The sequence below is a fragment of the Arthrobacter cheniae genome, assembly GCF_003602275.1.
GTDB lineage: Bacteria > Actinomycetota > Actinomycetes > Actinomycetales > Micrococcaceae > Arthrobacter_D > Arthrobacter_D cheniae.
On sequence record NZ_QZVT01000003.1, the window covers coordinates 57,316 to 113,907 of the forward strand.

Annotated in this window: 56 protein-coding genes (2 of these 56 cut by a window edge); 14 read left to right on the forward strand and 42 right to left on the reverse strand. The window is 68.9% G+C overall.

What is annotated here, in order from left to right; genetic code table 11:
- On the reverse strand, positions 1–397 hold the beginning of the coding sequence (gene dapA, locus D6T63_RS05960; RefSeq protein WP_120148109.1) for a 4-hydroxy-tetrahydrodipicolinate synthase. It extends 542 nt beyond the left edge of the window; the window shows 397 of its 939 coding nt (coding positions 1–397); the start codon lies at positions 395–397; its stop codon lies beyond the left edge, outside the window.
- A gap of 155 nt (positions 398–552) precedes the next feature.
- Between dapA and D6T63_RS05965 the strand changes: the two genes are divergently transcribed.
- Positions 553–1,734: a heparan-alpha-glucosaminide N-acetyltransferase domain-containing protein gene (locus D6T63_RS05965; protein ID WP_120148110.1), complete on the forward strand. Its 1,182-nt coding sequence runs from the start codon at positions 553–555 to the stop codon at positions 1,732–1,734.
- Between the two features lie 50 nt (positions 1,735–1,784).
- Here D6T63_RS05965 and D6T63_RS05970 read toward each other — a convergent pair whose 3' ends face one another.
- The 7 genes from D6T63_RS05970 to D6T63_RS06000 all read right to left on the reverse strand — a co-directional run bounded on the left by D6T63_RS05970 (position 1,785) and on the right by D6T63_RS06000 (position 7,428).
- The gene (locus D6T63_RS05970) at positions 1,785–2,267 is read right to left on the reverse strand and encodes a hypothetical protein (RefSeq protein WP_120148111.1); all 483 of its coding nucleotides are present in this window, start codon (positions 2,265–2,267) and stop codon (positions 1,785–1,787) included.
- On the reverse strand, positions 2,264–3,034 hold the full coding sequence (dapB, locus tag D6T63_RS05975; RefSeq protein WP_120148112.1) for a 4-hydroxy-tetrahydrodipicolinate reductase: 771 nt from the start codon (positions 3,032–3,034) through the stop codon (positions 2,264–2,266). The genes D6T63_RS05970 and dapB overlap by 4 nt, the downstream gene beginning before the upstream one ends.
- Before the next feature lie 16 nt (positions 3,035–3,050).
- A complete protein-coding gene (locus D6T63_RS05980; RefSeq protein ID WP_120148113.1) occupies positions 3,051–3,482 on the reverse strand; it encodes a molybdenum cofactor biosynthesis protein MoaE in 432 nt (143 codons plus the stop codon).
- Positions 3,469–3,954, reverse strand: a complete 486-nt coding sequence (locus D6T63_RS05985) for a MogA/MoaB family molybdenum cofactor biosynthesis protein (RefSeq protein ID WP_120148114.1) — start codon at positions 3,952–3,954, stop codon at positions 3,469–3,471. Before D6T63_RS05985 ends, D6T63_RS05980 begins: the two co-directional genes overlap by 14 nt.
- Positions 3,951–4,439 carry a cyclic pyranopterin monophosphate synthase MoaC gene (gene moaC / locus D6T63_RS05990; protein WP_120148115.1) on the reverse strand — a complete coding sequence of 163 codons (489 nt, stop codon included), beginning with the start codon at positions 4,437–4,439 and terminating at the stop codon, positions 3,951–3,953. The genes D6T63_RS05985 and moaC overlap by 4 nt, the downstream gene beginning before the upstream one ends.
- Before the next feature lie 26 nt (positions 4,440–4,465).
- Positions 4,466–5,761, reverse strand: coding sequence for a molybdopterin molybdotransferase MoeA (locus tag D6T63_RS05995; RefSeq protein WP_120148116.1), 1,296 nt, complete (start codon positions 5,759–5,761; stop codon positions 4,466–4,468).
- 110 nt (positions 5,762–5,871) lie between these two features.
- Complete coding sequence (locus D6T63_RS06000) at positions 5,872–7,428, reverse strand: molybdopterin-dependent oxidoreductase (protein ID WP_120148117.1); 1,557 nt, start codon at positions 7,426–7,428, stop codon at positions 5,872–5,874.
- A gap of 224 nt (positions 7,429–7,652) precedes the next feature.
- Between D6T63_RS06000 and moaA the strand changes: the two genes are divergently transcribed.
- A complete protein-coding gene (gene moaA / locus D6T63_RS06005; protein ID WP_120148118.1) occupies positions 7,653–8,723 on the forward strand; it encodes a GTP 3',8-cyclase MoaA in 1,071 nt (356 codons plus the stop codon).
- A 1-nt stretch (position 8,724) separates the two neighbouring features.
- On the forward strand, positions 8,725–8,976 hold the full coding sequence (locus D6T63_RS06010) for a MoaD/ThiS family protein (RefSeq protein WP_120148442.1): 252 nt from the start codon (positions 8,725–8,727) through the stop codon (positions 8,974–8,976).
- On the opposite strand, the gene D6T63_RS06015 is transcribed toward D6T63_RS06010, so the two are convergent.
- The 4 genes from D6T63_RS06015 to D6T63_RS06030 form a co-directional block, all read right to left on the reverse strand.
- Positions 8,973–10,346 carry a M16 family metallopeptidase gene (locus D6T63_RS06015; RefSeq protein WP_120148119.1) on the reverse strand — a complete coding sequence of 458 codons (1,374 nt, stop codon included), beginning with the start codon at positions 10,344–10,346 and terminating at the stop codon, positions 8,973–8,975. The two genes, D6T63_RS06010 and D6T63_RS06015, sit on opposite strands and share 4 nt — an antisense overlap.
- A 104-nt stretch (positions 10,347–10,450) precedes the next feature.
- A complete protein-coding gene (locus D6T63_RS06020) occupies positions 10,451–12,715 on the reverse strand; it encodes a polyribonucleotide nucleotidyltransferase (protein ID WP_120148443.1) in 2,265 nt (754 codons plus the stop codon).
- Positions 12,716–13,081: 366 nt separating this feature from the next.
- Complete coding sequence (rpsO, locus tag D6T63_RS06025; RefSeq protein ID WP_087072138.1) at positions 13,082–13,351, reverse strand: 30S ribosomal protein S15; 270 nt, start codon at positions 13,349–13,351, stop codon at positions 13,082–13,084.
- 103 nt (positions 13,352–13,454) lie between these two features.
- Positions 13,455–14,450, reverse strand: coding sequence for a bifunctional riboflavin kinase/FAD synthetase (locus tag D6T63_RS06030; protein WP_120148120.1), 996 nt, complete (start codon positions 14,448–14,450; stop codon positions 13,455–13,457).
- Between the two features lie 253 nt (positions 14,451–14,703).
- Here D6T63_RS06030 and D6T63_RS06035 point away from each other — a divergent pair, with 253 nt between their 5' ends.
- A complete protein-coding gene (locus tag D6T63_RS06035) occupies positions 14,704–16,593 on the forward strand; it encodes a hypothetical protein (RefSeq protein WP_120148121.1) in 1,890 nt (629 codons plus the stop codon).
- On the opposite strand, the gene D6T63_RS06040 is transcribed toward D6T63_RS06035, so the two are convergent.
- The 4 genes from D6T63_RS06040 to truB all read right to left on the reverse strand — a co-directional run bounded on the left by D6T63_RS06040 (position 16,590) and on the right by truB (position 19,219).
- A complete protein-coding gene (locus D6T63_RS06040; protein ID WP_182976894.1) occupies positions 16,590–17,312 on the reverse strand; it encodes a DUF4345 domain-containing protein in 723 nt (240 codons plus the stop codon). The genes D6T63_RS06035 and D6T63_RS06040 overlap by 4 nt on opposite strands.
- Positions 17,313–17,469: 157 nt before the next feature.
- Positions 17,470–17,841, reverse strand: coding sequence for a hypothetical protein (locus tag D6T63_RS06045; RefSeq protein WP_120148444.1), 372 nt, complete (start codon positions 17,839–17,841; stop codon positions 17,470–17,472).
- A gap of 104 nt (positions 17,842–17,945) precedes the next feature.
- Entirely contained in the window at positions 17,946–18,314 is a 369-nt protein-coding gene (locus D6T63_RS06050) for a hypothetical protein (protein WP_120148123.1), read from the reverse strand.
- A 2-nt stretch (positions 18,315–18,316) separates the two neighbouring features.
- Positions 18,317–19,219, reverse strand: a complete 903-nt coding sequence (gene truB, locus D6T63_RS06055; RefSeq protein ID WP_268878007.1) for a tRNA pseudouridine(55) synthase TruB — start codon at positions 19,217–19,219, stop codon at positions 18,317–18,319.
- A 118-nt stretch (positions 19,220–19,337) separates the two neighbouring features.
- Here truB and D6T63_RS06060 point away from each other — a divergent pair, with 118 nt between their 5' ends.
- Positions 19,338–20,519, forward strand: coding sequence for a pyridoxal phosphate-dependent aminotransferase (locus D6T63_RS06060; RefSeq protein WP_120148125.1), 1,182 nt, complete (start codon positions 19,338–19,340; stop codon positions 20,517–20,519).
- Between the two features lie 151 nt (positions 20,520–20,670).
- On the opposite strand, the gene rbfA is transcribed toward D6T63_RS06060, so the two are convergent.
- The 5 genes from rbfA to D6T63_RS06085 all read right to left on the reverse strand — a co-directional run bounded on the left by rbfA (position 20,671) and on the right by D6T63_RS06085 (position 26,433).
- Positions 20,671–21,108: a 30S ribosome-binding factor RbfA gene (rbfA, locus tag D6T63_RS06065; RefSeq protein WP_120148126.1), complete on the reverse strand. Its 438-nt coding sequence runs from the start codon at positions 21,106–21,108 to the stop codon at positions 20,671–20,673.
- Between the two features lie 111 nt (positions 21,109–21,219).
- Entirely contained in the window at positions 21,220–24,195 is a 2,976-nt protein-coding gene (gene infB, locus D6T63_RS06070; protein WP_120148127.1) for a translation initiation factor IF-2, read from the reverse strand.
- Between the two features lie 124 nt (positions 24,196–24,319).
- Positions 24,320–24,739, reverse strand: a complete 420-nt coding sequence (locus D6T63_RS06075; RefSeq protein WP_120148128.1) for a YlxR family protein — start codon at positions 24,737–24,739, stop codon at positions 24,320–24,322.
- Positions 24,740–24,776: 37 nt separating this feature from the next.
- Complete coding sequence (nusA, locus tag D6T63_RS06080; protein WP_120148129.1) at positions 24,777–25,793, reverse strand: transcription termination factor NusA; 1,017 nt, start codon at positions 25,791–25,793, stop codon at positions 24,777–24,779.
- Between the two features lie 10 nt (positions 25,794–25,803).
- Positions 25,804–26,433, reverse strand: a complete 630-nt coding sequence (locus D6T63_RS06085) for a ribosome maturation factor RimP (protein ID WP_120148445.1) — start codon at positions 26,431–26,433, stop codon at positions 25,804–25,806.
- Between the two features lie 108 nt (positions 26,434–26,541).
- Between D6T63_RS06085 and D6T63_RS06090 the strand changes: the two genes are divergently transcribed.
- A complete protein-coding gene (locus D6T63_RS06090) occupies positions 26,542–27,846 on the forward strand; it encodes a DUF4439 domain-containing protein (protein WP_120148130.1) in 1,305 nt (434 codons plus the stop codon).
- Complete coding sequence (locus D6T63_RS06095; RefSeq protein WP_182976895.1) at positions 27,839–28,891, forward strand: aminoglycoside phosphotransferase family protein; 1,053 nt, start codon at positions 27,839–27,841, stop codon at positions 28,889–28,891. The genes D6T63_RS06090 and D6T63_RS06095 overlap by 8 nt, the downstream gene beginning before the upstream one ends.
- Positions 28,892–28,904: 13 nt before the next feature.
- Here the strand turns inward: D6T63_RS06095 and D6T63_RS06100 are convergent, their stop codons facing one another.
- The 16 genes from D6T63_RS06100 to D6T63_RS06175 all read right to left on the reverse strand — a co-directional run bounded on the left by D6T63_RS06100 (position 28,905) and on the right by D6T63_RS06175 (position 45,643).
- Positions 28,905–29,720, reverse strand: coding sequence for a sulfite exporter TauE/SafE family protein (locus D6T63_RS06100; protein ID WP_120148131.1), 816 nt, complete (start codon positions 29,718–29,720; stop codon positions 28,905–28,907).
- Positions 29,721–29,725: 5 nt separating this feature from the next.
- Positions 29,726–31,525, reverse strand: coding sequence for a proline--tRNA ligase (locus tag D6T63_RS06105; protein ID WP_120148132.1), 1,800 nt, complete (start codon positions 31,523–31,525; stop codon positions 29,726–29,728).
- A gap of 142 nt (positions 31,526–31,667) precedes the next feature.
- Positions 31,668–32,570 carry a GNAT family N-acetyltransferase gene (locus D6T63_RS06110; RefSeq protein WP_120148133.1) on the reverse strand — a complete coding sequence of 301 codons (903 nt, stop codon included), beginning with the start codon at positions 32,568–32,570 and terminating at the stop codon, positions 31,668–31,670.
- Entirely contained in the window at positions 32,524–33,690 is a 1,167-nt protein-coding gene (gene ispG, locus D6T63_RS06115) for a flavodoxin-dependent (E)-4-hydroxy-3-methylbut-2-enyl-diphosphate synthase (protein WP_120148447.1), read from the reverse strand. The genes D6T63_RS06110 and ispG overlap by 47 nt, the downstream gene beginning before the upstream one ends.
- A gap of 99 nt (positions 33,691–33,789) precedes the next feature.
- A complete protein-coding gene (locus D6T63_RS06120; protein WP_120148134.1) occupies positions 33,790–34,080 on the reverse strand; it encodes a YciI family protein in 291 nt (96 codons plus the stop codon).
- Between the two features lie 18 nt (positions 34,081–34,098).
- Positions 34,099–34,560, reverse strand: coding sequence for a hypothetical protein (locus D6T63_RS06125; protein ID WP_328588657.1), 462 nt, complete (start codon positions 34,558–34,560; stop codon positions 34,099–34,101).
- Between the two features lie 56 nt (positions 34,561–34,616).
- Positions 34,617–35,213 (reverse strand): MarR family transcriptional regulator, encoded by a 597-nt coding sequence (locus D6T63_RS06130; protein ID WP_120148135.1) that lies wholly within the window; start codon positions 35,211–35,213, stop codon positions 34,617–34,619.
- A gap of 39 nt (positions 35,214–35,252) precedes the next feature.
- Complete coding sequence (locus tag D6T63_RS06135; protein ID WP_182976896.1) at positions 35,253–36,596, reverse strand: M50 family metallopeptidase; 1,344 nt, start codon at positions 36,594–36,596, stop codon at positions 35,253–35,255.
- Positions 36,593–37,879, reverse strand: a complete 1,287-nt coding sequence (gene dxr / locus D6T63_RS06140; protein WP_120148136.1) for a 1-deoxy-D-xylulose-5-phosphate reductoisomerase — start codon at positions 37,877–37,879, stop codon at positions 36,593–36,595. Before dxr ends, D6T63_RS06135 begins: the two co-directional genes overlap by 4 nt.
- A gap of 50 nt (positions 37,880–37,929) precedes the next feature.
- Positions 37,930–38,757 carry an HpcH/HpaI aldolase/citrate lyase family protein gene (locus D6T63_RS06145; protein WP_120148137.1) on the reverse strand — a complete coding sequence of 276 codons (828 nt, stop codon included), beginning with the start codon at positions 38,755–38,757 and terminating at the stop codon, positions 37,930–37,932.
- Positions 38,754–39,263 carry a MaoC family dehydratase gene (locus D6T63_RS06150; protein WP_120148138.1) on the reverse strand — a complete coding sequence of 170 codons (510 nt, stop codon included), beginning with the start codon at positions 39,261–39,263 and terminating at the stop codon, positions 38,754–38,756. Before D6T63_RS06150 ends, D6T63_RS06145 begins: the two co-directional genes overlap by 4 nt.
- Positions 39,260–39,910, reverse strand: a complete 651-nt coding sequence (locus D6T63_RS06155; RefSeq protein ID WP_120148139.1) for a CoA transferase subunit B — start codon at positions 39,908–39,910, stop codon at positions 39,260–39,262. Before D6T63_RS06155 ends, D6T63_RS06150 begins: the two co-directional genes overlap by 4 nt.
- A gap of 2 nt (positions 39,911–39,912) precedes the next feature.
- Positions 39,913–40,710 carry a CoA transferase subunit A gene (locus tag D6T63_RS06160; RefSeq protein WP_120148140.1) on the reverse strand — a complete coding sequence of 266 codons (798 nt, stop codon included), beginning with the start codon at positions 40,708–40,710 and terminating at the stop codon, positions 39,913–39,915.
- 49 nt (positions 40,711–40,759) lie between these two features.
- Positions 40,760–41,932: an acyl-CoA dehydrogenase family protein gene (locus tag D6T63_RS06165; RefSeq protein ID WP_120148141.1), complete on the reverse strand. Its 1,173-nt coding sequence runs from the start codon at positions 41,930–41,932 to the stop codon at positions 40,760–40,762.
- Entirely contained in the window at positions 41,929–44,031 is a 2,103-nt protein-coding gene (locus tag D6T63_RS06170; protein WP_120148142.1) for an acetyl/propionyl/methylcrotonyl-CoA carboxylase subunit alpha, read from the reverse strand. Before D6T63_RS06170 ends, D6T63_RS06165 begins: the two co-directional genes overlap by 4 nt.
- 4 nt (positions 44,032–44,035) lie before the next feature.
- The gene (locus D6T63_RS06175; protein WP_120148143.1) at positions 44,036–45,643 is read right to left on the reverse strand and encodes a carboxyl transferase domain-containing protein; all 1,608 of its coding nucleotides are present in this window, start codon (positions 45,641–45,643) and stop codon (positions 44,036–44,038) included.
- Between the two features lie 115 nt (positions 45,644–45,758).
- On the opposite strand from D6T63_RS06175, the gene D6T63_RS06180 reads away from it, so the two are divergent.
- The gene (locus tag D6T63_RS06180) at positions 45,759–46,370 is read left to right on the forward strand and encodes a TetR/AcrR family transcriptional regulator (RefSeq protein WP_120148144.1); all 612 of its coding nucleotides are present in this window, start codon (positions 45,759–45,761) and stop codon (positions 46,368–46,370) included.
- A gap of 158 nt (positions 46,371–46,528) precedes the next feature.
- Positions 46,529–46,996: a GNAT family N-acetyltransferase gene (locus D6T63_RS06185; RefSeq protein ID WP_120148145.1), complete on the forward strand. Its 468-nt coding sequence runs from the start codon at positions 46,529–46,531 to the stop codon at positions 46,994–46,996.
- A gap of 70 nt (positions 46,997–47,066) precedes the next feature.
- Here D6T63_RS06185 and D6T63_RS06190 read toward each other — a convergent pair whose 3' ends face one another.
- From D6T63_RS06190 to pdhA, 3 genes are read right to left on the reverse strand one after another with little or no spacing between them, the layout of a single operon-like run.
- The gene (locus D6T63_RS06190; RefSeq protein ID WP_120148146.1) at positions 47,067–48,527 is read right to left on the reverse strand and encodes a dihydrolipoamide acetyltransferase family protein; all 1,461 of its coding nucleotides are present in this window, start codon (positions 48,525–48,527) and stop codon (positions 47,067–47,069) included.
- Complete coding sequence (locus D6T63_RS06195) at positions 48,524–49,558, reverse strand: alpha-ketoacid dehydrogenase subunit beta (protein WP_120148147.1); 1,035 nt, start codon at positions 49,556–49,558, stop codon at positions 48,524–48,526. Before D6T63_RS06195 ends, D6T63_RS06190 begins: the two co-directional genes overlap by 4 nt.
- Entirely contained in the window at positions 49,558–50,697 is a 1,140-nt protein-coding gene (pdhA, locus tag D6T63_RS06200) for a pyruvate dehydrogenase (acetyl-transferring) E1 component subunit alpha (RefSeq protein WP_120148148.1), read from the reverse strand. The genes D6T63_RS06195 and pdhA overlap by 1 nt, the downstream gene beginning before the upstream one ends.
- A gap of 249 nt (positions 50,698–50,946) precedes the next feature.
- Between pdhA and D6T63_RS06205 the strand changes: the two genes are divergently transcribed.
- Positions 50,947–51,423 (forward strand): Lrp/AsnC family transcriptional regulator, encoded by a 477-nt coding sequence (locus tag D6T63_RS06205; protein ID WP_120148149.1) that lies wholly within the window; start codon positions 50,947–50,949, stop codon positions 51,421–51,423.
- A 75-nt stretch (positions 51,424–51,498) separates the two neighbouring features.
- Here the strand turns inward: D6T63_RS06205 and D6T63_RS06210 are convergent, their stop codons facing one another.
- Complete coding sequence (locus D6T63_RS06210; protein ID WP_120148150.1) at positions 51,499–53,136, reverse strand: solute symporter family protein; 1,638 nt, start codon at positions 53,134–53,136, stop codon at positions 51,499–51,501.
- On the reverse strand, positions 53,133–53,516 hold the full coding sequence (locus tag D6T63_RS06215) for a DUF485 domain-containing protein (protein ID WP_120148151.1): 384 nt from the start codon (positions 53,514–53,516) through the stop codon (positions 53,133–53,135). Before D6T63_RS06215 ends, D6T63_RS06210 begins: the two co-directional genes overlap by 4 nt.
- Before the next feature lie 244 nt (positions 53,517–53,760).
- Here D6T63_RS06215 and D6T63_RS06220 point away from each other — a divergent pair, with 244 nt between their 5' ends.
- The 4 genes in view from D6T63_RS06220 to D6T63_RS06235 are tightly spaced (at most 46 nt apart) and all read left to right on the forward strand, a layout consistent with a single transcriptional unit that may run on beyond the window.
- Positions 53,761–54,948 (forward strand): sensor histidine kinase, encoded by a 1,188-nt coding sequence (locus tag D6T63_RS06220; RefSeq protein ID WP_120148152.1) that lies wholly within the window; start codon positions 53,761–53,763, stop codon positions 54,946–54,948.
- Positions 54,949–54,967: 19 nt separating this feature from the next.
- Positions 54,968–55,687, forward strand: a complete 720-nt coding sequence (locus tag D6T63_RS06225) for a LytR/AlgR family response regulator transcription factor (RefSeq protein WP_120148153.1) — start codon at positions 54,968–54,970, stop codon at positions 55,685–55,687.
- A gap of 46 nt (positions 55,688–55,733) precedes the next feature.
- Positions 55,734–56,120 (forward strand): DUF485 domain-containing protein, encoded by a 387-nt coding sequence (locus tag D6T63_RS06230; protein ID WP_120148154.1) that lies wholly within the window; start codon positions 55,734–55,736, stop codon positions 56,118–56,120.
- Between the two features lie 25 nt (positions 56,121–56,145).
- Positions 56,146–56,592 carry the beginning of a sodium/solute symporter gene (locus D6T63_RS06235; RefSeq protein ID WP_120148450.1) on the forward strand. The gene runs 1,020 nt beyond the window's last position, so 447 of the gene's 1,467 nt are visible here — the first part of the coding sequence; it begins with the start codon at positions 56,146–56,148; the stop codon falls past the right edge of the window.

Genomic DNA, 56,592 nt, shown 5'->3' on the forward strand with positions numbered 1-56,592 from the left:
CGGCCACCGCATCGAAGTGCGCGAGCACGCCGGCCTGGGTGGGCTTGTTGTAATAGGGCGTCACAACCAGCTGCGCGTGGGCTCCGGCCCGCTCGGCACGCCGTGCCATCTCGACGGAGTGGGAGGTGTGGTTCGTCCCCGTGCCTGCGATGACGCGGGCGCGGTCCCCCACGGTCTCGACGACGACGCGGTAGAGATCCTCCTTCTCCGAATCCTCCAGCGTCGAGGTCTCCCCCGTGGTGCCCGAGACCACCAGGCCGTCGCAGCCGTCGTCCACGAGCTTCGCTGCGAGGGCGGCGGTGGCGTCGAAATCGACGGCGCCATCGGCAGTGAAGGGCGTGACCATCGCGGTCACGAGAGAACCGAACGGGAGATTGCGCGCGGGGGTGTCAGCCATGGATGAAACGTTACCCGTTCGGCGGGCGCCCGGTGGGACAGGCCGCGCAGGCGCGGGCGGGCGAGGAAAACCTACGCGGGCGACACGGGTACGGGGCACACCGAGGCGTGGGCGGAGCACAGGAGGAGCAGCGGTGCCTATGGGACCATGGCTGGATGCACACGACGTCCGCTCCACGGCGGCTGACCGGAATCGACGCAGCCCGCGGGGTGGCGCTGTTCGGCATGATGAGCACGCACATCCTCCCGCTGTACACCCCGGGCACCACCGAGGCCACGTGGACCGCCCTGCTCTTCTCCGGCCGCGCGTCCGGTCTGTTCGCCGTCGTCGCCGGGATCGGCCTGGCGCTGCTGACCGGGGGCCGGGCTCCCCACCGGGACCGCGCGCTCTCCGCGGACCGCACCGGCATCGTCGTGCGTGCCGTGATCATCGCCCTGATCGGGCTGGTCCTCGGTGGCGTCGAGACGAACATCGCGATCATCCTGTTCCACTACGGCGTGCTCTTCCTCCTCGCACTGCCCTTCACCGGGCTCCGGGTCCGCGCGCTCGCCGCCTGGGCCGCCGGGTGGCTGCTGGTGGCGCCCGTCGCGGCGTACCTGCTGCGGCCGATCGCGAGCGAGAGCGCCGATCCCCCGACGCTCGGCGGCAATCCGCTCTTCGAGCATTTCCTCGTGCCCCAGACGCTCGCCGCGGACATCTTCCTGACCGGTTACTACCCGGTGCTGCAGTGGCTCGGCTTTATCCTCGTCGGCATGGTGATCGGCCGGCTGGACCTCGCCCGCCTCGGGGTGCAGCTGGGGGTCCTGGTCGCCGGGATGGTCGCGGCGGTCGGAGCCAAGCTGCTCAGCGCGCAACTCCTCGGGCCGGGAGGCGGACTGGTGGCACTCCTGGAGACGCCCGACGGCAGCCGGTACCCGCTGGAGGCGATGCTCGATGTCGGACTGGCCGGAGTGGACCAGTCCGGCTCCTGGTGGTGGCTCGCCGTCAGCGCGCCCCACTCGGGATCGACTCTGGACCTCGTCCATGTGGCGGGCTCCGCGGCCGCCGTCGTCGCGGTCTGCCTCCTGCTCACACGCCGCTTCCCCCAGGCACTCCTGCCGCTGTCTGCGCCGGGAGCCATGACGCTGACGCTCTACAGCCTCCACATCTGCGTCATGAGCTGGGCGGACCAGCTGCTGCCCCTGCCGGACCCGATGCAGCTCTTCTGGCTCCAGGTGGTCGCCGCCGTCGCGATCGGCATCCTGTTCCAGCGCGTGCGCTCCCGCGGACCGCTGGAGCTGCTCGCCTCCGGCGCCGCCAACGCCGCGCGCGAGGGCAGGGCCGAGGCCAGGCACTGACGGCCCTCCCCTGATGTCAGGGGTCGGCTGGTGTCAGGCGTCGGCTTTTGTCAGGCGTCGGCTCCGCGCTGCTGCCCGTGGAGCTTCGCGGCGTCGCGCATGGCGCGTCGGGCGCGTTTGCGGTCCCCCGCGGCGTCGTAGGCGCAGGAGAGCCTGAACCAGCTGCGCCAGTTCTCGGGATCGGCTTCGACCTCGGCCTGGTACGCGGGGAACGCCTCGTCGGCGGCGGACCGCACGATACGCCCTGCCGGCGTCCTCGGCAGGTCGTCCACGGGGAGGCCTCCCTCGCTGTCCAGCTGCCGCGCCATCCGCTGCGTCTGTGCGCCGAAGAGCAACTCCCTGATCAGTGCCCACGCACCGATGCAGGGCAGGAGGAGGTAGCCGGCGCCGATGGCCTTGGCTACGGGGTCGGGGTCGCCGAGCAGCAGGAAACTCCGCTGGAAGGCGACGACGAGCCAGAAGACGAGCAGCGCCGTCACGAGCAGGACGCCGAGCTTGACCCGGTGCTCCCGGTAGAACTCCACGGCCTTCATGGTCGTGCGCCGGCCCGCAGGTCCAGGTAGCCGTCGAGCCCGACCGTCAGGCCTGGGTGCTGCGCCACGGAGCGGATGCCGAGGAGGACACCGGGCATGAAGGATGCCCGGTCGTAGGAATCGTGCCGGATGGTGAGCTGCTCCCCCGGGCTGCCGAGCAGCACTTCCTGGTGGGCGGTCAGGCCGCGGAGCCGGACGGAGTGCACCGGCACGCCGTCGACGCGGGCGCCCCTGGCGCCGTCGAGCTGGTCCCGAGTCGCATCCGGCGCCGCGGGCACACCCGCGGCTGTCCGTGCAGCGGCGATCAGCTGGGCCGTTCTGGCCGCCGTCCCGGAGGGTGAATCGATCTTGTCCGGATGGTGGAGCTCGATGATCTCGACCGACTCGAAGTAACGGGCCGCCGTCGCGGCGAAGGCCGTGGCGAGCACGGATCCAAGCGCGAAGTTCGGCGCGATGAGTACACCCGCCGCGGGGTTGCCGGCCAGCAGGGACTCGAGGTCGGCGAGCCGCTCGGCCGTCCAGCCGGTGGTGCCGACGACGGCGTGCATGCCGTGCTCGACCGCGAAGCGGACGTTGCCCGCGGTGGCCTCGGGAACAGTCAGGTCTACGACGACAGCCGCTCCTGCGGAGACCAGGGATTCGAGCGGGTCGCTGCTGCCGAGGGCCGCCACGAGTTCGAGGTCGGCGGCCGCCTCGACGGCGCGGACGGCCTCGGCGCCCATGCGTCCCCGAGCGCCCAAAACGGCCACGGGCAGGAGTTCAGTCATGCCTTCCAGCCTACTGTCACGCCCCTGCGCCCACCCATTCCACGGTGCCGTCCGTGAAGAACTGCTCCTTCCAGATGGGCACGCGGTCCTTCACCAGGTCCACGAGGTCCGAGCAGGCCCGGAATGCCTCGCCACGGTGGGCTGCTCCGACAGCGGCGACCAGTGCCTGGTCGCCGATCTCGAGGGGCCCGACCCGGTGGGCGACCCAGATGCGGATGCCATCGTGCCGCGCCGCGATCTCCTCGGCGACCTCGCGGATGATCCGCTCCGCACTCGGATGGGCGGAGTAGCTCAGCGACGTGACGTCCCGTCCGCCGTCGTGGTTCCGCACCACGCCGCTGAAGCCGACGACGGCGCCGCAGTGCGGGGAGTCGACCCCCGCGTGTGCTTCCTCGGGCGTGATGGGGGCGTCGGCGACGGCTGCGTGGACAACTTCACCGGTGGTCATTGCGGCCCTCCAACTGGGAGCAGATGTGGTCGATGAGCGGCGAGAGAACGGTCAGGCCGTCACGCACCCCGCCGGGCGAACCGGGCAGGTTGATGACGAATGTGCTGCCGGCCGTTCCCGCGAGCCCGCGGCTGAGTGCCGCGGTGGGCACCGTGGAGGATCCGGCCCGGCGGATGGCTTCCATGACGCCGGGCAAGCTGCGCGTCAGGTAGGGGGCGGTCTGCTCGGGCGTGGCGTCGTCGGGACTGAGCCCGGTCCCGCCGCTCGTGATGAGCACCGCTGGACGCGACTCCAGGGCAATGCCGATCGCGGACCCGACGGCATCACCGTCCGGCACGACGACGGCGTCCGCGACCCCGAAGCCGTGCTGGTAGAGCCAGTCCGCGATGGCGGGTCCGCATTCGTCCTCATAGGTGCCGGCCGCGGCCCTGGTGGACGCGATGACCACGGCGGCGGTGCGAAGGGAAGTCATACCGTCCAGTCTCCACTCTTGCCGCCGGACTTCGACAGCACACGCGTGCCGTTGATCACGGCCCGCTTGTCCACGGCCTTGATCATGTCGTAGAGGGTCAGGGCCGCGACGGACGCTGCCGTGAGCGCCTCCATCTCCACTCCGGTGAGCGCCGTCGTCCGGACCAGCGCCACGACCCGGACGGATCCGCCTTCGGGCTCGAAGTCCACGGTGACCTTGGACAGCGGCAGCGGATGGCAGAGCGGGATCAGCGTGGCCGTCTGCTTCGCCGCCATGATGCCTGCGACGCGGGCGACGGCGAGGGCGTCGCCCTTCGGCAGGGCGCCGTCGGAGATGAGGGCGACGACGTCGGGCGTGGTCTCGAGGGTCGATTCCGCGACGGCCTCGCGGACGGTCGCCTGCTTGCCGGAGACGTCGACCATGTGGGCCGTGCCGTCGGCGCGTACGTGGGACAGGCCGTCGGCCGGGTGTGCTGGGGTGCTCATGATGGAGTCCTTTCTTCGGATCCCATTCAATCAGTGCCGGCCTCGTCCAGGACGAGTACATCCTCGACGGCGAAGGGATCCGACGGGACGGGACCGATCAGCGTGACCTCGACCCTGGCCCCCGCCTGCAGCGCCGTCACGCCCTCGGGCACGTGGACGAGGCAGTTGGAGGCCGCGAGGGCGTGGAGGAGATGCGAATCGGGTCCGCCCACGAGGGCTACCTTGCCGCCCCGGTACAACCCCCGCCGCACCTGGTGCTTGGCCCCGGGGCTTTCGAGCCCGTCGACGAGCACGGCCTCGAGCCCGGGGCGCGGGGCCGGGGCGCCCGTCAGCTGGTGGAGTGCGGGGCGAAGGAACATCTCGAACGAGACGATGGCGCTCACCGGGTTGCCGGGAAATCCGAGGAAGGGGATTCCTGAGATCGTGCCGTGCGCCTGCGGGCCACCCGGCTGCATGGCGACGGAGGAGAACTCGACGCCGCTGTCGGACAGCGCCTGCTTCACGACCTCGTAGGCACCCTGGCTGATGCCTCCCGTACTGAGGACGAGATGGGTGCTGCCCGCGGTGATGGCCGCGAAGACGTCCCGGAGGACGGCGGGATCGTCGCCGACGAGCCGGTGGCGCGTCACCTCAGTTCCGGCCTCGACCAGCGCCGCCTCGAGGAGCGTGGTGTTGGCGTCGTAGATGGTGCCCGGGGCGAGCGGGGAGCCTGGTTCCGCCACCTCGTCGCCGGTGGACAGGAGGAGCACGTGGAAGCGCGGACGGACGGGGACCTCACCGGCTCCACAGGCCGCGAGCAGACCCAGTTGCGCGGGCCCCAGAAGCGTGCCCGCCGTCAGGGCGACCTCCCCCTCGGCGATGTCGCTGCCGGCCCGGCGCACGAACAGGCCGGCGTCGATGCCCCCGGGCAGGGTGACGGTCGCGGTACCGCCCAGGTCCGCCAGGGCAGCGACGGAATAGAACTGCGCCGGATCGGCGCGCTCGATCGGTACGACGGCGACGGCGCCCGCAGGGATCATGGCGCCCGTCATGATCGGCGCGGCCGTGCCGGGCCGCAGGTCGGCCGGGACGGAGCCTGCCGGGATGGCCTCGGCCACGCTCAGCGCCATGGAACCCGCGAGGTCGTCGGCGTGCACCGCATAACCGTCCATCTGCGAGTTGTCGAAGGGCGGGAGGCTCACCGGCGCGAGGACGTCCGCGGCCAGCACGCGACCGAGGGCCCGGGCGAGCGGCAGGACCTCCGGCGCTCCGCCGTCGTACCCGCTGCTCCAGCGCAGGAGTCCGGCGACGGCAGCCTGGTGTTCGGCGACGGTTCTTCTCATCAGTGCCCTCCGCAGCGCCGTCCGCACACGATCACCGACGTCGGTTCCCGGGGTGGTCGAGCCTCTCGCGAGGCGCCCCGGGCTGCGCGGCGTCGGGCCGGCGGGGTGGTCTAGGTCACGGTGAACGTTACCGTGTGCAGGCCTTCGGCCCCGTCAGGCGCGGGATCCACGAACGCCTCCGACTGGACGTCTCCCTCGCGGTCCACGGCGCGCGACTGCACGGTGTGGGAGCCTGCCTCCAGTTCGAGGGCTGCGCTGTACTGGCACCAGGTGTCCGCCGAGATGGGACGGGCGAGCGTCGCCCGCTGCCAGGGGCCGCCGTTGACCCTCACCTCCACGGCCTCGACCCCTCGGTGCTGCGCCCAGGCGACACCCGCCACGACGACGACGCCCGCCGGGACCCTCGCGTTCGGACGCGGGACGTCGACGCGGGACGAGGTCTTGACGGGTCCGCGCTCGGACCAGCCGCGGGTGGACCAGTAGGCCTTGTCGTCCGCGAACCGCGTGACCTCGAGTTCACTCACCCACTTCGTCGCGGAGACGTAACCGTAGAGGCCCGGCACCACGAGCCGCACCGGGAATCCGTGCTCGACCGGCAGCGGCTCACCGTTCATGCCGACGGCGATCAGGGCATCGCGCGCGTCGGTGAGGGCCTCGAGCGGCGTACCGGCGGTGAAGCCGTCGACGCTCCGCGACAGGACCATGTCCGCTTCCGGCCGCACGCCCGCGCGTGCCAGGAGCTCCCGGACGGGCCAGCCGAGCCATCGGGCGTTTCCGGTCAGGTCCCCGCCGACGGTGTTGGACACGCAGGCAAGGGTGATGTACCGCTCGATGAGCGGCAGCGCCAGCAGGTCGTCGAAGGTGATCTCCACCTCGCGGTCCACGAGTCCGGTCACCCTGAGGGACCACGTAGCGGGGTCGACCACGGGTACCACGAGGGCTGTGTCGATCCGGTAGAAGTCGTCCGACGCCGTAACGAGGTCGCTGATGCCGGGGACGTCGAGTTCCGCTCCCTCCGGCACGAAGGAGCCCGTGTGTGGCGGCGGGGCGGTGGTCTCCGTGGGTGCGGGGAGTCGAATCGCCGAGCGCTGCTGCGCAACGGTGGACTGCGAGGATCGGACGCCGGTCGCAGCGGCACCGGTGGCGGCCGCGACCAGGGCCGCACCTCCGGCGCCCTGGAGGAAGCGGCGTCGGGCCGAGGGGCTGCCGGTGCTGCCGTCCTCGCCACTGCGCACCCATACCCTCAGGGCCTTGATGAGTGCGGTGAGCACGAGGATCGCCACCACTGCGGCGACGACGGGTGCGACGAAGGACACCAGGGACGATTGCGGCCGTGATGCCACCGCGAGGGTGCCCACACCACCGAAAACGATGACGACGGCTCGCCCGGCGAAGGCCCTGCGGTACTCGAGCACACCCGCGGCAAGGGCGATCACTGCGATGAGGACAGCCATCGTGACCAGGAGGACGGCTTTGTCCGCCGCCCCGAACCAGGAGATGGCCCAGTCCTTCACGCCGGGGGGCAGGACATCGATCACGGCGGAGCCGACGGCGCTGACCGGGGTCACGGACGGGCTCAACGCCGCGGCGGCCAGTTCACCGCCGATCACGCCCAGCCCCACGGCGAGTGCCCCCGCGGCGGCTGCCCACGTACGCCGTCGAATCATCGGTACCTCCTTCCGGGCCCCGGCGACGGCTCGGTGCCGGGCAGGATGGTCCTCCCGTTACACGTGCGCGGTCCCCTCGCCGTTCCCCTGTGCACCGCCCCCGGCACCGCCTCCCGCACAGGCCCGCGCACTGCGTCCTACAGTGCCGGGGGGATACGCGGAAGAGCCGGTCCGGCGCAGCTGTCGGGTAGGGCTCTGGCCGGTGGAGGGCGTAACCTCGTTCCATGGGAATCCAACTGGGAATGCCGAGTGCTGCCCCACGGGCCGCTCTTCCTGGACTCATGGACACCCATGGCAGGCAGGCAACCGACATGCGTCTGTCCCTGACGGACAAGTGCAATCTGCGCTGCACCTACTGCATGCCCGCGGAGGGCCTCAACTGGCTGCAGAAGGACCAGGTCCTCTCGCGATCCGAGATCGTCCGCCTGGTGCGCATCGGAGTCGATCAGCTGGGGATCAGGGAGCTGCGTTTGACGGGCGGCGAGCCGCTGGTCCGCGCCGACCTGCTGGACATCATCCGCGACATCCGCGCTGATCACGCCGACCTGCCCATCTCCATGACGACCAACGCGCTCGGCCTCGACCGCCGCGCCGCCCAGTTGAAGGAAGCCGGCCTCACCCGCATCAACGTCTCGATGGATTCACTGCACCCAGGAACCTTCGCCCAGCTGACGCGCCGACCGTTCCTGGACCGCGTCCTGAAGGGCATCGAGGCCGCCGCCGATGCAGGACTCGGGCTCGTGAAGATCAACGCCGTCCTCATGCGCGGCATCAACGATCATGAGGCACCCGACCTCGTGGAGTGGGCGGTGGCCCGCGGATTCGAGCTGCGTTTCATCGAGCAGATGCCCCTCGATGCCGACCACGGCTGGACGAAAGCGGGTATGGTGACGGCCGCTGAGATGCGCGCCCTCGTCGAGACCCGGTTCATCCTCACCTCCGACCCCCGCAACCGCGACGGGGCTCCGGCCGAACGGTGGGAGGTCCGGGCGAAGGACGCACCCGACGTCGTCCTCGGGACCGTGGGCATCATCGCCTCGGTCACGGAACCGTTCTGCTCCGACTGCCGGCGGACCCGCGTCACCGCCGAGGGCAAGGTCATGAGCTGCCTCTTCTCACGGGAGGAGACGGACCTGAGGGACCTGCTGCGCTCAGGAGCGGACGACGACGCCGTCGCCCAGCGCTGGCGCGATGCCATGTGGCTGAAGCCGAAGGCGCACGGCATGGCCCACACGGGCCTCGGCGCCGATGATTTCATCCAGCCCGACCGGTCGATGAGCGCCATCGGTGGCTGAGGTGCTGGTGAGGTACTTCGGGGCCGCCAGGGCTGCCTCAGGAGTCGATCAGGAGCGGCTGCCCGCCGACCGCCCGCTGGCGGACGTGCTCACCGACCTCCGCAGGCGACCGCCGGTGACGGGAGCCCCCTCCCTCGGCAAGGTCCTCGACCGCAGCAGCTTCCTGCTCAACGAGGTCTCGCTGCGCGATCCCGCGACGGTGCTGCAGGACGACGATGTCGTGGACATCCTGCCGCCCTTCGCCGGCGGCTAGGACTGCTCCGCGAAGTCGGCTTCAGTGTCGAAGGGTCCGACGACGACGGTCGTTCGCGGCGCAGCGGCCAGTTCCCGCGCCAGGTCCTGCACGTCTGCAGCGGTGACGGTGCGGATACGGTCGAGGGATGCGTCCATGTCGACGAACTCTCCCGAGACGAGCTCCGAGCGGCCGAGGCGTGACATGCGGGAGCTGCTGTCCTCCAGGGCCATGACGAGCCCACCGGAGAGTTGCCCGACGGCTTTGCGGAGCTCCTCGGCGTCGATCCCGTCGGCGGCCAGCCGGTCGAGCTCCGCACCGAGCAGCCTGATGACCTGACCGGTCTTCGCGGGCGAGCAGCCGGCGTACATGCCGAAGTACCCGGCGTCCGCGTAGGCGGCCGAGAAGGAATAGGTCGAGTACACGAGGCCGCGCTTCTCCCGAACCTCCTGGAACAGTCGCGAGGACATGCCGCCGCCCAGCACGGCGTTCAGGACGCTCATCGCGAACCGTCGCTCGTCGGTCGCGGTGAGCGATGGGCAGCCGATCAGGATGTTGGACTGCTCGACCGCCCGGCGGATCACATGGGTCCCCGTCGCGCCCTGCACCGCGGTCGCCGTCGTCGAGCGCCGGGCGACCGGCAGGGCACCCTCCTCGAGGGACCAACCGGCCGTCTCGAGGGCTTCCTGCACGAGCCGGCAGACGATGTCGTGGTCGAGGCCGCCGGCCGCGGTGACGACCAGTTCCGAAGGCGTGTAGTAGCGCCGGTAGTGGGCCAGGACGGACTCGCGCGGAACGGCCCGGATCGCTTCCGGCGTTCCGCCGATCGGCCGCCCGAGGGGGTGGTCCCCCAGCACGAGCTCGACGAACTTCTCGTGGGCGACGTCCCCGGGGTCGTCACTGTCCATCGCGATCTCCTCGAGGATGACGTCGCGCTCCTGCTCGAGCTCCTCGGGGTCGAGCACCGCCGATGTCACCATGTCGGCGATGACGTCGATGGCCATTGGGAGGTCGGAGTCGAGGACACGCGCGTAGTAGCAGGTGTTCTCCTTCGCTGTGGCGGCGTTGGACTCACCGCCCACCTCGTCGAAGGCCGAGGCGATGTCCATGGCGCTCCGGCGCACGGTCCCCTTGAACAGCAGGTGCTCGAGGAAGTGGGTGCTCCCGTGCTGTCCCTCGGCTTCGTCCCGGGACCCGACCCCCACCCAGAAGCCGATCGTCGCCGAGCGCTGTCCCGGCATGGCCTCAGTGAGCACGCGGACGCCACCGGGCAGCACACTGCGCCGGACGACGTTGCCGCCCGGATCACCGGCGACGAAGGAGTGGTCGGAACCGTCTCCGTCGTTGGGGGTCGGCAGCAGGGGCAGGGACACTATGGAAGACAGGGACATCTGGTCCTTCTGATTGTTCGGGAAAGGCAGACGGCCCCGACGCCGACCGATTCAATCGGTCGGCACCGGGGCCGTTCGGTGCTCAGGACGAGCGGGTCACGGAACTAGATGTCGCCGTCGGTGACCTCGGGCAGCTCGATCCCGGCGTCCTCGGAGGCGCCGTTGGAGTCGTCATCGGCGACGACGGGCGAGAGCGAGAGCTTTCCGCGGTCGTCGACCTTCGTGATTTCCACCTGGACCTTCTGACCCACGGAGACGATCTCGTCCACGTTGTCGACACGCTTGCCACCGGCGAGCTTGCGCAGCTCGGAGATGTGCAGCAGCCCATCCTTGCCCGGGGTGAGCGAGACGAAGGCGCCGAACGTCGTGGTCTTGACGACCGTGCCCAGGTAGCGCTCGCCGATCTCGGGGACCTGGGGGTTGGCGATCGCGTTGACCGCGGCGCGTGCGGCTTCGGCCGACTCGCCGTTCGTGGCGCCGATCAGCACGGTGCCGTCATCCTCGATCGAGATGTCGGCTCCAGTGTCCTCCTGGATCTGGTTGATCATCTTGCCCTTGGGGCCGATGACCTCGCCGATCTTGTCGACGGGGATCTTGACCGAGATGATCCTCGGCGCGAACTCGGAGAGCTCGTCCGGGGTGTCGATCGCGGCCTGCAGGACTCCGAGGATGTGCAGGCGGGCCTCGCGGGCCTGCTTGAGTGCTGCTGCCAGCACCGAGGCAGGAATGCCGTCGAGCTTGGTGTCCAGCTGGATCGCCGTGACGAACTCAGCCGTTCCCGCGACCTTGAAGTCCATGTCGCCGAAGGCATCCTCGGCGCCGAGGATGTCGGTCAGGGCGGCGTAGCGCGTCTGGCCGTCGACGACGTCGGACACGAGGCCCATGGCGATGCCGGCGACCGGTGCACGCAGGGGCACACCGGCGTTGAGCAGGGACAGCGTCGAGGCGCAGACCGAGCCCATCGACGTCGAGCCGTTGGAGCTCAGGGCCTCGGACACCTGGCGGATCGCGTAGGGGAACTCCTCGCGGGACGGCAGGACGGGCACGAGTGCGCGCTCGGCGAGCGCTCCGTGGCCGATCTCGCGGCGCTTCGGCGAACCTACCCGTCCGGTCTCACCGGTGGAGTAGGGCGGGAAGTTGTAGTTGTGCATGTAGCGCTTGCGCGTGACGGGCGACAGCGAATCGATCTGCTGCTCCATCTTCAGCATGTTGAGCGTGGTGACGCCCAGGATCTGCGTCTCGCCGCGCTCGAAGATCGCGGAACCGTGCACGCGCGGCAGGACCTCCACCTCCGCGGTGAGCTTGCGGATGTCACTGAGGCCACGGCCGTCGATGCGGACCTGGTCCTTGAGGATGCGCTGGCGGACGACAGCCTTGGTCAGCGAGCGGAATGCTGCGGACAGCTCCTTGTCGCGGCCCTCGAACTGACCGATGAGTGCGGCCGTCACTTCGTCCTTGAGCGCATCCGAAGCGTCGTTGCGCTGCTGCTTGTCAGCGATCTGGAAGACCTGCGCGAGCTTGTCGGCCCCTGCGGTCTCGACAGCCGCGTACACATCGTCCTGGTAGTCCAGGAATACGGGGAACTCGACAGTCGGCTTCGCTGCGCGCGAGGCCAGGTCGGCCTGGGCTTCGCACAGCGCGCGAATGAAGGGCTTGGCTGCCTCTAGGCCGTCGGCGACGATCTCCTCGGTAGGCGCGGTCGCCCCGTTCTCCTTGATGAGGTTCCAGGAGTTGTCCGTGGCTTCGGCCTCGACCATCATGATTGCGACGTCGTCGCCTGCAACCCGACCGGCGACAACCATGTCGAAGACCGAGTTCTCGAGCTCGGAGTGCTTCGGGAAAGCGATCCACTGATCGTTGCCGCTGCCATCGGATACGAGGGCCACGCGGACGCCGCCGATCGGACCCGAGAAGGGCAGGCCCGAGAGCTGCGTGGACATCGACGCTGCGTTGATGGCGACAACATCGTAGCGCACATCGGGGTTGATGGCGAGGATGGTGACGACGATCTGGACCTCGTTGCGGAGGCCCTTGACGAACGCGGGGCGCAGCGGGCGATCCATGAGGCGGCAGGCCAGGATGGCTTCCGTGGAGGGGCGTCCCTCGCGACGGAAGAACGAACCCGGGATGCGGCCGGCGGCGTACATGCGCTCTTCGACGTCGACGGTGAGGGGGAAGAAGTCGAAGCCCTCGCGTGGGTGCTTGCCGGCCGTGGTGGCCGACAGCAGCGCGGTGTCCTCGTCGATGTAGACCATGGCCGACCCTGCGGCCTGCTGGGCGACGCGCCCGGTCTCGAAGCGGATGGTGCGTGTTCCGAAGCGACCGTTGTCGATCACTGCTTCGGCGAACTGAATTTCGGGACCCTCCAAGAGAGTCACCTCCGTTTCCTGGTATCGGAGGCAATCGGCACCCGTCGTGGCCCCGTCCCTCCTGGACGGGCCACAGCACCCGGTCTTCGATCGAGATCCACGGGGCTGCCGTCGTGGCGCTCCGGAGATCACTACCGAGGACCGCGAATGCGCGGTGCCGATCGACTCCTGCTGTGCGTTGCATACTTCCATGCTGTCAGGTCGTGCTGGTCCTGCTGGTCGTGCATTCCCGGCTTGCGGGGCGAGCCCCCACTGCCTACGGTGACGGCCGCTGTCGGCGGTCCGCTCCGGCGATCGGCCGGCGTCCACCTTCAGCAAGAAGGCGGCTACCTCTCCCAGGGAGAGGACGCCGCCTTCCGATGCTATTTATCGACGCAGACCCAGGCGCTCGATGAGCGACCGGTAGCGCGTGATGTCGGTGTCCCGCAGGTAGTCCAGCAGGCGACGGCGGCGACCGACGAGAAGAAGCAGGCCACGACGCGTGTGGTGGTCGTGCTTGTGCATCTTCAGGTGCTCGGTCAGGTCGAGGATACGACGGGAAAGCATCGCGATCTGCACTTCGGGTGAACCTGTGTCACCTTCGGCGAGAGCGTATTCCTTGATGATTTCCTGCTTGATGGCGGCGTCAAGGGCCACGAGTAACTCCTAGAGTTGTACCGTGAACATGTGCTGAGCGTCGCTTGCACGACGACACAGAAGGATCCAGCCACCACGGACTGCAGCCGAATCTCCCTCGAGTTTAGCGTCTGGCCTGTTGTTCTGTCGAAAGCAGGCCGCGTGCGCGGTCGACGTCGAGCTTCATCTGCTCGATGAGTGCCTCCGGGCCCGTGTACGTCACCTGGCCACGCAACCGTTCCACGAACTCGACGACGACAGCCTGCCCGTAGAGGTCGAAGTCCTGCACCCGCTCCGGGGGACGATTGATGACGTGCGCCTCCACCTGGCGGTCGACGCCGTCGAAGGTCGGATTCGATCCTACGGAGATCGCCGCCGGCCACCTCGTCCCGGCCTCGTCGATGAGCCAGCCGGCATAGATCCCGTCCGCGGGGATGAAGCCCTGCGATGATGCGGCGAGGTTCGCGGTCGGGTAGCCGAGCTCACGACCGCGCGCTGCCCCGTGGACCACGTCCCCGCGCATGCGGTGGTGGCGGCCGAGTATTCGGGCGGCTGTGCCGACGTCACCGGCCTCCAGGGCTTCCCGCACCCAGGTCGACGAGCACCGCCGATCGCCGTCCGCGTCCGTCGCGGCCATGGGATAGCTCGTACCGAAGTCGTCGATCGCGATGACCTCGAAGCCGAGCTTCCGGCCGAGCTCGCGCATGGTCTCGATATCCCCGCTGTTGCCCCTGCCGAAGCGCACGTCGTGACCGATGACGACGGCTCGGGCCTTCAGTGCGCGGACGAAGACCCGCTCCACGAACTCCTCGGGTGTGTTCGAGGCAAGCTCCAGGGTGTAGTGCATCATCAGCAGAGCGTCTATACCGGTGCCGGCGAGTGTCTCGACGCGATCATCGAGACCCATGATCAGCTCGGGTGCGGAGTCCGGCCGGTGGACCTGCGCCGGGTGCGGATCGAAGGAGACGACGACCGCGGCGGCGGAACGCTGCCGCGCCGCTTCCACGACCTGCTGCAGCACTCGCAGGTGGCCCCGATGCACTCCGTCGAAGTTGCCCAGCGTCAGGACGGAGGGCCCGAAATCCTCGGGCACACTGTCCAGGTCTCTCCAGTAGAACACGCATCTCCTTCGCGATCCGGCCCGTTCCCGGGGTCCCGGGTGTCACCCAGCGGGTTGATTGCCGCTCCCATTATGGCCGAACGCGCCGACGCCCACGCCACCGGCTCGGCATTGCCGGTCCTGCCCCGCAGCAGGGGCTCGTCGTCCTCGGGCAGATGTTTGTCCACATAGGGCGCCTCCATCCGTCGGGCTGGTGCGACCGCGGACATCATCGGAGGAGTCCCCTTCCCGAAGACCCGAACGGTAGCAGCCCATGAGTATGCGACACCTCGATCCACCCGATCCCGCGCCACTTCCTGCCCCTCCCTCCCGGCGAAGTCCGGGGCGGGTCACTACCGTCACCCTTCTGCTCGCCCTCCTCCTGGGCCTGGCAGGGATGGCTCCCGCGGCCGCCGGCCCCGTATCCGGTGGCTGGCATACCGGTGCGGGCGTCGTCGGCACCGGGTACTTCGTGGGGCAGCACCGGAATGCCGAGGGCCTGATCGCGTACTGCACCGACTTCGAGCGCTTCTCACCGGACCGGGCGTCGGGCTACGGCGACGGAAACACCGGGCCGTTCGTCCGGAGTGACGGGTCCGCCCTGTCCACCGAGGACAACGCGATCCTTGCTTTCGTGCTCGGCCGGTGGGGAGCGACTGCGGATGACGACGAGGCAGCGGCGGTCCAACTCGCCGTATGGTCGCTGACCGCGGTCGGGATGGGCTGGGACACTCCCGCCATGACGAAATTCATCCTCGAACAGGGCCTGACTCCTGATCTTGCGCTCCGCGCCAGATCCATGGTGGACGAGGCACGGACCGGGGCGGGGCCCTACAGCATCTCGGCTGCCTTCGTGCCCGAGGAGTCCCATGGTGAGGTGCGTACCGCAGTGCTCGCGGCCGATGGAACCACACGTGCCGGGCACAGGCTCCGGGCGGTCGTGGACGGCGCGACTTTCGCGGACGGCACGACGACGGCCGAATGGACGAGCACCACCGAGCAGCAGGTGCTCGAACTTCGGCGGACCGGGTTCGGGACGGCGCGCGTCACGATCACCGCACCTGCCGTGCCCGCTGCCAATGCAGCCTGGCTGGCACCGCGCGAAGCCGACGTGCAGCGGCTCGTCGTGGCCCCTCTCACCGCGGAGGTCGCCGCGTCCGTGGACCTTCCCGCATCCACGGGGTTCACGCCCGCGGTCATCACGGCGACGTCCGCCGCACGCACCTCGCCGGGTACTCCTGTTCTCGATGTGCTCGAGGTGTCTGCTGCCGGCCCCGAACCGTGGCTGGTGGATCCCTCGAGCGATACGCCTGTCGCACTGGACGTCGTATCGACCCTTTGGGGTCCGCTGCAGTCCGCTCCCTCCGAGGGGGCTGGCGTACCGGACGGAACTCCGTCCCTCGGTACCGTCACGACCGCGGTATCGGGGCCCGGCCGGTATGAGACGCCGTCGCTCGTCGTGGGCACGGCAGGCTATTACGTGTGGACCGAGAGCATCGATCCGAAGACTGCCCGTCCAGCGGCGGCGGCATCACTCATCGCTCCATGGTCCGGAAGGTTCGGACTGGCTGCCGAGACGACGCTGGTCCCGTGGGAGCCCTCGCTGTCGACCAGGCTCTCGCACTCTTCGGCGCTCCCTGGAGCAGTTCTGCAGGACACGGTGACAGGGGACGGCTTCAGCCCGCCCGATGACGGCAGTCTGGTGCGGCTGACGATGTTCGGCCCGCTCTCGGAGCCACCGGTCAAATCGCCGGAGGTACCTGCGGAAGCCACCGTCCACTCGATCATCACGGTGCCGGCGATGAACGGCGTCACCATCTCGGGCGACTTCGCTCCCCTGCACCAGCCCGGCTGCTACACCGTCGTCGCCTCGTTCGAGGGCTCCGACGAGGAGATGCCGTTCACGTCATCCTTCGGCATACCCGCCGAGACGGTCTGCGTCGACGCGCAGCCGATGCAGCCCGAAGCTGCAGAGCCCCCAGCAGCACCCGTGCCGTCAGCGGCAACGCAGGCTGAACCGTCCCCATCTCCCGCCGCGGGGATCGCCCAGCCGCACCTCGCCACGACGGGAATCAGAGCCACTGCGGCGGCCGGGGTCGGGCTGATGATCGTGGGAATCGGGATGGGCCTCCGGCTGCTGGCTCGGCGGCGGAATGCCGGCTAGTCGCGCTGGGCGAACTCCTTGCGCATCGCACTCGTCTTGGCAATGTACTTGTGCCACACGAGCAGGGCCGGTGGGAAGGCGAGCTCAACAACCATCAGGACGATCATGACGTAGTTGGGAGTCCCCGAAAAAGCCCAGGACAGCACCCGCCCGATTCCCCCGATGAACACCATCAGGCAGACCAGCCACAGCATGTTCGCCCACTCGAATTTGATGGCGATGGTGATGAACGCCGCTCCGACGCCGACCATCATGGCCGAGAAGAACCGGAACTGGTTCTCCAGTGTCGGATTGACCGGGCTGGCCTCGGTATCCGGCAGACCCGCGGTGCCGAGGATCAGGTAGTAGGCACCGAAGCCGGCGATGACCAGTCCCACCAGCACGACGACGGTACGGAATACGTTCCAGTCACCACCCGAGCTTGCCTTTCCGGCTTTCTTGACCTTGTCACCGGCTTTGCCCTTCGCCTTGTCCCTTGTTCCCCCAGTGGACGGAGCGCCGGCTCCGGCACCAGCCGACACGTTGCCCGATGATGACTGGCCGGTGCGCGGCAGGGAGGACGCCGTCGACGTGGCCGGTGGGTTGCCCGTCCGGCCGGGCTCCCGTGAAGGAGCTCCGGAGGAACGGACACCCGCCTCGTTGAAGCCGCGGGGATCGGACGACGCCGGCCGTCCGCTCGCCGCGGAGGAGTTGTCGTGCTCGGGATTGTTGCTGGTCATGTCGCTCCTGAAGGCCGAATGGTGCTTTAGCGTCATGATCTCACGGGGCAGGCCGCCGCTGTTGGCGATTTCCCCGGGTTGGGGTGATCGTGGGTAGCAGCTACCGCGGGTGGCCGCACCGCTCGCTGCCGGCTGCGCTCCCCCTGACCCGACGACGTCAGATCCTCGAGCGACCAGGCCTGTTCCGCCGCAGCCAGATCAGCCCGAGGACGGGCAGGATGAGGGGCACGAATCCGTACCCGCGCCCGAAGGCGGACCAGACGGTCTCACTGGGAAATGCCTGCGCGTCGAAGATGCTGAGGAGCCCGACCGCGATGACGCCCACCAGTTCGGTGGTCACCGCGACGACAGATATGCGGTAGGCACGCGTTCCCGGCCGCGCAAGCGACACCGTAGCCACGATGTAGACGACCGCCGCCACCGCGGAGAGCAGGTACGCCACCGGAGCCTCGCTGAACTTCGTGGCGATCTGGAACCCCGCCCGGGCGGACGCGGCCAGCGCGAAAACGCCGTAGACGGCGATCAGCAGCCGGCCGGGGCCTGTGGCACGGCTCGGGGCAACTCCGTCGGTATCGGAAGCTGATGCCCCTGGATACCTGCGGGTCGCTGACTCGTCGCCGTCTGGTATACCGGTCACAGGCCGGCCACTCCGTCCCAGATCTGTTCCATTCGGTAGAGCATGACGAAAACTGTCAGGCCCGCCGCTGCCAGGACGAAATTACTCCAGCGTGTCCTCTCGAGGATCGCCCACCAGAACGCACCCACGGGTACCAGGAGTGCCGTCAGGAGATAGCCCCAGAACTCCCAGCCTTCGCCGAGGACGGGATCGCCGGTCGACTGTCGGATCACCGCACCCACCGCATAGGCCAGCAGGAAGAGCTCCACTGCCGCTGTCGAGAGGATGGTGATGTCGTTCGGGGGTTGGCGCAGGACTGCTGCTCCGATGCAGAGTGCCGCCGAGACGGCGGAGACCACTACCCCGATGAGGAAGAAGGGGTCCATGGTCACTCCTTCCCACCGGGTGCGAACACCAGGGCTGTCCGCGCGGACCCACCCCTGTTCTCGAGCAGCGCAACAAGGGTTCCATCCGGCGAGAAGGCAGCCACGTGCGCGTCCGGCTGGTCGCTGGGGTCGATCCTGCGCCCGTGCGACACATCGGCGGCTTCGGCATCGGACAGCTCCCTCACGGGAAAGAGCGCCCGTCCGGCGTCGTCCAGCGACAGGACGTCGAGATGCTCCGCCAGCTGCTCCAGCGTGCGGGCCTGGTCGATCGAGTACGGACCTACCTGTGTCCGCCGCAGGGCGGTCAGGTGCCCGCCGACGCCGAGGGCGGACCCTAGATCGCGTGCGAGGGCTCGAATGTAGGTCCCCGAGCTGCACTCGACCGTGACGTCGATGTCCTGTAGGCGGCCGTTGCTCACGCGGCGGATCGCGTGGATCTCGAAGCGGTGGATGGTGACGGGACGCGCCGGAAGGTCGACGTCCTCACCGGAGCGCACCCTGGCGTAGGACCTCTCGCCCTTCACCTTGATGGCGCTGACGCTGCTCGGTACCTGCTGGATCTCGCCCGTCAGGGCCGCTATCGCCGTCCGGATGTCGACCTCGGTCACGGCTGCGGCGATGCTGCCGCCGGTGATCTCTCCCTCGGCGTCGTCCGTGATGGTGGACTGTCCCAGCCGGATGGTTGCGGTGTAGGTCTTCGACGTGCCGACGATGAAGGTGAGGAGCCGTGTTGCTCGATTGATACCGACGACGAGGACGCCGGTGGCCATCGGGTCGAGGGTGCCGGCGTGCCCGACCTTCCGGGTTCCGGCCAACTTCCGCATGCGGGCGACGACGTCGTGGCTCGTCCAGCCCTGAGGCTTGTCCACAATGATCAGCCCTGAGTGGACCTGCCCGGCATTCACGCCCCCAGTATATGGGCGGGACGGGGCCTCCCTCGCGTCGCGCCCGTCACCAGGCACGGGCGCGGCCTTCCCCTGAGCCCTGCCACGGCGCGCCTCCGGTCGCGATAGCATCCTGCGTATGCCCTCTGCTCCAGCCCGTGTGGTGTCCGTCCCGGTCAACCAGATCCGTGAGATCACCCAAGCCGCCTGGGCCGCTCCCGATTCGATCGTCCTCAGCATCGGCGAACCCGCCTTCCCCGTCGCGCGCCATGTGCTCGAAGCGGGTATCTCTGCCCTGGACCGCGATGACACGAACTACACGCCCAACGCGGGCATCGGGCCCGTGCGGGCGGCCTTCGCCGCCAGGTTTGCGCACCTCTCGGGCGTCGATGACGACCCCTCGCGGGTCTTCGTCGTGGCTGGAGCGCAACAGGGACTCCATCTGGCGCTCAGCACACTCATCTCCGCCGGTGACGAGGTGTTGATCCCGGACCCCGGGTATCCCACGTTCACCATGACCGTCGGCCTGCTGGGTGGCGTGTCCGTGCCGTACCCTCTCGTGCCGCACCACGGCTTCCAGCCGCGAGTCGACGATCTCCAGCAACTCGTCACTCCGCGGACGCGAGTGCTCATGCTCAACTCTCCGTCGAACCCCCTCGGGTCCGTGTTCGACCACGACCTCACGCGTGAACTGGTCCGCTTCGCCCACCAGAACGATCTCTGGATCATCTCGGACGAATGCTACGAGGCCTTCACCTATGACGTGCCGCATGTGAGCCCCGCCCGGTTCGACGCCGGTGGGCCCGAAGCCGTACCTGAAGCCGTCGAGGCCCGTGTCATCACGTCCCTGACCCTCTCGAAGACCTACGGCCTCACGGGTCTTCGCATCGGCGCTCTCGTGACCCCTCCCGGCATGGAGACCGTGCTGAACAATGTCATGGAGGCGACGGTGTCCTGCGTATCGGCCACGTCGCAGTACGCCGGCCTCGCTGCCCTGACCGGCCCGCAGGATTATGTATCCACCGCTCTGGACCACTACCGGTCGAACCGGGATGCAGCGACCGCAGTGCTCGACGGGCTCGGCATCGACTACCTCGACGCCCGCGGCGCCTTCTACCTCTGGGCGAATCTGTCCCATGCGACCGGTGGTGACGTCCGCACCTGGACCAGGACATTCCTTGCAGAACGGGGTGTCGCGCTCGCTCCCGGAACGGCGTTCGGGTCGATGGGCGAGGGGTGGGTCCGGATAGCTCTCTGCGGCCGGACGGAAGAACTCGTCGAGGGTCTCTCCCGGCTGCCGGCCCCGCCATTGCACGACTGATGCCGGGCTGGCGCACGGCGGATCATGCGGCTGTGTGAATGACGTCGGGGACCGACTCGGGGCACCTGGCGCAGGTACGCGAAAGGCAGCCGACGGATGTCGGCTGCCTTTCGTGACGCGCTGTCCTTGACCGTCGCGGGGACGGTGGAGGCTAGCGAGCTGCTTCGTCGTCGTCAGAGGTGCGGTACGGGTCCGCATCCCCTGCGAAGTCTGCGCCCTGTGCGATGGCCGCCACTTCGGCGTCGCGCTCGCGTGCCTTCTGCAGCAGCTCCTCGAGGTGGCTGGCGTTGACCGGCACCTCGTCGGGAACGAACTCCAACGTCGGGGTCAGACGTGCGGTGATGTTCTTGCCGACCTCCGAGCGCAGCACTCCACGGGCGGATTCGAGCGCCATCCGCGTGGCCTGCTGCTCCTCGGGATCGCCGAGCACCGTGTAGTAGAGCGTTGCATGCTGGAGGTCGTTGGTGACGCGGGAGTCCGTGATGGTCACGGCTTCCAGCCGGGGGTCCTTCACACGACGCCGCAGCGCCTCGGCGACGATGACTTTGATGCGCTGTGCGAGCCGCGCGGCGCGGGCCGGATCTGCCATTGCTGATACTCCTACTGAAACGGGTGTGATGGGGGAATACGACCTGCGGATTCCGGCGGTGCGACGGGCACAGGCGCCCCGGATAACCGGGGCGCCTGTGCTGACCCGAGATCAGACGCGGGGCTTCTCCCGCATCTCGAAGGTCTCGATGGTGTCGCCTTCCTTGACATCGTTGAACGAGCCCAGGCCGATGCCACACTCGAAGTCGGTGCGGACCTCGGTGGCGTCGTCCTTGAAGCGCTTGAGCGAGTCCACGGAGAGGTTGTCCCCGATGACCTTGCCGTCGCGCAGGACGCGGGCCCTCGTGTTGCGTCGGATGACGCCCGAACGAACGATCGAACCGGCGATGTTGCCGAACTTCGAGGAACGGAACACCTCGCGGACCTCTGCGGTACCGAGCTGCACTTCCTCGTACTCGGGCTTGAGCATGCCCTTGAGTGCGAGCTCGATGTCATCGATGGCTCCATAGATGACCGAGTAGAAGCGCATGTCCACGCCCTCGCGCTCCGCGAGGTCGGCCACACGTTCGGCCGGCTTCACGTTGAACCCGATGATGATGGCATTGTCGACCGTCGCCAGGTTGACGTCGTTCTGCGTGATGGCACCGACACCGCGGTGGATGACGCGCAGCTGCACGCCTTCGCCGACATCGATCTTGAGCAGCGAGTCCTCCAGCGCCTCGACGGCACCCGACACGTCACCCTTGAGGATGAGGTTGAGGGTGTCGACCTTGCCGTCGGCGACGGCCTGGTCGAAGTCCTCGAGGCTGATGCGCTTGCGGCGCTTCGCCAAAGCGGCGTTGCGGTCGGCTGCTTCACGCTTCCCAGCGATCTGGCGTCCGGTGCGCTCGTCGTCCGTCACGAAGAACGTGTCGCCTGCCCGAGGGACATTGGACAGACCCAGCACCTGTACCGGACGCGATGGTCCCGCCTCGGTGATGACATCGCCGTTCTCGTCGAACATGGCACGGACGCGTCCATGGGCCGTACCGGCCACGATCGTGTCGCCCACTTTCAGTGTTCCCGACTGAACCAGGACCGTTGCGACAGCGCCGCGACCACGGTCGAGGTTTGCCTCGATCGCGATACCGCGGGCGTCCTTGTTCGGGTTGGCCCGCATGTCGAGGGCAGCGTCTGCGGTCAGCAGGACGGCCTCGAGCAGCTCGTCGATACCCATGCCCTGAAGCGCGGATACGTGGACGAACATGGTGTCGCCACCGTATTCCTCGGGTACCAGGCCGTACTCAGTCAGCTGGCCCTTGACCTTGTCCGGGTTCGCGCCTTCCTTGTCCATCTTGTTGACTGCGACGACGATCGGCACGTTGGCCGCCTGGGCGTGGTTGAGCGCCTCGACGGTCTGCGGCATGACGCCGTCGTCGGCTGCGACGACGAGCACCGCGATGTCCGTGACCTTCGCACCACGGGCACGCATGGCGGTGAACGCCTCGTGACCGGGAGTGTCGATGAAGGTGATGGCGCGCGTGGTGTCCTCGTGCACGTGCTGGATCTGGTAGGCACCGATGTGCTGGGTGATGCCACCGTGCTCGCCCTCGACGACCTTGGTGTTGCGGACGGCGTCGAGCAGACGCGTCTTACCGTGGTCGACGTGGCCCATGACCGTGACGACCGGCGGACGGGCCTCGAGGTCCTCGTCACCCTCGGCTTCCAGCTCGGCATCGAAGTCGATGTCGAAGCTGCTGAGGAGCTCGCGCTCCTCGTCCTCGGGCGATACCACCTGGATCTTGTAGCCCAGCTCGGTGCCCAGCACCTCGAACGTGTCCTCGTCCAGCGACTGGGTGGCCGTGGCCATCTCGCCGAGGTGGAAGAGCACCGTTACGAGTGCTGCCGGGTTCGCCTCAATCTTGTCGGCGAAGTCCGTGATGGACGAGCCTCGGCGCATGGTGACGATGGTGTTGCCGTCTCCGCGGGGTACGCTCACGCCGCCCAGCGAAGGAGCCGACATCTGCTCGAGTTCCTGACGCTTTGCACGCTTCGACTTGCGCTGCTTGCCGCGCCCGGCTCCACCCTTGCCGAAAGCGCCGGCCGTGCCGCCACGTCCGCGGGTGCCCTTCCCGAAGCCGCCGCCTGCGGGAGCTCCGCTGGGGCTGTTCGGGGCTCCACCGGGTCCGCGGCGCGCACCGGCGCCGGCGCCTGCTCCTGCGCCGGGTGCTCCGCGGCCAGGGGCAGCGGGACGCTCGGTGCGGTTGGGCATCATGCCCGGAGTGGGCCGTGATCCAGGAGCTCCACCGGGACGGGGAGCACCGGGACGCGGTGCACCCGGACGGGGCCCGCCGGCACCTGCAGCCGGACGGGGTCCCCCGGCACCTGCAGCCGGGCGGGGTCCACCCGGACCTGCGGCGGCGGGACGCTGCTGTGCATCGTCACGACGCCCGGGCCGGGGCATGCCCTGCGATGGTGCGAACGGATTGTTGCCCGGACGCGGCGGACGGTCCGAGGTGCGATCGGCACCACGGTCCGAGTCCCCGCGACGGGAACCCATCCCCTGCGACGGTGCGAAAGGGTTGTTACCTGGCCGGGGAGCGCCACCGGGACGAGCACCCGAGGGGCGCGTCGTACCTGCCGGCGGAGCTGCGGGCGGAGTTGCAGGGCGGGGCGCTGGACGCGCTGCCCCGTCCTGCGTGCCCTGCTGTGCCGGCGCTGAGGCGCTCGGGGCAGCCGGGGCGGGGTTTTCCACAGGTGCAGAGCCGTTGGAGAACGGTGATGCCTGCGGTGCAGCCGGTGCCGCCGGAGCCACGGGAGTGGCGGGCGCTGCCGGTGCGGGAGTGGAGGCCGCTGCAGGTGCGGCCGGGGCGGGTGCCTCGGGAGCGGGTGCCTCGGGAGCTGCCTGGGCAACACCTGGCTTCGGACCCGACGGCGCCGGCGCCGAGGGGCGGGATGGTGCGGGATCGGCGGCGGGCTTGGTAGCGCCGGCACCGGGGAATGCGCCGCGAAGTTTCTTCACGACGGGGGCTTCGATGGTGGATGAGGCTGAACGAACGAATTCGCCCAGTTCCTGCAGTTTCGCAACTGCGTCTTTCGAGGTTATACCGAGCTCTTTTGCGAGCTCGTGTACGCGGACCTTGGCCACATTTCTCCTGTCTCGGTCCGCACCGAGTCAGGCACGAACCGTCTATTTCCTACTTCTGATCCCAGTCGCTAGGGCGGCTGGCAGATCGAATGCTGAGCGCAACGGATTGGTCATCGTTGCGCACTCATCGCTGGGTTCTCATCGGGTTTCCATGAGGGTTCTGACCCGCTTTCGGGGAGGACGGTGGTGAATCGGAGCGCTTATCTCGACGCTCCAGGTGTGCCTGGAAGTCCGCTGCCAACCGCGCAGTGTCCACCGACCCGCGGAAAGCCCTGCTGAAGGCTCTTCGCTTGATGGCCGTTTCCATGCATGCCGGGTCGGGGTGCAGCCATGCACCCCGTCCGGATAGCCGGCGCCGCTCATCGATGACGGCGACAATCTGTCCGTCGATCGGTCGTGCAACAACCCGCATCACGTGTGACTGGCGGTCCCGCCGGCGGCATCCTACGCAGGTGCGTATCGGATGGCGTTCCGCCGGGTGGCGTCCGGACTCTTCTCGGTAAGCAGAGTCTTCCGGGCGCGGCTCGACAGCAGTCCCTTCCATTCTACCCCTTCCGGCTCGACCGGCTGACCGGAGCCGGTCAGTCCTTGGCAGCCGGGTCAGCCGGGGCAGCCGGGGCGGACTGGGCGGGTTTGGCGGCGTCGGACACGATGTCGATCCGCCACCCGGTCAGCTTCGCGGCGAGGCGCGCGTTCTGGCCCTCCTTGCCGATGGCCAGCGAGAGCTGGTAGTCCGGTACGACGACGCGTGCGGACCTGGTGGCCTCGTCCGTGATCGTCACGGAGGTGACGCGCGAGGGCGAGAGCGAGCTGGCGATGAAGGCCGCGGCGTCGTCGTTGTAGTCGACGATGTCGATCTTCTCGTCGTTGAGCTCGTTCATGACGGCGCGGACCCGGCTCCCCATCTCACCGATGCAGGCTCCCTTGGCGTTGACACCCGGGACATTGGCCTTCACCGCGATCTTGGTGCGGTGGCCCGCTTCACGCGCGAGGGCGACGATCTCGACGGTCTTGTCGGCGATCTCCGGCACCTCCAGCTCGAAGAGCTTCCGCACCAGGCCCGGGTGCGAACGGGAAAGAGTGATGGAGGGTCCCTTCATGCCGCGGTGCACGTCGACGACGAAGGCTCGCAGCCGGGTGCCGTGCACGTACTTCTCCCCGGGCACCTGCTCGGGCGGCGGTAGGACGGCTTCCACGGACCCGAGGTGGACCTGGATCATGTGCGGATTGTTGCCCTGCTGGATCATGCCGGCGACGAGCTCGCCCTCCTTGCCGCGGAACTCCCCGAGGATGTTCTCGTCCTCGGCGTCGCGCAGCCGCTGCAGGATGATCTGCCGGGCCGTGCTCGCGGCGATCCGCCCGAAACCGCCGGGGGTGTCATCGAACTCGCCGACAGTCCCGCCGTCGTCGTCCTTCTCCGTGGCCCAGATAGTGACGTGGCCGTTGCGGCGGTCGAGCTCGGCACGGGCGGTTTCGTGCGCTCCGGGCGATCGGTGGTAGGCGACGAGCAGTGCCTGCTCGATCGTGGGGATCAGCTTGTCCAGCGGGATCTCGCGTTCGCGCTCGAGGAGCCTGAGCGCGCTCATATCAATGTCCATGTGGGTCTCCTTACGCGTGGTGCACGGCGCCGGAGTTGTCCGGATCGGCCCCATCGATGTCTTCGGTGTGTTCATCCTCAAGATGCGCGAATTCGACCTGTACGGTCCCCTTGCGGATCCTGGAAAATTCGAGGGCGAGCGGGTCGCCCTGCTTGGGCTTCATGCCTTTCTTGACCGGCAGCTGTGGAATGAGCCGGATGCCGGTTGCTGTGACTTCCTGCAGGCGACCGACGACGACGTCCCCCGTCACCGGCTTCACCTCGACCATGCGCCCGATGTTGCGGCGCCAGTGCCGCGGTTCGGTGAGGGGGCGCGAGACGCCGGGAGAGGAGATCTCGAGGCTGTAGGGACGGTCGTCGTCGTCGGGATCGCTGTCCATCGCCTCGGACAGATCCGTCGAGATCGCGGAGATCACATCGAGTCCGACGCTTCCCGAGGCGTCCTCGGGCAGATCGACGACGACGTGCACGGTGCGGTGGGAGCCGGCGATCTTGATGTCCACATCCTCGAGATACAGGTTGTGCTGTTCGACGACGGGCAGGAGTCTGGTCCGCAGGCGCTGTGCCGCGGCCTGCAGCTCCGCCTCCACGGCCGACTTGCGGGTCGAGGCGTGGTTTTCGTTCCCGGACCGGACCGCCATGGCTGCCTCCCACTCGATGATGTTGTCCACCAAGAGTACCGACATTCGGCAGCACCCGGTGTATGGCCGGGGAAAACCAGGACCTCCGTGGCATCATCGGAAACTGTGATGACAGGGGGGCAGGCAGGCAGGACCCAGGGGCGCGGAGCGCGTCCGGCCTCTGTTGCTGCGCGTGCAGGCCGCGCGTTCCTCCGCCTGGTCGGCCTCTTCATCGTGGTGCTCCTCGTGGTGGGCATCGGGCTGAATCTCCGGTCGCCGGAGCCGGAGGAACCCGTCTTCTCCGCGTCCCAGCGTGCACAGCTCGACGCCGAGCGCCGGTACCGCGCACTGGCGGATGAGGCGCGCACGGTGGCTGCCGCCGGCCCGGCGTCCGCGAGCCACCTGACGCAGATCGCGGAGGACCTCGATGCGCACGCTGACGCCGTCGCACTGCCACGCTCCCCCAGGTCGGCAACACAGGGTCCGACCGTGGCAACTCCGCCGCCCGCGTCGGAGGCGGCTGCCGTGGCACCTTCCGACGAGGCGCGGGTGCTGACCGGACTGCATAGCAGCGCGCTCCTGAGCCTCCGCGATGCCATGGGAGCCGAAGCCGGACCGAGGCGGGTGCTCGCCGCAGCCGGTGCGAACCAGTGGCGGCACACCGCGCTGCTCGCCCAGGCCCTGGAGGTCGAATCGGGGCTTCTGCCGGCTGACGCGCTGTCCGCGACCGATCTTGCAGCCGGGACGGGACTCTTCGCGGGCCTTTCCGATCCGTCGGCTGCACCAACCGGCTCCCCGGTGGAACCTGCTGCGGAGACACCGACGCCTCCGACGTCGTCCCTGTCGCCCGCAGAAGCCGGCGTGGACGAGGAACCGGACGAGGAACCGGCGGACCGCGCCGCGTCGGAGACTCCTGCCGCCGACTGCTCGGGCACTCCCATCGGTCCGGATGCCGACCGGCAGGCGCTACTCACCGCGAAGACGGCCGAGGACCAGGCGCGCTACGGATACGACGTCGCCGCCGCGGTGCTCCCCGAACCGGCCAAGGGCCTCGCCCGTTCGGCAATTCACCGTGCCGCCGCCGATGCCGCAGCCCGACGCCTCGCCGAGCTGTGCATGCCGGTTGATCCGGCTCCGGCTGGTTTCGCCCTCGGCCCGGAGTTCCGTGCCGACCCGGTCAGCACCCTGAGGGAACTCGAGGAGGACCACGCCGAGCTCTACGCCGGACTGGTGGCCACCACCGGTCCCGATGTCCGCGCCTGGGCGATCACCGCCTACAACGCCGCAGCGCAGCGCAGCCTCGAGGCGGGAACACCGCTGGCCGCCTTCCCGGGGCTCGACGGGACCGCCGGAGGAACCACGAGTACGTCACCGGGAAACTCCCCGTCGGAGGATGCGCCCCAGCCCCGGGAGACGGAGCAGGGTGATGGCTGAGGACCGACCCGATCCCAGGTCGATCCGCCCGGGAAGCGACCCCGCGCTGGACCTCCCCGAGCTCCCCCACCGCCTGGTGCAGAGTGCGCGGACCATCGCCGGTGGTGCCCGCTGGACGCGGGAGTGGGGCGGCCTGCTGGCCGACCGGCTGACCGCGTGGGACCTCGACCTCGACCTGGAACCGGGGCAGCTCCCCTGGGCCGGCTTGTGCGCGGTCGTGGTGCCCGTCATCCGGCGCAACGGCGCACAACCGGCGAGAGCCGTCCTGAAGCTCACGATCCCGCACGACGAGGCGCTTCCGGAGCCCGATGCCCTGGAACTCTGGGACGGAAGGGGTGCGGTTCCCCTGTTGGCGGCGTCGCGTCCCGACTTCGCGCTGCTCCTCGCACGGCTCGACGGCGACCATTCCCTGCGGGACGTCCCGCTCGACGAGACGCCCCAGCTGTGGGCGTCGGTGGTACGGCAGCTCTCGATCCCCTCCGGCGACAGCCCGCTCTGGGCCGCTTTCCCGCACCTGGCATCGGAGGCCGAGCAGTGGACCGACACCCTGCCGGCCCGCTGGGACGAACTCGGCGAACCCTTCCCCCGCTGGCTCATGGAAGCCGCACTCGAGGTCTGCCAGTCCCGCGGCATCGTCGGCAGGCGGTCGGAGCGCGACGTCCTCGTGCACTCCGACCTGCACTACGAGAATCTCCTGCCGTCCGTCCCGGGGCAGCTGCGCGACTTCACGGCGATCGATCCGAAGCCGGTGCTCGGCGATGCCGAGTACGCCGTGGCCCCGATGCTCTGGAACCGGTTGGGTGAACTCGACGCGGCAGATCCGGCGGGCCACCTCCGCGCGCACTGCTCAGCCCTCGCCGCCGCGGCCGGTCTCGACGACGAGCTGGCCTCCGGCTGGACCGTGGTGCGGGAGGTCCGCAGCGCCCTGGCCCATCTCGGTCACGGCCGGATCGGGGAGGCGCAGCGATCCCTATGGGTAGCCAGCTCGGTGGCGGGGCGGACGCTGGACGCCCTGCCCGCCGTCGGTGACCTGCCGGCCCCCTGACCGAGGGGCCGCGTCAGGACGGAGCGCCGACGAGCGGCCGGATGTTCTCGATCCAGACGTCGGAACCGAGCTTGATGATCAGCGCGCCGACGACGGCGAGGAACACGATGCGGATGAACCTGCTGCCCTGGCTGATGGCCATGCGCGAGCCCGTATAGCCTCCGGCCATGTTCGCGACGCCGAGCAGCAGGCCGAGGCCCCACAGGATGGACCCGTTCGGCAGGAAGAACATCAGGGCACCGAAGTTGGTCGCCATGTTGACGATCTTCGCCTTCGCGCTGGCGCCGAGGAAGTTGTAGCCCAGCAGGGTCACCATCGCGATGATCAGGAAAGAACCGGTACCCGGCCCGATCAGGCCGTCGTAGAACCCGATGACGAGGCCGATCGCGCCCGCCGTGCCGTAGTGCCGGGCGCCCTGGTGTCGGAGCTTTGTCAGCGTTCCCACGGAGGGTTTCAGCGCGGTGAAGAGAGCCACGGCGACGAGCGCGACGACGATGATCGGCTTGAAGACCGACGACGGCAGCAATGCGGCGAGGATGGCCCCGCCGAAACTGCCGACGAGGGCGATCCCCGCCATCGGCAGGGCTGTGCGCAGATCCGGATGCGCGCGCCGGTAGTAGGTGATGGCGCTCGTCGTCGTTCCGAAGATGGAACCCAGCTTGTTGGTGGCCAGCGCCTCCACGGGCGTGATGCCCGGTACCAGCAGGAGGACCGGCAACTGCAGCAGGCCACCCCCGCCGACGACGGCGTCCACCCAGCCCGCAGCGAAGCCGGCGACGAGCACGAGCAGGATCGTCGCGAGGTGCAGTTCCTCGAGTCCGGAGCCCACCGCGGCTAGTGCGCCGTGATGTCGCGCAGCAGGGCGACGGCCTCGCCGACGGCGACGTTCTGTGCCTCGCCGCTGCGGCGGTCCTTGACCTCGAGGACGCCGTCGGCGAGACCACGGCCGACGACGACGATGGTGGGCACGCCGATGAGCTCGGCATCGCCGAACTTGACGCCCGGCGAGACCTTGGGACGGTCGTCGTACAGCACGGTCAGGCCCACCGACTCGAGTTCGGCGGCAAGCTTCTCGGCCGCCTCGAAGACCTCGGTGCCCTTGCCCGTCGCGACGATGTGGACGTCTGCCGGGGCCACGCTGCGGGGCCAGATGATGCCGCGGTCGTCATGGTTGGACTCCGCGAGGGCGGCGATCGCCCTCGTCACGCCGACGCCGTAGGACCCCATGGTCACCGTGGCGAGCTTGCCGTTCCGGTCGAGCACCTTCAGCCCGAGCGCCTCGGCGTACTTCCGGCCGAGCTGGAAGATGTGCCCCATCTCGATGCCGCGCGCAGCGACGAGCGGACCGGAACCGTCGGGAGCCTCGTCGCCCTCGCGCACCTCGACGGCTTCGATGGTGCCGTCCCAGGTGAAGTCGCGACCTGCCACGAGGCCGAAGACGTGCTTGCCGTGCTCGTTGGCACCCGTGATCCAGGCCGTTCCGCTGACGACCCGCGGGTCCACGAGGTACAGCAATCCGGTGGCTGCCTCGGCGCCGAGTACCGCGGCGTCCAGGGCGAGGCCCGGGCCGATGTAGCCCTTGACCAGGCCCGCATGCTTCTTCAGGTCCTCCTCGTTGGCCGCTTCAACGGCCACCTCTCCGCCCGTCCCGAGGTGCCCGGCGATGGTCGCCTCGATGCGCTTGAGGTCCACCGAGCGGTCGCCGGGAACGCCGACGACGACGATCTCGCGCTCTCCCGTCGGCAGTACCGCGGCGAGCACCACGTTCTTGAGGGTGTCCGCAGCCGTCCAGCCACGGTCCTCGCGGGGCACCGCGCCGTTGGCATGTGCCACCAGCGTCTCGATGGTCGGGGTGTCAGGCGTGTCGCGCACCTCGGCCGGGGGCGCGCCGGTGAAGTCGATGGCATCCGGCACGACCGTGGTGACGGCCTCCACGTTCGCGGTGTAACCGCCCTCGGACCGGACGAAGGTGTCCTCGCCGATGGGGGTGGGGTGGAGGAACTCCTCGCTCTTGGAGCCGCCCATGGCCCCGGCCGTCGCCGTCACGGGGACGACCTCGAGGCCGAGGCGCTCGAAAATGCGCAGGTACGCACCGCGGTGGAGCTGATAGCTCGCCTCGAGTCCCTCGTCGTCGATGTCGAAGGAGTAGGAGTCCTTCATGATGAACTCCCGGCCGCGGAGCAGACCGGCGCGTGGCCGGGCCTCGTCGCGGTACTTGGTCTGGATCTGGAACAGGCTCACGGGAAGGTCCTTGTACGAGGTGTACAGGTCCTTCACGAGCAGCGTAAACATCTCCTCGTGCGTCGGCGCCAGAAGGTAGTCGGCCCCCTTGCGGTCCTGCAGGCGGAAGATGCCGTCGCCGTACTCGGTCCAGCGGTTGGTCGCCTCGTAGGGCTCCTTGGGCAGCAGCGCCGGGAAGTGGAGTTCCTGGGCGCCGATGGCTTCCATCTCTTCGCGCACGACGGCTTCGACGCGGGCGAGGACCTTCAGTCCCAGCGGCAGCCAGCTGTAGATGCCGGGAGCCGCACGCCGGATGTAGCCCGCCCGCAGCAGGAGGCGGTGACTCGCGACTTCCGCGTCGGCTGGGTCTTCACGCAGGGTGCGCAGGAAAAGGGTCGAGAGTCGTAAGACCACGCGGGGTGTCCGTTCGTATCGGTACTGCCATCCATCTCCCCGCCGTCCGGCGGGAAACAACAGGTACCAATCTAGCGGGTCCGTCCCCCACGGGCCGGTCCCCGGCGCGTCAGGGTCGACGGCGTCGTGGCCGGCAGGGTCCTCAGAAGAGGATCGTCGCGAACGTGTCCACCTGCTCGAAGCCAACGCGCTTGTACGAGGCGATGGCGCGAGCGTTGTAGGAGTTCACATACAAACTCACGGTGGGCGCCAGGGCGCGGGCGGCGACGACGACGGCGGCCATGTAGGCGGCGCTCAGTCCCTTGCCGCGGTGGTCCGGAGCCACCCAGACGCCCTGCACCTGCACGGTCTGGGAGGAGACCGTGCCGAGCTCGGCCTTGAAGACCACGTCGCCGCCGTCGTCGAAGGCGGCCAGTGAGTGCTTCCTGCCGATGAGGGACGCGACGCGACGCCGGTAGTGGTCCGACCCGCCGGTGAAGGGCGAGTAGCCGACCTCCTCCTCGAACATCGCGGCGCACGCGGGCAGGAGGCGGTCGAGCTCGTCGGGCCGCGTGAACCGGAGATCGTCCGCGGGTGTGATGAGTGGATCGGTGTCGATGGCCATGAGCGGCTGCGTGGGCCGGACGTCGAACGGATCCCCGCTGTAGTCCTCGAGCGTGGACCACATATCCATGACGCCCTCGGACAGGCCGAAGATCGATGAGAAGGTGCGGCCCGAGCGGCCGAGGTGGTCGCCGAAGATGGCACCGGTCTCGTCCGTCACGCCCACCGGAACGAGATTGACCCCTGCCCAGCAGGCGGCGCGCAATTCGTTGTGGCGGAACATCCCGATGATCTCCCCGCCGGAGAAGGACGGCGCGGCATTGCCCATGGATTCGAGATGGGAGGCGACGAACACGTTGGCCACCGGGTCCTCGTTGACGATCGCCCAGAGGTCGCGCGTGTCTGCCTCTCCGAGGACGCGGAAGGACCAGGGTCCCTCGGGATCGGCCTGGGGCTTAGCTAACGGTAACCATGGGGCCACCCTGGCCAGCAGTTTCGCCATCAGCCTCACCCATTTCCTCTGCGAGCCGCATCGCTTCCTCGATGAGTGTCTCAACAATCTGGTCCTCGGGGACAGTCTTGATGATCTCTCCCCGGACGAAGATCTGGCCCTTGCCATTGCCGGATGCGACACCCAGGTCCGCTTCACGTGCCTCACCGGGCCCGTTGACGACACACCCCATGACGGCCACGCGCAGGGGGACCTCCATGCCCTCGAGGCCGGCCGTGACCTCTTCGGCGAGCGTGTAGACATCGACCTGGGCCCGGCCGCACGAGGGGCAGGACACGATCTCGAGCTTGCGTGGACGCAGGTTGAGCGACTGCAGGATCTGGTTGCCCACCTTGATCTCCTCGACCGGAGGAGCGGACAGGGAGACGCGGATGGTATCGCCGATGCCCTTGGAGAGCAGCGCCCCGAAGGCGGTGGCGGACTTGATGGTGCCCTGGAAGGCGGGACCGGCCTCGGTGACCCCGAGGTGCAGGGGCCAGTCCCCGCGCTCGGCGAGGAGTTCGTAGGCGCGGACCATGATCACGGGGTCGTTGTGCTTGACCGAGATCTTGAAGTCGTGGAAGTCGTGCTCCTCGAACAGGGACGCCTCCCACACGGCGGACTCGACGAGCGCCTCGGGGGTGGCCTTGCCGTACTTCTCCATGAGGCGGGGATCGAGCGAGCCGGCGTTGACGCCGATGCGGATGGAGGTTCCGGCGGCCTTTGCCGCGTCGGCGATCTGCTTGACCTGGTCGTCGAACTTGCGGATGTTGCCCGGGTTCACTCGGACGGCCGCGCAGCCGGCATCGATAGCGGCGAAGACGTATTTCGGCTGGAAGTGGATGTCGGCGATCACCGGGATCTGCGACTTCCTCGCGATGATCGGGAGCGCGGCGGCGTCGTCGCCCGTGGGGCATGCGACGCGCACGATGTCACAGCCCGTGGCCGTCAGTTCCGCGATCTGCTGGAGTGTCGCGTTGATGTCGGTGGTCTGGGTGGTGGTCATGGACTGGATGCTGATCGGAGAGTCAGACCCGACTCCTACCGAGCCGACCTTGATCTGGCGGGTCTTGCGCCGGGGGGTGAGGACGGGTGGCGGTGCTGCTGGCATTCCTAGGCTGACCGAAGTCAAAACATCCTCCATGCTGGCGGCCTTGACCGCACGTCCGACGAGATTCTTGATTCCATTATCCACCCGGCCCAACGGTCCGGGAGCCGGTCGCGTTCCAGGTCACACGAGGTCGCGGAACGCTCCGATGATCGGGTTCCACGCCGTGGTCTTGACGGCCGAGATGGCTCCCGCCCGGGCGAAGGGATCCTCGCTGACGAGCTGGTTGAGATCCGCCTCGGTCCCGGCGGAGAACACCAGGAGTGCTCCGGTTCCGTCGGCGAAGGGACCGGAGGCGAGGACGCGCCCCTGCCCTACGAGCTCTTCGAGCCACTGTCGGTGCGCCGGGCGGTGCTCTGCGCGGAGGTCGTCGTGGTCGGGGTTGTACACGTACTCAACGGCGAAGATGCTCATGGCTTCACCCTACGTGACTCACAGCAGGTAGACCTTGATGATGGTCGCCACCCCTGCGGCCCAGAGCATGGAGGCCAGCGTACCGATGATGAACCGCTCCGATGCGGCCGGGGATTCCTTCAGCTCGGCGTACCGGCCGAGGGCCTTGACGGCCACGATGTAGGCGATGGCGACGGGTTCGCCACCGAGGATGGCGACGGTCACCGCGAGGCGCTCCAGCACACCGATCACCAGGCCGCCGCGGAGTACACCCGGCGGCAGGCTGTCGACGGGCGCCCGGGGCGGCTCGGCGGGCGGATCGGGAAGATCGAACTGGGGCTGGTCCGCGGGCTCCGGCAACTCCGCCCGCCGGCGCTCCGCCGTATCGACGGACCGGGCGAGGCGCAGCACGAGCATGGTCACCGGCGAGCCGATGCCGCCGGCCACGAGCAGGGCCACCACGATCCACAGTGCCTCCATCACCCCTCCTCCGTACGCCATCCGATGTTCCTCATGTCTACAGCACGGCACCCCCGAACGAGCGGACGCCCAACCCGCTACGCCGTGCCGTCGTCGGACCAGGCCAGGAGGCGTGCCGCCGCCGGCCGGACGGCCTGCTCCTCGTGCCAGGCGGCCCTGCCGGCTGCCTTGCTGACGGCCTGCGGCGTGATGCCGAGCGATCTGGCGACGGCGGTCTGGGTGCCCCGCATCCCGGGCTGGAGGAGGTCGAGGATGCGCCACTCCGCGTCCGACCGGGCCATGACATGCCGGCCCAGAAGCGCGAGCACGCCCTCCGCCTCCCTCGCGCCGTCAGGACCCTCGACGGCCAACGGCGCACGGTCCCCTGTTTTCTTTGCCCGGTCCACGGCCGCACGTGCTGCCACGAAGGCCGACCCGCGACCCTCCCGCGGCGATGACGGGTAGGGCGTCTCCACCCCACCGATCCCGATTCCTACGTACCACCCGCCCGCCCGCAGGCACAGCAGTGCGGCGTCGACGACGTCGGGCGGATCGGCGACGACGCCCTGTGCCTCGTCGCCGACCGAGCGCTCCCACGGAAGCACCGTGGGGATGGGCCGCAGGAGCTCGAGCAGCTCAGGGATGCGATCCTGAGCGCGTCGGCTGCCCGCCTGGTCGATGGTGAGGACGAACATTCATCAACCGTATGGGGTTGAAATTCGATTTACAACCGATCAGCCGAACAGATCCACCGGCTTCACGATGTCCGCGTAGATCAGCAGGACGCCCATCCCCATGAGGAGGATGGCCACCGCGTAGGTGAGTGGCAGGAGTTTCGCCATGTCGAAGGGCCCAGGATCGGGACGCTTGAACACGCGGGCAATCGTCCGGCGCAAGCCTTCCCACAGGGCGCCGGCCACGTGGCCGCCGTCGAGCGGCAGGAGCGGGATCAGGTTGAAGACGAACAGGGCCAGGTTCACCCCGGCGACCAGTCCGATGAGCGTCGCGGCTCGGGAGGCCACCGGGATCTCCTCCATCGCGGAGATCTCGCCCGCGATCCGTCCGACGCCGACGACACTGATGGGCCCCTCAGGATCCCGCGGCGCATCCGAGAAGGCGGCCTGGCCGACCTCGACGACGCGCTGCGGAAGGTTCAGCACCACACCTGCCACCCGGGCCAGCGAATCGCCGACGGCGGGAAGAACCTCCGTCGCGGGCTGCGGAACGAGCTCCTGCGTGGATCCGACGCCGATGAAGCCGACTTCCTGGGTCACCGTGGTGCCGTCGTCGTCGACCACCGCGGAGCCGTCCTCCGAGGCGACGGGTCGCTCCGTCAGCAGGGGCGTGATCGTGGAATCGATGGTCTCGCCGTTCCGGACATAGCTGATGCCGACCTCGCGTCCTGCGGCCTCGCGGATCCAGCCGGACAGTTCGTCCCAGTCGGTGACCTCCCGGCCGTCGAAGGCAACGACGCGGTCGCCGGGAAGCAGGCCTGCCTCGTAGGCGGGCGCGGCGGGATCCTCGGCGGTGCATTCGGTCTGTCCGGTGGCGGCCTGCTGCCCCGCGGGTACGACGCACTCGGAGACGGAGGACAGCGTGGTGGTGGCCTGTGCCGTGCCGAAACCCATGATGAGCACGGCGAACAGCACCGTCCCGATGAGGAGGTTCATCAGCGGCCCGCCCAGCATGATGACAATGCGCTTCCAGATCGGGAGCTTGTAGAAGACGCGGTTCTCGTCGCCCGGCTGCAGCTGCTCTGCCGCCGCCTGGCGCGCGTCGTCCGTCAGCTGCTGGAAGACTCCCGTGCTGGACTGCCGCACCGCCCCGGCCTGCTCCGTCGCGGGCGGGAACATACCCACCATCGAGACGTAGCCGCCGGCGGGGATCGCCTTCAGCCCGTACTCCGTCTCCCCCCGGCGCCTCGACCAGAGGGTGGGGCCGAAGCCCACCATGTACTGCGTGACCCGCACCCGGAAGAGCTTCGCGGGCATCAGGTGCCCCACCTCGTGCAGTGCAATCGACGCGGCGATACCGACGACGACGAAGAGGACTCCGGCGATGAACAACAGAATAGTCACAGCGTTTCCTTCTGGCCTTCTGAACCGGCTGCCGGATGCGGCAGCGGAGACTCCGGCGGTGTATCCCCGAGGCCACAACGGATTCGGGCGCTCATCCGTGCCCACTGCTCGGCCTCGAGTACCGCCTCGAGCGTCAGTGGACCTGCCGCGCCTGCCGCCTCACGGCTACGCTGCTCGTCGACGACGGCCGACACCGTGTCGACGATGTCGGTGAAACCAATGGCTCCCCGGTGGAAGGCGTCGACGGCCTCCTCATTCGCCGCATTGAACACTGCCATGCGCGTGCCTCCCTCGGCGGCCGCGCGCTTGGCCTGGATGATGGCAGGGAAGGCCTCCTCGTCCAGCGGCTCGAACGTCCATTCCGCGGGTCGGCTCCAGTCACAGGAACGCGCTGATCCCGGCACCCGGAAGGGCCAGCCGATACCGAGGGCGATGGGCAGGCGCATGTCCGGCGGCGATGCCTGCGCGAGCGTCGATCCGTCGATGAACTGGACCATCGAGTGGATGACGGACTGCGGGTGGACGACGACGTCGATCCGCTCCAGCGGGATGTCGAAGAGGAGGTGCGCCTCGATGACCTCGAGCGCCTTGTTGACCATGGATGCGGAGTTGGTACTGATGACGCGGCCCATGTCCCAGGTGGGGTGGGCGACGGCCTGGGCGGGCGTGACGTCGCGGAGCTGAGCCCGCGTCCTGCCGCGGAAGGGACCTCCGGAGGCGGTGAGGACCAGGCGGTCCACCTCCTCAGCCGTGCCCCCGCGGAGCGCCTGGGCGATGGCGGAATGCTCGGAATCCACGGGCACGAGCTGCCCCGGCGCGGCCGCGGCACGGACCAGGGCTCCCCCGGCGATGAGCGACTCCTTGTTGGCCAGCGCGAGGAGGTGCCCGGCCGCGAGCGCGGCGAGCGTCGGCTCGAGCCCGATGGATCCGGTGATCCCGTTGAGGACGACGTCGGCGTCGGGCCACGCGGCGACCTTCGCCGCGGCACTCACGCCCGCGAAGAGTTCCGGCGAGTATCCGGAGATGCCGGCGGCGTCGGCCGCCGCGCCGATGGCCCGCTCGAGCTCGGCTTCGGATACGGAGGCGACGCCGACGGCGGGAGCACGGACGGCGACGGCCTGACGCGCAAGCAGGTCCAGGTTCCGTCCGCCCGCGCTCAGCCCGGCGACGCTGAAGCGCCCCGGGGCCGCGGCGATCACCTCGAGTGCCTGGGTACCGATGGAGCCGGTGGACCCGAGGATGGAGACGCGCCGTCGCTCGCGGGTGGGGTTGCTGAAATCCATGGCTCCAGTATCCCGCAGTCCGGTGCGGGTGCTCCCCCCAGGACGCGCCTCTACCCTGCGACCCCGGCCCGCACGAGGACGCTCCGTGCATGCCGCAGGATCGGCTCGTCCACCATGCGCCCCTCGTACGTGAAGACGCCCCGCTCCCCCTCGGCGGCGGCGAGCAGCGCGCGTGCGCGTTCCACCTCGGCGTCGTCGGGAGCGAAGGCCGTCCGGATGACGGCCACCTGGCTCGGGTGGATCGACGCCTTGGCCGCGAACCCCGAGGCGACGGCGTCGTCGGCCTCGGTGGAGAGGCCTTCGGTGTCGGCGATGTCCACGAAGACGGCATCGATGCAGCCGATGCCCGCGGCGCCGGCGGCGAGGAGCACCTGCGAGCGCGCGTGGAGGGCCACGGCCCGGTACGTCCCTCCGGCCGTCCGGCTCGAGGTACCGCCGAGGGAGGCCACGAGGTCCTCGGCTCCCCACATGAGTGCGGTGACGCCGTCCGATCCTGCGATTTCGACGGCATTCACGACGCCACGCGCGGTCTCGCAGAGCGCGATCACCCCGACGTCACCGAGCGCTGAGCGGACCGCGGCGACGTCGTCGGGCGACTCGGTCTTCGCGAGCATGACCGTGCGGTAGTTCGTGCCTCGAACCGCTTCGCAGTCGAGCGCGAAATCGGGGGTTCCGACGGCATTGAGGCGCACCACGGTCCGATCCGGATCCAGGACCGACGCGGCGAGTGCCCGGCGTGCCGCCTCCTTCGCGGCGGGCGCGACGGCGTCCTCGAGGTCGAGGATGACGGTGTCGGCGCGCTCGGCGGCCTTGCCGTACCGCTCGGGCCGATCCGCCGGACAGAAGAGCAGTGCGGGCCCCAGCGGGATGCCGCTCATGGGCGTGCCGCCCGGTCTGCTGCCGAGGACCACATGAGGACCGAGCGGGTAGCCGTCGCGACGACGTCGCCGTGCTGGTTGCGGCCGGTGTGGGCCAGGGACACGATGCCCTGGCCGGGACGCGAGGTGGAGGGCCGGATACCGGTGACCTCGGTCTCGGTGTACAGGGTGTCGCCGTGGAAGAGCGGCGTCGGGAAGGCGACGTCGGTGAGCCCGAGCTGGGCCACGATGGTGCCCTGCGTGAGCTGCGAGACCGACTGCCCGACGAGCGTCGCGAGGGTCAGCATCGAGTTGACGAGGCGCTGCCCGAAGGGCTGGCCTGCCGACCACGCCGCATCGAGGTGCAGGGCCTGCGTGTTCATGGTGAGCGTGGTGAACAGCACATTGTCGGCCTCGGTCAGGGTCCGTCCCGGGCGGTGTGCGTAGACCGCGCCGACGGCGAGTTCGTCGAAGTACAGTCCGCGCTGTTCGATGACGTCGCGGGCACCGTTCCCTCCCTCGGTCACGCCGCGGCTTTCCCGAGCTCGATCCGCAGGGGTGCGCCGGTGGCGGCGATGACGTCGTCGGCAGAGACGCCCGGAGCCGTCTCCCGCAGCACGAGGCCGTCCGGCCCGACGTCGATCACGGCGAGGTCGGTGACGATCCTGTCCACGCAGCCCTTGCCCGTCAGGGGAAGCGAGCAGGATTCCACGATCTTCGGCCGGCCCGATCGGTCCACGTGCTCCATCATCACGATGACGCGCTTGGCGCCGAAGACGAGGTCCATGGCCCCGCCCATACCCTTGACCATCTTGCCCGGCACCATCCAGTTGGCGAGGTCACCGTTCTGGGCCACCTCCATGGCACCGAGCACTGCGACGTCGACGTGTCCGCCACGGATCATGCCGAACGAGGACGCCGAATCGAAGTACGCGGCTCCGGCATTGGCCGTGACCGTCTCCTTGCCGGCGTTGATGAGGTCGGGGTCGACGGCGTCCTCCGCCGGGTAGGGACCCACGCCGAGGATGCCGTTCTCCGAGTGGAGCACCACCTCGACGCCGTCCGGGATGTAGTTCGGGATGAGGGTGGGCATGCCGATGCCCAGGTTGACGTACTGTCCGTTCTCGAGCTCCAGGGCAACCCTGGCCGCGAGTTCGTTGCGGGTTCGAGCCATGGTCATGCTCCTTCGGGTGCGTTGAGGCCGGCCTGCGGATCGGGGCTGCCGGCGAGGGAGACGGTGCGCTTCTCGACGCGCTTCTCGACATCCGCCGCGACGACGACGCGCTGGACGAAGATGCCCGGGGTGTGGATCTCGCCGGGATCGAGCTCACCCGGCTCGACCAGCTGCTCCACCTCGGCGATCGTGATCCTGCCGGCCTGCGCGCACAGGGGGTTGAAGTTCATCGCGGTGGCATGGAAGACGAGGTTGCCGTGGCGGTCTCCCTTCCAGGCATGGACAAGGGCGTAGTCGGGGCGCAGTGATTCCTCGAGCACGTAGTCGACGCCGTCGAAGGATCTCACCTCCTTGGCCTTCGACGCGACGGTGACGTTCCCGTCGGCGTCGTACCGCTGGGGCAGGCCGCCCTCGCTGACCTGCGTGCCGACACCGGCGGTCGTGTAGAAGGCGGGGATACCCGCGCCACCTGCACGGAGCTTCTCGGCGAGTGTGCCCTGCGGCGTCAGCTCCACCTCGAGTTCGCCGGAGAGGTACTGGCGCGCGAACTCCTTGTTCTCACCGACGTAGGAGCTGATGGTCCGGCGGATGCGGTGGTCGGACAGCAGCCTGCCGAGCCCCCACCCGTCCACGCCGCAGTTGTTGCTCATCGTCTCGAGCTCCGACGTGCCCTGCGCATGCAGGGCGTCGATCAGGGTCACCGGAATTCCGCACAGGCCGAACCCGCCGACGGCGAGGGAGGCACCGTCGGGGATGTCCGCCACGGCCTCCGCCGCGCTGCCAACCACTTTGTTGATCACTGCTTCTCCTTCGTTGTGCCGCTGTCCGCGCCCGTCCGGCGGCTGGGCGCTAGAGTCCGAGGTCCCTCGCGATCAGCATGAGCTGGACCTCCGTGGTCCCCTCGCCGATCTCGAGGATCTTCGAGTCACGGTAGTGCCTGGACACCACGAACTCGTTGATGAAACCGTAGCCGCCGAAGATCTGTGTCGCTTCGCGCGCGTTGTCCATGGCGGCCTCCCCTGCCACGAGCTTGGCGATCGATGCCTGCGTCTTGAAGGGCTTGCCCGCGAGCATGCGCGACGCCGCGTCGTAGTAGGCCAGGCGGGCCGTGTGCGCCCGGACCTGCATGCGGGCGATCTTGAACTGGATGGACTGGTACGCACCGATATTGCTGCCGAAGGCCATGCGCTCCCCGGCGTAGCGGATCGACTGCTCCACACAGCCCTGTGCCGCGCCCGTGGCGAGCGCCGCGATGGCGATCCGGCCCTCGTCGAGGATCTGGAGGAAGTTCGCATAGCCGCGTCCGCGGATGCCGAGCAGGTTGGCCTCGGGGACGCGCACGTCCTTCAGCGTCAGCGGGTGCGTATCGGAGGCGTTCCAGCCCACCTTGTTGTAGGCCTTCTCGGCTGTGAAGCCGGGAGTCTCCGAGGGAACGAGGAAGGTCGAGATCTCCTTCTTCACGGAGCCGTCCGGGCGCTCGGAGGTTCCCGTGACCGCAGTGACGGTGACCAGCGAGGTGATGTCGGTGCCGGAGTTGGTGATGAACTCCTTGGTGCCGTTGATGACCCACTCGGGTCCGTGCGCGCCGTCCTCGAGCTTCGCCGTCGTCTTCGTGCCGGAGGCGTCGGAGCCGGCCTCGGACTCGGTCAGGCCGAAGCCGCCGAGGGCAGCCCCTGATGCGAGGGAAGGCAGCCACTGCTGCTTCTGCTCCTCGGTGCCGAAGCGGTAGACGGGCATGGCGCCGAGGGAGACGCCTGCCTCGAGGGTGATCGCCACAGATTGGTCCACGCGTGCCAGCTGCTCGAGCGCCAGGCAGAGCGCGAAGTAGTCGCCGCCCATTCCCCCGTACTCCTCGGGGAACGGCAGGCCGAAGAGGCCCATGTCGCCCATCTGCTTGACGACCTCGTAGGGGAAGCTGTGCTCGGCGTCGTGCTTGGCGGAAACGGGTGCCACGACCTCGTCGGCGAATTCGCGGACGGTGTCGACGAGGTCCTGGTATTCCTCGCTCAGTTCGAAGTTCATGCTGCGTTCCCTTCCGTGGAACTCGATGTGGGGCTGGAGATGGGAGCTGGTGCGGGTGGTGATGGTGCGTCGATCTCCGGCGCGGCCTCGATGGTCGCGACGATCTGCTGCGCCTTCACGAGGTCCCCGGGCTTCAGGGAGAGGCGGACGACGCCGGACAGGGCGGCGGTGAGCTGGTGCTCCATCTTCATGGCCTCCACGGCGACGAGAACGTCCCCCGCCTGCACGGTGGCGCCGTCCTCGACGGACACGGAGACGACAGTGCCCGGCATGGGACTGCGGACCAGCGGATCGGCCGATCCCTCGTCCCGGGTGATGCGGGACAGGGCGGCGTCGAGCAGGTCCCTCCGGCCCGGGCGGCGCAGGCGCGCGGACCAGCCGGCGTCGCCCAGCCACACGGTGTCTCCGTCGACGCGGTACTGCCGGCGCCGGCGCAGTCCGTCGATCGTCACGCCGTACCCGTCGACCCTCACGTCGACCGTCGTGTCGCCGATCCTCGCGGTCCAGGTCCCGTCCGCGCGCTGGAGCCGGACGGTCGTCGTTGCACCGTCCACCTCGAGCGCGATCTCGCGCGGCCGTGCGGTCCCGAGCCGGAATCCGTCCCCGCGATGCCAGGGTGAGTGGCCCGGGGTGACCGGCTCGGCCTCGACGAGCAGCACTGCGGCGAGCGCGAGGTCCCCGGACGACACCCGACGGAAGGTGAGGTCCGGCAGCTTCCGCTCGATCATCGTGGTATCGAGCCGGGCGGCCCGGACGTCGACGTCGTTGACGAGGAGCCGCAGGTACTCGATGTTCGTGTCGACGCCCAGCACCACGGTCCCGGCGAGCGCGGCGTCGAGGCGATCGAGCGCCTGGCCGCGGTCCGCTCCCCAGGCGATGATCTTGGCGAGCATGGGATCGTACGACGACGAGACGGTACCGCCGGGCACCAGTGAACTGTCGACGCGGACACCCTCCCCGGTGGGCTCGGTGAGGGCAAGGACGGTACCGGTCGACGGCAGGAAGCCTGCTTCGGGATTCTCGGCGTACACGCGGGCCTCGACGGCGTGGCCGGTGAGGACGACGTCGGTCTGGGTCATCGGCAGGACCTCGCCGGCGGCGATACGGATCTGCCATTCGACGAGGTCCACGCCGGTCACCAGTTCCGTGACCGGGTGCTCGACCTGCAGGCGCGTGTTCATCTCCATGAAGAAGAACTCGTCGGGTGCGGCGTCGGAGACGAGGAACTCGACGGTCCCGGCCCCCGTGTAGTCGACGCTTCGCGCGGCGTTGCAGGCGGCCTGGCCGATGCGGAGCCGCGTGGCCTCGTCGAGCAGGGCCGAGGGCGCCTCCTCGATCACCTTCTGATGCCGGCGCTGCAGGGAGCACTCGCGCTCGCCGAGGTGGATGACCGTCCCGTGGTTGTCGGCCAGCACCTGCACCTCGATGTGGCGGGGCCGCTCGATCAGGCGCTCCAGGAAGAGCGTGTCATCACCGAAAGCACGCGCGGCGACGCGCCGTGCCGTTCCGAGCACCTCCGGAAGGTCCTCGGGGCGGTGCACGTCGTGCATCCCCTTTCCGCCCCCACCGGCTGACGGCTTGATGAGCAGGGGGAAGCCGACGACGCCGGCGGACCGCAGCAGGTCCTCGTCGGTGAGGCCCGGCTCGGCGACGCCCGGGACGACCGGGACGTCGAACCCCGCGACGTGGTTCTTCGAACGGATCTTGTCCCCCATGATGTCCAGGGCATGGACGGAGGGCCCGATGAACACGATCCCGGCCGCGTCGAGCGCATGGGCGAAGGCGGCATTCTCGCTGAGGAACCCGTACCCGGGGTGGACGGCACCCGCTCCCGTGCGGCGGCAGGCATCGACGACGGCCGGGATGGACAGGTAGCTGTCCGAGGGGGCATCTCCGCCGATGCGCACGGCGACGTCGGCCTCGAGGACGTGCCGGGCGCCTCTGTCGGCGTCGCTGTAGACGGCGACAGACCGAAGACCCAGTGCACGGACGGAACGGATGACGCGGCTGGCGATCTCGCCGCGGTTAGCGACGAGGACGGTGTCGAAGGGCCAGGTGGACGTGTCGGCGGGGGGTGGGGAAACAGGGCTGGGTGTCATCTGGTCACATCCGGAAGAGGCCGAAGGAGGTATCGGGGAGGGGCGCGTTGGCGCAGACGTCGAGGGCGAGTCCGAGGACCCTGCGGGTGTCGGCAGGATCGATGACGCCGTCGTCCCAAAGGCGCGCCGTCGAGTAGTACGGGTTGCCCTGGGTCTCGTACTGGTCGCGGATGGGTGCGCGGAACGCCTCCTCGTCCTCGGAGGACCATTCCTCGCCGCGTCCCTCGAGCTGGTCGCGCTTCACGGTCGCGAGGACGGAGGACGCCTGATTGCCGCCCATGACGGAGATGCGGCCGGCCGGCCACATCCACAGGAAGCGCGGGGAGAACGCCCGGCCGCACATCGAGTAGTTCCCCGCGCCGAACGAACCGCCGACGACGACGGTCAGCTTGGGGACGCGGCAGGTGGCGACAGCTGTGACCATCTTGGCGCCGTTCTTCGCGATGCCGCCGGCCTCGTAGTCCTTGCCGACCATGAAGCCGGAGAGGTTCTGCAGGAACACCAGCGGGATGCCGCGCTGGTCGCACAGTTCGATGAAGTGGGCGCCCTTCAGGGCGGACTCGCTGAACAGCACACCGTTGTTGGCCACGATGCCGACCCGGTGCCCGTGGAGGGTCGCGAACCCGGTGACGAGCGTGGTCCCGTACTCACGCTTGAACTCGTGGAAGTGGGACCCGTCGACGATCCGGGCGATGATCTCGCGGGCGTCGTACGCCGCATTGACATCTGTCGGGACGGCGCCGTACAGCTCGTCCGGCGCGACGGCGGGCTCCTGTACCCTGTCCCGGCCTGCCGACGGCAGCGCCGCGGGCGGCAGGGTGGAGATGATGTCCCGCACGATCTCCAGGGCGTGCTGATCATTCTCCGCCAGGTGGTCCGTGACCCCCGAGATCCGGGCGTGGACGTCACCGCCGCCGAGCTCCTCCGCCGTGACGACCTCGCCGATCGCGGCCTTCACCAGCGGCGGACCACCCAGGAAGATGGTGCCCTGGTTGCGGACGATCACCGTCTCGTCGCTCATCGCCGGCACGTAGGCTCCACCGGCAGTGCAGCTGCCGAGAACAGCCGCGATCTGGGGGATTTTGCGGGCCGACATGGTGGCCTGGTTGTAGAAGATCCGGCCGAAGTGGTTGCGGTCCGGGAAGACCTCGTCCTGGCGGGGCAGGAACGCCCCACCGGAATCCACGAGGTACACGCACGGCAGGTTGTTCTCGAGGGCGATCTCCTGCGCCCGGAGGTGCTTCTTGACCGTCATCGGGTAGTAGGTGCCGCCCTTGACCGTCGCATCGTTCGAGATGACGAGGACATGGCGCCCGTGGACCAGGCCGATACCGGCGATCACGCCCGCACCGGGGCACTCGTCGTCGTACATACCGTTCGCCGCGAGGGGGGCGATCTCCAGGAAGGGGCTGCCGTCGTCGAGCAGGTGGTCGATGCGCTCACGAGGGAGGAGCTTGCCGCGGGCCACGTGCCGCTCCCGGGAGTGCTCGGGGCCACCGAGGGCGGCCGTCGCGAGGCGCCTCTGAAGGTCGTCGACGAGTTCCGTCTGGGCGGCGGAGTTCGCCCTGAATGTCGGTGACAGCGGATCGACCTTCGACGTCAGGGTCTCCATCGACTACTTCCTCGCGCAGTGTTCAGTTAGCATTCACTAACCGGGTTCAGGTTAGTGGTCATTAACCTGAATGTCCATCAGAATGAGGGAAATACTCCCCCGGATCGAGGATTGCATGGAGGCACTGCCCACCGAGGACCGCGTGACGGGCCGGAGCATCGCGAAGGCCACCCGCCGCGCTGCCCTCCTCGACGCCGCCGCACAACTCTTCGCCGAACGTGGCTACAACGGCGTCTCCATCGAGGACCTCGGCGCCGCGGCCGGCGTAAGCGGTCCGGCCGTGTACCGGCATTTCACCGGCAAGCCCTCGGTCCTCTCGGCCCTGCTCAGCGGCGTGAGCGAGGACCTGCTGGAGGGCGGCCGGGCCGTCGCCGTCGGCGCCGACTCCCCCGAAGACGCACTGCGGAGCCTCATCCGCTTCCAGGTGGAGTTCGCGCTGAACAATGCCAACGTCATCCGGGTCCAGGACCGCGACCTCCGCTCCCTGGCGCACGACGACGAACGCAACGTGCGGTCCCTGCAGCGCAGCTACGTCCAGGTATGGGTGGATGAACTCGCCGCTTTTCGCCCTGAGACGGACCGCTCACTGCTCCGGCGCAGGGTCCACGCCGTCTTCGGCCTCATCAACTCGACACCCCACACGGCGCACGGCACTGGCGCGGGAGACGAACTCTCGGCGCTCCGGGACCTGCTGCAGGACATGGCGTGGGCTGCGCTGACGGTCTGATCCGCCGGGCGGATCAGACGGTCGGTTCTACGGTGCCACCTGCCGTGGGAAGGGTACGATCCGTCGTCGTCCAGCGGCTTTCCCGGGCGCCTAGTACGCTGAACCACGAGAAGTCCCGGCCGCGCCGAGCGGCCACACCATCGACTGAAAGTACCGCCGTGATCACGCTACGTCCCGTTGAAGCCACCGACCTCGACGAATTCTTCTCGCACCAGCTGGACCCGAGCGCCAACCACATGGCTGCCTTCGGCGCGAAGAATCCGTCCGATCGCGGCGTCTTCGACAACCACTGGCAGGACATCCTGAACGACCGCAGGATCACGGTGCGCACCATCCTGTCCGACGGCCACGTGGTGGGCAGCATCCTCGCCTACCACGACGGCGAGGCCCCCGAGATCAGCTACTGGATAGACCGCTCGCGGTGGGGACAGGGCATCACCACCGCCGCCGTCGGACAGTTCCTGAACGAGGTCACCGAGCGGCCCATCCGGGCGCGTGCCGTGGCGGACAACGCGAGTTCCATCCGGATCCTCGAGCGCTGGGGCTTCCAGCAGGTGGGCGAGACGCAGGGCTTCGCACCGGCACGCGGCGCCGTGGTGCGCGAACTGATCCTCGAACTGCCGTAGCCCTCCCGCGCCACGGCTACGGGAGGGCCGCGGCCCCGGCTGCGATCCGGCTCGTGCCGGCACCGGGACGCTAGACCATGGTGAGAACCATCGCGGGCTTCCGCAGGATGGTACCGACGTCCGCCAGGAAGCGTGAGCCCTGCTCGCCGTCGACAAGTCGGTGGTCGAAGGACAGGCTGAGTGTCATGACGGACCGCAGGGCCACGGCGCCCTGATACTCCCAGGGCATGCTGCGCACCGCTCCCATCGCCAGGATCGCCGCCTCGCCCGGGTTGAGGATGGGGGTCCCCGCGTCGATGCCGAAGACCCCGATGTTGGTGATCGAGACGGTACCGCCGGCAAGGTCCGCGGGCGGTGTCCTGCCCGCCCTGGCGGTGTCGGCCAGGGAGTTCAGGGCCCGCGCGAGGTCCACCAGCGTCAGGGACTGCGCGGCCTTGATGTTCGGTACCAGCAGGCCGCGGGGAGTCGCAGCGGCGATCCCGAGGTTCACGTCCGCGTACTGCACGATCTCCTGCGACGCCTCGTCCCATGACGAGTTGAGTGTCGAGTTCCGGGAGATCGCGATGCACACGGCCTTGGCCACGATGGTCAACGGGGTGACCCTGGTGCCGTCGAAGGCGCGCGCCGCCTTCAACTCCGTGAGCAGGTCCATCGTCTCGGTCACGTCGATGGTGAGGAACTCCGTCACATGGGGCGCGGTGAAGGCGCTCGCCACCATCGCGGCCGCCGTGTGCTTCCGCATTCCCCGTATCGGGGTGCGCGTCTCCCCCAGGGTCGACCCCGCGGGCGACGACCTGACCGGCGCAACGTGAACTGCAGCGACCGGGTCGGCGCCGGCAGCAGGCGTAGCCGTCGGGCTTCCCGTGGTGCCCGCGAGGGCTGCAAGCACGTCCGCGCGGGTGATGAGGGCTCCCGGACCCGTCCCCGTCAGGGCATCGAGCGTGATGCCGAGGTCCCGGGCGAGCTTGCGGACCGGTGGCGTGGAGCGTGGACGCTCGCCGGCGGACGTGCCGGCGGACGTGCCGGCGGGCGGGGCCGCGGGCGGGCCGGCGGGCGTGCTCGCAGGCGTACCGGCGGACGTGCCGGCGGTTGGGCCCACGACCGTCGTCGCTGGCGTACCCATGGAGGTATCGGCGCGCAGTGTCCGGGAACGCCGCTGGGGCCGTCCGCCCTTCTCCACGGCGGCTCCGTAGCCCACGAGGTTCGGCTCGCGCTTCTCGGGCGCCTCGTTGCTCGCCGACATCGGCGTCGGATCATCCATTTCAGGCTCCCCCGCCACCTCGAACGAGACGATCCTCGCGCCGACGTCGACAACGGCACCGGCGGCTTCATGGAGCTTCACCACGACACCCGCGTAGGGCGACGGCAGCTCGACGACGGCCTTGGCGGTCTCGACGTCGGCGATGATCTGGTTCAGCTCGACGGTCTCGCCCTCGGCCACCCGCCACTGGACGATCTCGGACTCGGTCAGTCCCTCGCCGAGATCCGGCAGGCGGAACTCCCTGATCCTGGTCGACGTCGTCGTGGTCACTGGAACGCTCCTTCGCCCTGCAGCCCGCCGTCGGGCACGCTGAGGGAGTTCGGGCGGCGCAGCACGCGGTCCACGCCGTCGAGGATCCTGTCCAGGTCCGGCAGGTGGTGGAACTCGAGCTTCGAGTAGGGGTACGGGATGTCGAAGCCCGTGACGCGGACAGGTGCGTGCTCGAGGTAGTCGAAGCACCGCTCCGTGATGCTCGCGGCGATCTCCGCTCCGAGGCCGCCGGACTGGGCTGCCTCGTGCGTGACGACGAGCCGTCCGGTCTTGCGGACGGAGGCCTCGACCGTCGCGAAGTCGATCGGCGCGAGGGATCGCAGGTCGATGACCTCGATGGAGATGCCGTCGTCGGACGCGGCGATGGCTGCGTCGCGCGCCGTCGACACGAGGGGTCCGTAGGCCACGAGGGTGACGTCGGTCCCCTCGGTGACGACGCGGGCCGCCCCCATGTCCGAGGATGCCGGGCCTCCTCCCTCATCCACCTCGCCCTTGACGTGGTACCGCCGCTTGGGCTCGAAGTAGAGGACGGGGTCGTCGCTGGCGATGGCCTGCTGGATCATCGTGTAGGCGTCCTGTGGGTTGGAGACGCTGACCACGCGCAGCCCCGAGGTGTGCGTGAAGTACGCCTCGGGTGACTCGGAGTGGTGCTCCGGCGAGCCGATGCCGCCCCCGAACGGTACCCGGACGGTGATGGGCATCTTCACGGCGCCCTGGGTGCGGTAGTGCAGCTTGGCGACCTGGCACACGATCTGGTCGAAGGCCGGGTAGATGAACCCGTCGAACTGGATCTCGACCACGGGGCGGTAGCCGCGGTAGGCCATGCCGACGGCGGTCCCCATGATGGCGGCTTCGGCGAGCGGGGTGTCGAGGACGCGGTGGGAACCGAAATCCTTCTGCAGCCCGTCGGTGATACGGAACACCCCGCCGAGCTTCCCGATGTCCTCACCCATGAGGATCACCTTGGGGTCGTCGTCCATGGCGCGGCGCAGGCCTGCGTTGATGGCGCGGCCGAAGGTCATCGTGGTCATCAGCGGGGTCCTTCCTGGGGTGCCCCGGCAAAGGAGGCGAGGTAGCGCTCGTAGTGGTCCTGCTGGCGGTCCAGCCAGGAGTTGGGCTCGCTGTACACGTGCCGGAAGACATCCGACGGCGCGGGCTCGGGCATCGAGAGGCAGCCCTCGCGCAGCTCGGCGGCGACGGCGTCCGCCTTCGCCCTCACGGTGTCGGTGAAGTCCGCCTCGAGCAGTCCGAGGGAGTCGAGCAGGGCGGCGATCCGTGCCAGCGGGTCCCGCTCGGCCCAGTCCTCGAGCTCGTTGGCATCGCGGTAGCGGGTGGGGTCGTCCGCCGTCGTATGCGGGCCCATGCGGTAGGTCACTGCTTCGATGAAGGTCGGCCCGCCTCCGGACCGGGCGCGGGCCAGCGCTTCCCGCATGACGGCGAGGCAGGCAAGGACGTCGTTGCCGTCGACGCGGACCGAGGGGATGCCGAAGCCCGGAGCCCGGCGCGCGATCGGCACGTGCGCCTGCAGTCCGACGGGCTCCGAGATGGCCCAGTGGTTGTTCTGGCAGAAGAAGATCACCGGCGCCTGGTAGCTCGCGGCGAAGACCATCGCTTCGTTGACGTCACCCTGACTCGTGGCGCCGTCGCCGAAGTAGGCCACGGCGACGGAGTCCGCACCGTCGTGGATGATACCCATCGCGTAGCCCGTGGCATGCAGCGTCTGGGCCCCGATGATGACCTGCGGGGTGGCCATGTTGATCGTGTAGGGGTCCCACCCCGAGGACGCGTTGCCCCGCCAGACCCTCAGGATGTCAGCGAGATCCACACCCCGACAGTAGGCGACGGCGTTCTCGCGATAGCTGGAGAAGACGAAGTCGTCGGGGCGGAGGGCCCGTCCGGAACCGATCTGCGCGGCCTCCTGGCCGAGGAGCGGCGGCCAGAGCGCGAGCTCGCCCTGGCGCTGGAGTGCCGTGGCCTCGGCGTCGATGCGTCGCACCACGACCATGTCCTCGTACAGCTTCTGCACCGCGGCGCCGTCGACGTCGGCGATGAGCTCGTCGTAGTGTCGATGCGGGTGGCGCACGCCGTGGTGGTCGACGAGCTGGACGAGGTCATCCCCGCCGACTCGCGCCGGCCCGGGGAGAACTGTCCCGCCGGCGGTTTCCTGCATCGGTTCCTGCCGGGAGGACCCGCTGGTAGATCCTGGTTCCGGCCGGGTGGCGTCCTCGGTCATTGCACGCAACCTCCGCACTCGCAGACGACCCTCCACCGGCGATCCGCACGGCTGGAAGGGCTCCGGGCGCCTTCACCCGGAGTGGTTGTGACCCTACTCACACCTGACAGGTAGCACAACCGATTGATCCGCGACTGAGCACCTTGCACTATTCCGGCCGGTTCACCCGTGTTAGCGTTGCGCACTATGCAACCCCTCGACCTCACCGACACCCGCCTGCTACAGGCCATGGCCAAAGACCCACGGCGGACCGTGGTCGCCCTCGCACAGAAGCTCGGGCTGTCACGCAACACGGTGCAGGCGAGGATGGCGCAGCTCGAGAAGAAAGCGGTCTTCCTCTCGTTCGAACGCCGTATCAACACGGTGTCGCTGGGATACCCGCTGACGGCCTTCATCCACGTCCATGTGCAGCAGCAGAAGCTCGCCGCCATCACGCACAGCATCGCTGCCGTCCCCGAGGTCATCGAAGCCTTCGGCCTGACCGGACAGGCCGACATCCTGGTGCGCGTGGTCGCCGTCGACGCCGAGGACCTCTTCCGTATCAATGGGAAGATCCTGGCGTGCGAGGGGGTCGAGCGCTGCGACACCTCGCTAGCGATGGGCGAGCTCATCCCCTTCCGGGTCGAACCGCTCCTCGCGCGCGGGCCACGGCCGGTGTCGTAGACCGATCCGTCGAGGACCACAGGAAAGGCCGCCCACCTGTCGGTGAGCGGCCTTCTCCGTACCTGGACGGACCTTTTAGTGGTCGGTGGCCTTCTCGGCTCCGACACCGGTCAGCGAGCGGACCTCCATCTCCGCCTGCTTCATCGGGTCCTCCTTCGTGCGGGAGAGGATCGTGCCCAGCCAACCCAGGAAGAACGCCAGCGGGATCGAGACGATGCCCGGGTTGCTGAGCGGGAACACCGAGAAGTCGGCGCCCTGGATCATCGACTTCTCGCCGCCGGAGACGACCGGCGAGAGAGCGATCAGGAGGATGGCCGAGCCCAGTCCGCCATACATGCTCCAGACGGCGCCCTGGGTGTTGAACTTCTTCCAGAACAGCGAGTAGAGGATGGTCGGCAGGTTGGCGCTGGCAGCCACCGCGAAGGCGAGCGCCACGAGGAATGCCACGTTCTGCCCCTGCGCACCGATGCCGCCGATGATCGACAGGAGGCCGATGACGACGACGGTCCTCCGCGCCACCTTGACCTCGCCGTCGGGGTCCACCTTGCCGCGCCGGATGACGCTGGCATAGATGTCATGGGCGAACGATGCGGCGGCCGTGATGGTCAGGCCCGCGACGACAGCGAGGATCGTGGCGAAGGCGACGGCGGAGATGAGCCCGAGGAGGATCGACCCGCCGAGCTCATAGGCCAGGAGCGGAGCTGCCGAGTTCACGCCACCGGGAGCGGCGGCGATGCGCTCGGCACCGATGAGTGCACTGGCGCCGTAGCCGAGGACGAGCGTGAAGAGATAGAACGCGCCGATGAGCCAGATGGCCCAGACCACGGAGCGGCGGGCCTCCTTCGCCGTCGGGACGGTGTAGAAGCGCATGAGCACGTGGGGCAGGGCTGCCGTGCCGAGGACCAGGGCGAGCGCCAGCGACAGGAAGTCGATCCGCGTGATGGCACTGAGGCCGTACTGCAGGCCGGGGCTGGTGATCGCCGCGTTGCCGGAGGTCTCGATCGCCGCACCGAGCAGGGTGGAGAGATTGAAATTATGGATCGCGAGGACCCAGACGGTCATGATGAACGCGCCGGCGATCAGCAGGCAGGCCTTGATGATCTGCACCCAGGTGGTGCCCTTCATGCCACCGATCAGCACGTACATGATCATGAGGACACCGACCACGGTGATGACGACGGACTGGCCGAGGCGGTCGTCGATGCCCAGCAGCAGTGAGACGAGTCCACCCGCGCCCGCCATCTGCGCGAGGAGGTAGAAGAAGCAGACAGCGAGTGTGGTGATCGCCGCGGCGATGCGGACCGGGCGCTGCTTCAACCGGAAGGACAGGACGTCGGCCATCGTGAACTTGCCCGTGTTGCGGAGGAGTTCCGCCACCAGGAGCAGTGCCACGAGCCAGGCCACGAGGAACCCGATCGAGTAGAGGAAGCCGTCATAGCCGTTGATGGCGATGGCGCCGACGATGCCGAGGAAGGACGCCGCCGAGAGATAGTCGCCTGCGATGGCCGTGCCGTTCTGGCCACCGGTGAACGAGCGGCCGGCAGCGTAGTAGTCGGCTGCCGTCTTGTTGTTGCGGCTCGCCCTCAGCACGATTACGAGGGTGATGGCGACGAACAGGCCGAAGATGGAGATGTTGAGCAGAGGCGAACCGACGGTCGTGGTCTCGGCCGTCTGTAGGGGGACGCGGACTGCCGCGCTGGAGATGATGCTCATTTCTTTCCACCTGCCGGATCGATGAAGGCCTCAGGGGCCGCTTCTTCGAGCTCGTGTCGAAGGTTCGCCGCGATGGGGTCGAGGCGCCGATTGGCGTAGCTCACGTACCACATGGTGATGGCGAAGGTGCTGACGAACTGCAACAGCCCCAGGATGATCCCGACGTTGATGTTGCCGGACACCGGGGTGGCCATGAAGTCGTGGGCAAAGGCGGCCAGCAGCACGTAGGCGAAGTACCAGAGCAGGAAGAACACTGCCATGGGGAAGACGAAGCTGCGATGGCGCTTGCGCAGTTCCTTGAACTGCTCGGTCTGCTGGACTTCGGTGAAGTCGACGGCAGCCCCGGAGCCGGCTTCCGGCTCTACTGGGTGCGAACCCATGGTTTCTCCTTCTTCTCGGGCGTCACCTCGACCGCGAAGGCGGCACCGTTGCCACTCAGGGAGGCACGCCGGTGTGACACCCATCACTGTGCGGCATGGGGTCGCCACCCGCCAGCAGGCCGCGCGTGCGTGTCGGTAAGCGAGCAGCAAGGTGCGGTGAACGGTCGGCGGGCGCGATGAACGGCGTTGACCGGCGCAGGGCCGGGGGCCGGGGGTGGGACCGATCGGACGCTACTGTGGAGCAATGTTCAGCGCCGCCGTCGACACCGCCCTGGTGTGCGCGGTCGCCATCATCACGCTCTGCGTCGTCGCCCTGCTCGGCTTCCGCCTCTCACGCTCCTACCGGGATCTCGGGTCTGATGCCGACCGCGCCACCTACGCCACCCTGCACACGGCGGCCCTCGCCTCCGAGTACCTGCGCGAGGGGCTGACCCCGTCGGGCGCCTCGAAGGCGAGCCGCTACCTGCGCGGGCTCCTTCGGTGCGACGTCCTCATGATGAGCGACGACGCCGGCGTGCTCGCGTGGGACGGCGGACGCGGGACGCCGCCGGACGTGATGCCACTCGTGCGGCAGGTCCTCGAGAGCGGCCGCACCCAGATCTTCCGGCGGCAGCGGCTCGAGGCCGCGGGGCTGACGGGACTCGGCGAACTCGTCCTCTCGCCGGTACGCGTCGACAACCGGGTGGTGGGCACGGTCGGCGCCTTCGCCGGCGATGTGAACGCGGGCCTCGTGCGCGCGACGAACGAGCTCGCCGGCTGGGTGTCCACCCAGGTGGAGCTCGCGGAACTGGCCTCGTCCCGCCGCCTGCTCGCCGAGGCGGAGCTCCGTGCCCTGCGCGCACAGATCAGCCCGCACTTCATCTACAACTCGCTGAACGCGATCGCGTCCTTCATCAACACGGATCCGCAGCGGGCGCGTGAGCTCGTGGTCGAGTTCGCCGATTTCACCCGATACTCCTTCCGCCGGCACGGGGACTTCACGACGGTTGCCGAGGAGCTGCGCAGCATCGACCGGTACCTGCTCCTCGAACGGGCGCGCTTCGGGGACCGGTTGAAGGTCACCCTGGAGATCGGCCCGGAGGTCCTCAGCACGGTGATCCCGTTCCTCAGCCTCCAGCCGCTCGTCGAGAACGCCGTGCGCCATGGTCTCGACTCCAAGGACGGCGTCGGTAACATCACCATCACGGCGCACGATGTCGGCTCCTTCGCCGAGGTGACCATCGAGGACGACGGCGTGGGCATCGACCCGGACCATCTCCGGTCCGTCCTCGCGGGCCATACCGAGGACGTCCATGTAGGCCTGCGCAACGTCGACTCGCGACTGCGCCAGGTCTACGGTGACGACCACGGCCTCATCATCGACACGGCACCCGGCGCAGGCACGCTCATCACCCTCCGCGTGCCGAAGTCGCAGCCCGATCACCAGGCGTGAGGCGCGTAACCTAGAACGCATGGTCAATGTCATCATCGCCGACGATGAGCTCCCCGCCGTGGAGGAACTGGCCTTCCTGCTCGGCAAGGACGCCCGGATCGGGACGATCCACCGCGCGTCGAGTGGAGCCGAGGCGCTCAGGGCCCTCGAGCAGCACAGCGTCGACGCCCTCTTCCTCGACATCCACATGCCCTCCCTCTCCGGGCTCGACATAGCCCGCGTGATCTCCCGCTTCACCCGCCCGCCCGCGATCGTCTTCGTGACGGCGGACGAGGACCGGGCCCTCGAGGCCTTCGAGCTGCGCGCGGTCGACTACCTCCTGAAGCCCGTGCGGACCGAGCGCCTCGCGGAGTCCGTGCGGCGCGTCTGCGAGCTGATGGAGGGCTCGACCGCGGCGCCCGAGGTCATCACCGTGGACCAGGGCGGTGTGAGCCGCATGATCAGGCGCGACGACGTCCGGTACGTGCAGGCACAGGGCGACTATGCGCGACTGCATACGTCGGAGGCGAGCTACCTCATCCGCATCCCGCTCAACGACCTCGAGCGCCAGTGGGCGGAGGCCGGTTTCCTCCGCACGCACCGCTCGTACCTCGTGGCGATGGACCAGGTACGGAAGGTCCGCATCGGCGCGGGCCGGGCGAGCCTGTTCGTCGGGGACGCGGAGCTGCCCGTCAGCCGCCGGCACCTCCCCGATGTCCGGGAGAAGCTCGAGGCCACGCGCCTCCGCCCGAGTCACTGACGGCCCCGGTGGATCCGCTCCCGACCACCGCGGGGACGACGGCCCGATGACCGAGGACAGCTCCGAAGCGCCCCGCAGGGTCCGCGTCACCGCGCCGAGGACGGCGGCACGCGCCACCGGCGGGTCCTTCCCCGTGGCACGCGAGATGGCCGAGCAGTCCGAGGTGGGCCAGCTCTTCGTCGCCTCCCTCATCAGGTCGCAGCTGCGCCTGGCCCTCGTGGTGGCCGGCGGTTTCCTGGTCATCCTCATCGGGATCCCCGTGCTGCTCGCCGTCTTCCCGGACATCAACAGCGTGACCATCCTGACCGTGCCCATCCCCTGGCTGCTCCTCGGCCTCGGCATCTACCCCCTGGTCATCGGATGCGCCGTCCTCTACATCCGCAGTGCCTCGCGCAACGAGCGTCGCTTCCAGGACCTGGTGGACGATGACTGACGCCCTTGACAGCACGGGCCTGCAGCTGAATCCCGCGGTGGGCTACACCGCCCTGGTCCTCGTTGCGCTGAGCACCGTGCTGATCGGCATCTACGGACTCCGGATCTCGCGCACCACGGGCGATTTCTATGTCGCCTCCAGGACGGTCCGCCCCTGGTGGAACGCCTCCGCCATCGGCGGCGAGTACCTCTCCGCTGCCAGCTTCCTCGGCGTCGCGGGACTCATCCTCATCTCCGGCGTCGACGCCCTCTGGTTCCCCATCGGCTACACCGCCGGCTATCTCATGCTTCTCCTGTTCGTTGCCGCTCCCCTGCGCCGGTCCGGCGCCTACACCATCCCCGACTTCGCCCAGGCGAGGCTGGACTCCCTGCTGGTGCGCCGGGTGACCAGCATGCTCGTCGTCGTCGTGGGCTGGCTGTACATCGTGCCGCAACTGCACGGCGCCGCCCTGACGGTGCGCATCACCACCGGT

Coding starts and splice junctions, on each gene's coding strand:
- D6T63_RS05965 (WP_120148110.1), top strand. CDS start 553: ATGCACACGACGTCCGCTCCACGGCGGCTGACCGGAATCGACGCAGCC.
- D6T63_RS05970 (WP_120148111.1), bottom strand. CDS start 2,267: ATGAAGGCCGTGGAGTTCTACCGGGAGCACCGGGTCAAGCTCGGCGTC.
- dapB (WP_120148112.1), bottom strand. CDS start 3,034: ATGACTGAACTCCTGCCCGTGGCCGTTTTGGGCGCTCGGGGACGCATG.
- D6T63_RS05980 (WP_120148113.1), bottom strand. CDS start 3,482: ATGACCACCGGTGAAGTTGTCCACGCAGCCGTCGCCGACGCCCCCATC.
- D6T63_RS05985 (WP_120148114.1), bottom strand. CDS start 3,954: ATGACTTCCCTTCGCACCGCCGCCGTGGTCATCGCGTCCACCAGGGCC.
- moaC (WP_120148115.1), bottom strand. CDS start 4,439: ATGAGCACCCCAGCACACCCGGCCGACGGCCTGTCCCACGTACGCGCC.
- D6T63_RS05995 (WP_120148116.1), bottom strand. CDS start 5,761: ATGAGAAGAACCGTCGCCGAACACCAGGCTGCCGTCGCCGGACTCCTG.
- D6T63_RS06000 (WP_120148117.1), bottom strand. CDS start 7,428: ATGATTCGACGGCGTACGTGGGCAGCCGCCGCGGGGGCACTCGCCGTG.
- moaA (WP_120148118.1), top strand. CDS start 7,653: ATGGGAATCCAACTGGGAATGCCGAGTGCTGCCCCACGGGCCGCTCTT.
- D6T63_RS06015 (WP_120148119.1), bottom strand. CDS start 10,346: ATGTCCCTGTCTTCCATAGTGTCCCTGCCCCTGCTGCCGACCCCCAAC.
- D6T63_RS06035 (WP_120148121.1), top strand. CDS start 14,704: ATGAGTATGCGACACCTCGATCCACCCGATCCCGCGCCACTTCCTGCC.
- D6T63_RS06040 (WP_182976894.1), bottom strand. CDS start 17,312: ATGACCAGCAACAATCCCGAGCACGACAACTCCTCCGCGGCGAGCGGA.
- D6T63_RS06050 (WP_120148123.1), bottom strand. CDS start 18,314: ATGGACCCCTTCTTCCTCATCGGGGTAGTGGTCTCCGCCGTCTCGGCG.
- D6T63_RS06060 (WP_120148125.1), top strand. CDS start 19,338: ATGCCCTCTGCTCCAGCCCGTGTGGTGTCCGTCCCGGTCAACCAGATC.
- rbfA (WP_120148126.1), bottom strand. CDS start 21,108: ATGGCAGATCCGGCCCGCGCCGCGCGGCTCGCACAGCGCATCAAAGTC.
- D6T63_RS06075 (WP_120148128.1), bottom strand. CDS start 24,739: ATGGAAGGGACTGCTGTCGAGCCGCGCCCGGAAGACTCTGCTTACCGA.
- nusA (WP_120148129.1), bottom strand. CDS start 25,793: ATGGACATTGATATGAGCGCGCTCAGGCTCCTCGAGCGCGAACGCGAG.
- D6T63_RS06085 (WP_120148445.1), bottom strand. CDS start 26,433: ATGGCGGTCCGGTCCGGGAACGAAAACCACGCCTCGACCCGCAAGTCG.
- D6T63_RS06090 (WP_120148130.1), top strand. CDS start 26,542: ATGACAGGGGGGCAGGCAGGCAGGACCCAGGGGCGCGGAGCGCGTCCG.
- D6T63_RS06095 (WP_182976895.1), top strand. CDS start 27,839: ATGGCTGAGGACCGACCCGATCCCAGGTCGATCCGCCCGGGAAGCGAC.
- D6T63_RS06110 (WP_120148133.1), bottom strand. CDS start 32,570: ATGGCGAAACTGCTGGCCAGGGTGGCCCCATGGTTACCGTTAGCTAAG.
- D6T63_RS06120 (WP_120148134.1), bottom strand. CDS start 34,080: ATGAGCATCTTCGCCGTTGAGTACGTGTACAACCCCGACCACGACGAC.
- D6T63_RS06125 (WP_328588657.1), bottom strand. CDS start 34,560: ATGGCGTACGGAGGAGGGGTGATGGAGGCACTGTGGATCGTGGTGGCC.
- D6T63_RS06130 (WP_120148135.1), bottom strand. CDS start 35,213: ATGTTCGTCCTCACCATCGACCAGGCGGGCAGCCGACGCGCTCAGGAT.
- dxr (WP_120148136.1), bottom strand. CDS start 37,879: ATGGATTTCAGCAACCCCACCCGCGAGCGACGGCGCGTCTCCATCCTC.
- D6T63_RS06145 (WP_120148137.1), bottom strand. CDS start 38,757: ATGAGCGGCATCCCGCTGGGGCCCGCACTGCTCTTCTGTCCGGCGGAT.
- D6T63_RS06155 (WP_120148139.1), bottom strand. CDS start 39,910: ATGGCTCGAACCCGCAACGAACTCGCGGCCAGGGTTGCCCTGGAGCTC.
- D6T63_RS06165 (WP_120148141.1), bottom strand. CDS start 41,932: ATGAACTTCGAACTGAGCGAGGAATACCAGGACCTCGTCGACACCGTC.
- D6T63_RS06170 (WP_120148142.1), bottom strand. CDS start 44,031: ATGACACCCAGCCCTGTTTCCCCACCCCCCGCCGACACGTCCACCTGG.
- D6T63_RS06175 (WP_120148143.1), bottom strand. CDS start 45,643: ATGGAGACCCTGACGTCGAAGGTCGATCCGCTGTCACCGACATTCAGG.
- D6T63_RS06180 (WP_120148144.1), top strand. CDS start 45,759: ATGGAGGCACTGCCCACCGAGGACCGCGTGACGGGCCGGAGCATCGCG.
- D6T63_RS06195 (WP_120148147.1), bottom strand. CDS start 49,558: ATGACCACGATGACCTTCGGCCGCGCCATCAACGCAGGCCTGCGCCGC.
- pdhA (WP_120148148.1), bottom strand. CDS start 50,697: ATGCAGGAAACCGCCGGCGGGACAGTTCTCCCCGGGCCGGCGCGAGTC.
- D6T63_RS06205 (WP_120148149.1), top strand. CDS start 50,947: ATGCAACCCCTCGACCTCACCGACACCCGCCTGCTACAGGCCATGGCC.
- D6T63_RS06210 (WP_120148150.1), bottom strand. CDS start 53,136: ATGAGCATCATCTCCAGCGCGGCAGTCCGCGTCCCCCTACAGACGGCC.
- D6T63_RS06215 (WP_120148151.1), bottom strand. CDS start 53,516: ATGGGTTCGCACCCAGTAGAGCCGGAAGCCGGCTCCGGGGCTGCCGTC.
- D6T63_RS06220 (WP_120148152.1), top strand. CDS start 53,761: ATGTTCAGCGCCGCCGTCGACACCGCCCTGGTGTGCGCGGTCGCCATC.
- D6T63_RS06225 (WP_120148153.1), top strand. CDS start 54,968: ATGGTCAATGTCATCATCGCCGACGATGAGCTCCCCGCCGTGGAGGAA.
- D6T63_RS06230 (WP_120148154.1), top strand. CDS start 55,734: ATGACCGAGGACAGCTCCGAAGCGCCCCGCAGGGTCCGCGTCACCGCG.